Origin of the sequence: Sphingobacterium sp. JUb20, from assembly GCF_004342035.1 — a bacterium.
Lineage (GTDB): Bacteria > Bacteroidota > Bacteroidia > Sphingobacteriales > Sphingobacteriaceae > Sphingobacterium > Sphingobacterium anhuiense.
Genome location: NZ_SLYV01000008.1, coordinates 287,318 through 336,424 on the forward strand (window position 1 = coordinate 287,318; position 49,107 = coordinate 336,424).

The 49,107-nt window shown below is 36.7% G+C and carries 36 protein-coding genes (1 of these 36 running past the window's edge); 19 read left to right on the top strand and 17 right to left on the bottom strand.

Annotated features, from left to right (window positions below):
• Together argG and argC are read left to right on the top strand one after the other, a co-directional pair.
• Positions 1 to 439: the end of an argininosuccinate synthase gene (gene argG / locus EDF66_RS15415; RefSeq protein WP_132771508.1), read on the top strand. 746 nt of this gene lie to the left of the window's left edge; 439 of the gene's 1,185 nt are visible here — the last part of the coding sequence; its start codon lies beyond the left edge, outside the window; the stop codon is at positions 437 to 439.
• Between the two features lie 191 nt (positions 440 to 630).
• The gene (gene argC, locus EDF66_RS15420) at positions 631 to 1,644 is read left to right on the top strand and encodes an N-acetyl-gamma-glutamyl-phosphate reductase (RefSeq protein ID WP_132843613.1); all 1,014 of its coding nucleotides are present in this window, start codon (positions 631 to 633) and stop codon (positions 1,642 to 1,644) included.
• Positions 1,645 to 1,714: 70 nt separating this feature from the next.
• Here argC and EDF66_RS15425 read toward each other — a convergent pair whose 3' ends face one another.
• From EDF66_RS15425 to hemA, 5 genes are all read right to left on the bottom strand, one after another.
• Positions 1,715 to 2,536: a hypothetical protein gene (locus tag EDF66_RS15425; protein ID WP_132843614.1), complete on the bottom strand. Its 822-nt coding sequence runs from the start codon at positions 2,534 to 2,536 to the stop codon at positions 1,715 to 1,717.
• A 60-nt stretch (positions 2,537 to 2,596) separates the two neighbouring features.
• Positions 2,597 to 3,928, bottom strand: coding sequence for a glutamate-1-semialdehyde 2,1-aminomutase (gene hemL / locus EDF66_RS15430; protein ID WP_132843616.1), 1,332 nt, complete (start codon positions 3,926 to 3,928; stop codon positions 2,597 to 2,599).
• 176 nt (positions 3,929 to 4,104) lie between these two features.
• Entirely contained in the window at positions 4,105 to 5,076 is a 972-nt protein-coding gene (hemB, locus tag EDF66_RS15435) for a porphobilinogen synthase (RefSeq protein ID WP_132843618.1), read from the bottom strand.
• A gap of 50 nt (positions 5,077 to 5,126) precedes the next feature.
• Positions 5,127 to 6,719: a hydroxymethylbilane synthase gene (gene hemC, locus EDF66_RS15440; RefSeq protein WP_132771503.1), complete on the bottom strand. Its 1,593-nt coding sequence runs from the start codon at positions 6,717 to 6,719 to the stop codon at positions 5,127 to 5,129.
• A 130-nt stretch (positions 6,720 to 6,849) separates the two neighbouring features.
• Positions 6,850 to 8,091 (bottom strand): glutamyl-tRNA reductase, encoded by a 1,242-nt coding sequence (hemA, locus tag EDF66_RS15445; protein WP_132771502.1) that lies wholly within the window; start codon positions 8,089 to 8,091, stop codon positions 6,850 to 6,852.
• 1,115 nt (positions 8,092 to 9,206) lie between these two features.
• Between hemA and EDF66_RS15450 the strand changes: the two genes are divergently transcribed.
• The 12 genes from EDF66_RS15450 to EDF66_RS15505 all read left to right on the top strand — a co-directional run bounded on the left by EDF66_RS15450 (position 9,207) and on the right by EDF66_RS15505 (position 28,754).
• The gene (locus tag EDF66_RS15450; protein ID WP_132843620.1) at positions 9,207 to 12,173 is read left to right on the top strand and encodes a SusC/RagA family TonB-linked outer membrane protein; all 2,967 of its coding nucleotides are present in this window, start codon (positions 9,207 to 9,209) and stop codon (positions 12,171 to 12,173) included.
• Between the two features lie 12 nt (positions 12,174 to 12,185).
• Complete coding sequence (locus EDF66_RS15455) at positions 12,186 to 13,787, top strand: RagB/SusD family nutrient uptake outer membrane protein (protein WP_132843621.1); 1,602 nt, start codon at positions 12,186 to 12,188, stop codon at positions 13,785 to 13,787.
• Positions 13,788 to 13,807: 20 nt separating this feature from the next.
• Positions 13,808 to 14,497 carry a fasciclin domain-containing protein gene (locus EDF66_RS15460; protein ID WP_132843623.1) on the top strand — a complete coding sequence of 230 codons (690 nt, stop codon included), beginning with the start codon at positions 13,808 to 13,810 and terminating at the stop codon, positions 14,495 to 14,497.
• Positions 14,497 to 15,519 carry a DUF5007 domain-containing protein gene (locus EDF66_RS15465; RefSeq protein ID WP_132843624.1) on the top strand — a complete coding sequence of 341 codons (1,023 nt, stop codon included), beginning with the start codon at positions 14,497 to 14,499 and terminating at the stop codon, positions 15,517 to 15,519. Before EDF66_RS15460 ends, EDF66_RS15465 begins: the two co-directional genes overlap by 1 nt.
• Before the next feature lie 35 nt (positions 15,520 to 15,554).
• Positions 15,555 to 18,728 (top strand): SusC/RagA family TonB-linked outer membrane protein, encoded by a 3,174-nt coding sequence (locus tag EDF66_RS15470; protein WP_165902452.1) that lies wholly within the window; start codon positions 15,555 to 15,557, stop codon positions 18,726 to 18,728.
• 11 nt (positions 18,729 to 18,739) lie between these two features.
• Positions 18,740 to 20,248 carry a RagB/SusD family nutrient uptake outer membrane protein gene (locus EDF66_RS15475; protein ID WP_132843627.1) on the top strand — a complete coding sequence of 503 codons (1,509 nt, stop codon included), beginning with the start codon at positions 18,740 to 18,742 and terminating at the stop codon, positions 20,246 to 20,248.
• A 32-nt stretch (positions 20,249 to 20,280) separates the two neighbouring features.
• The gene (locus EDF66_RS15480) at positions 20,281 to 20,967 is read left to right on the top strand and encodes a fasciclin domain-containing protein (RefSeq protein WP_165902453.1); all 687 of its coding nucleotides are present in this window, start codon (positions 20,281 to 20,283) and stop codon (positions 20,965 to 20,967) included.
• 33 nt (positions 20,968 to 21,000) lie between these two features.
• Positions 21,001 to 22,674, top strand: coding sequence for a DUF5008 domain-containing protein (locus tag EDF66_RS15485; protein WP_165902454.1), 1,674 nt, complete (start codon positions 21,001 to 21,003; stop codon positions 22,672 to 22,674).
• Positions 22,675 to 22,692: 18 nt separating this feature from the next.
• Complete coding sequence (locus EDF66_RS15490; protein WP_132843631.1) at positions 22,693 to 24,423, top strand: DUF4983 domain-containing protein; 1,731 nt, start codon at positions 22,693 to 22,695, stop codon at positions 24,421 to 24,423.
• A gap of 3 nt (positions 24,424 to 24,426) precedes the next feature.
• The gene (locus EDF66_RS15495) at positions 24,427 to 26,358 is read left to right on the top strand and encodes a M60 family metallopeptidase (protein WP_132843632.1); all 1,932 of its coding nucleotides are present in this window, start codon (positions 24,427 to 24,429) and stop codon (positions 26,356 to 26,358) included.
• Positions 26,359 to 26,446: 88 nt separating this feature from the next.
• The gene (locus tag EDF66_RS15500; protein ID WP_132843634.1) at positions 26,447 to 28,144 is read left to right on the top strand and encodes an alkaline phosphatase family protein; all 1,698 of its coding nucleotides are present in this window, start codon (positions 26,447 to 26,449) and stop codon (positions 28,142 to 28,144) included.
• A gap of 211 nt (positions 28,145 to 28,355) precedes the next feature.
• A complete protein-coding gene (locus EDF66_RS15505; protein ID WP_132843635.1) occupies positions 28,356 to 28,754 on the top strand; it encodes a hypothetical protein in 399 nt (132 codons plus the stop codon).
• Between the two features lie 26 nt (positions 28,755 to 28,780).
• Here the strand turns inward: EDF66_RS15505 and EDF66_RS15510 are convergent, their stop codons facing one another.
• Genes EDF66_RS15510 through rbfA form a run of 4 tightly spaced genes read right to left on the bottom strand, consistent with a single transcriptional unit; the run spans position 28,781 to position 31,557 of the window.
• On the bottom strand, positions 28,781 to 29,428 hold the full coding sequence (locus tag EDF66_RS15510; RefSeq protein ID WP_132771501.1) for a hypothetical protein: 648 nt from the start codon (positions 29,426 to 29,428) through the stop codon (positions 28,781 to 28,783).
• Between the two features lies 1 nt (position 29,429).
• Entirely contained in the window at positions 29,430 to 30,521 is a 1,092-nt protein-coding gene (locus EDF66_RS15515; protein ID WP_132843637.1) for an aminotransferase class V-fold PLP-dependent enzyme, read from the bottom strand.
• Positions 30,505 to 31,155 (bottom strand): leucyl/phenylalanyl-tRNA--protein transferase, encoded by a 651-nt coding sequence (gene aat / locus EDF66_RS15520; RefSeq protein ID WP_021190577.1) that lies wholly within the window; start codon positions 31,153 to 31,155, stop codon positions 30,505 to 30,507. The genes EDF66_RS15515 and aat overlap by 17 nt, the downstream gene beginning before the upstream one ends.
• A 30-nt stretch (positions 31,156 to 31,185) precedes the next feature.
• Positions 31,186 to 31,557, bottom strand: coding sequence for a 30S ribosome-binding factor RbfA (gene rbfA, locus EDF66_RS15525; RefSeq protein WP_132771498.1), 372 nt, complete (start codon positions 31,555 to 31,557; stop codon positions 31,186 to 31,188).
• A 510-nt stretch (positions 31,558 to 32,067) separates the two neighbouring features.
• Between rbfA and argH the strand changes: the two genes are divergently transcribed.
• Positions 32,068 to 33,399, top strand: coding sequence for an argininosuccinate lyase (gene argH / locus EDF66_RS15530; RefSeq protein WP_021190579.1), 1,332 nt, complete (start codon positions 32,068 to 32,070; stop codon positions 33,397 to 33,399).
• 78 nt (positions 33,400 to 33,477) lie between these two features.
• Here argH and EDF66_RS15535 read toward each other — a convergent pair whose 3' ends face one another.
• On the bottom strand, positions 33,478 to 34,536 hold the full coding sequence (locus EDF66_RS15535) for an aldose epimerase family protein (protein ID WP_132843639.1): 1,059 nt from the start codon (positions 34,534 to 34,536) through the stop codon (positions 33,478 to 33,480).
• Positions 34,537 to 34,669: 133 nt separating this feature from the next.
• Here EDF66_RS15535 and EDF66_RS15540 point away from each other — a divergent pair, with 133 nt between their 5' ends.
• Positions 34,670 to 36,034, top strand: coding sequence for a deoxyguanosinetriphosphate triphosphohydrolase (locus EDF66_RS15540; RefSeq protein ID WP_132771495.1), 1,365 nt, complete (start codon positions 34,670 to 34,672; stop codon positions 36,032 to 36,034).
• Positions 36,035 to 36,117: 83 nt separating this feature from the next.
• Positions 36,118 to 38,229 carry a type IA DNA topoisomerase gene (locus tag EDF66_RS15545; RefSeq protein WP_132843640.1) on the top strand — a complete coding sequence of 704 codons (2,112 nt, stop codon included), beginning with the start codon at positions 36,118 to 36,120 and terminating at the stop codon, positions 38,227 to 38,229.
• Between the two features lie 81 nt (positions 38,230 to 38,310).
• On the opposite strand, the gene EDF66_RS15550 is transcribed toward EDF66_RS15545, so the two are convergent.
• Complete coding sequence (locus EDF66_RS15550; RefSeq protein ID WP_132843642.1) at positions 38,311 to 38,832, bottom strand: hypothetical protein; 522 nt, start codon at positions 38,830 to 38,832, stop codon at positions 38,311 to 38,313.
• 179 nt (positions 38,833 to 39,011) lie between these two features.
• On the opposite strand from EDF66_RS15550, the gene EDF66_RS15555 reads away from it, so the two are divergent.
• Positions 39,012 to 40,001: a hypothetical protein gene (locus tag EDF66_RS15555; RefSeq protein WP_132843644.1), complete on the top strand. Its 990-nt coding sequence runs from the start codon at positions 39,012 to 39,014 to the stop codon at positions 39,999 to 40,001.
• A gap of 20 nt (positions 40,002 to 40,021) precedes the next feature.
• Here the strand turns inward: EDF66_RS15555 and EDF66_RS15560 are convergent, their stop codons facing one another.
• From EDF66_RS15560 to EDF66_RS15570, 3 genes are all read right to left on the bottom strand, one after another.
• Complete coding sequence (locus EDF66_RS15560) at positions 40,022 to 40,282, bottom strand: hypothetical protein (protein WP_021190586.1); 261 nt, start codon at positions 40,280 to 40,282, stop codon at positions 40,022 to 40,024.
• A 70-nt stretch (positions 40,283 to 40,352) separates the two neighbouring features.
• Entirely contained in the window at positions 40,353 to 41,639 is a 1,287-nt protein-coding gene (gene lat, locus EDF66_RS15565; RefSeq protein ID WP_132843645.1) for an L-lysine 6-transaminase, read from the bottom strand.
• Between the two features lie 11 nt (positions 41,640 to 41,650).
• On the bottom strand, positions 41,651 to 43,180 hold the full coding sequence (locus EDF66_RS15570) for an aldehyde dehydrogenase family protein (protein ID WP_132843647.1): 1,530 nt from the start codon (positions 43,178 to 43,180) through the stop codon (positions 41,651 to 41,653).
• A 78-nt stretch (positions 43,181 to 43,258) separates the two neighbouring features.
• Here EDF66_RS15570 and EDF66_RS15575 point away from each other — a divergent pair, with 78 nt between their 5' ends.
• The gene (locus tag EDF66_RS15575) at positions 43,259 to 44,431 is read left to right on the top strand and encodes an acyl-CoA dehydrogenase family protein (protein ID WP_132843648.1); all 1,173 of its coding nucleotides are present in this window, start codon (positions 43,259 to 43,261) and stop codon (positions 44,429 to 44,431) included.
• Between the two features lie 124 nt (positions 44,432 to 44,555).
• Here the strand turns inward: EDF66_RS15575 and EDF66_RS15580 are convergent, their stop codons facing one another.
• The 3 genes from EDF66_RS15580 to EDF66_RS15590 are packed head-to-tail and all read right to left on the bottom strand — an operon-like array spanning position 44,556 to position 47,885.
• Positions 44,556 to 45,722, bottom strand: coding sequence for a glycosyltransferase family 4 protein (locus tag EDF66_RS15580; RefSeq protein WP_132843650.1), 1,167 nt, complete (start codon positions 45,720 to 45,722; stop codon positions 44,556 to 44,558).
• A gap of 1 nt (position 45,723) precedes the next feature.
• Entirely contained in the window at positions 45,724 to 46,704 is a 981-nt protein-coding gene (locus EDF66_RS15585; RefSeq protein ID WP_132843652.1) for a lysylphosphatidylglycerol synthase domain-containing protein, read from the bottom strand.
• Positions 46,704 to 47,885, bottom strand: a complete 1,182-nt coding sequence (locus tag EDF66_RS15590; RefSeq protein ID WP_243656065.1) for a glycosyltransferase family 4 protein — start codon at positions 47,883 to 47,885, stop codon at positions 46,704 to 46,706. Before EDF66_RS15590 ends, EDF66_RS15585 begins: the two co-directional genes overlap by 1 nt.
• Positions 47,886 to 49,107: the final 1,222 nt, after the last annotated feature.

Below are 49,107 nucleotides of genomic sequence, written 5' to 3' on the forward strand. Positions count from 1 at the left end.
TCGTGATATCCACGTAGGAGATACCATTATTGGTATTAAAGGCCGTGTAGGATTTGAGGCTGCTGCATCCGTTATTTTGATAAAAGCACACCATGCTTTAGAAAAACATACGTTGACTAAATGGCAATTATCTTGGAAGGATCAGATTGCAGGGTTTTATGGCAATTATATGCACGAAGGACAAATGCACGACCCTGTAATGCGTGATATCGAGGCATTTTTACAATCTACTCAGGAAACTGTAACAGGAAAAGTGATTATCGAGTTACACCCTTACCGCTTTGTCGTTATTGGTATCGAATCGGAATATGATTTAATGTCTAATAAATTTGGAACATACGGTGAAATGAACGCTGGATATACAGGTGACGATGTAAAAGGATTCTCTAAAATATTTGGTAATCAAACCATTATTTGGCATAAAGTTAACGGAAAGTAAGCATTATTGTAATTCGTTTAATTCGAATTCGGCACTTATTTCTTTGTTAAAATACAATGGATCCCATGCTCACCATTTGAGATAGGGATCCATTTTTTACATACATTGGATCGATAGATGTGTCACTGGATATCTTAAATTAGTAGTCCATCCATCGCATCATAGTACAATTAAAATCTAAATACTAAAAAATGATAAAAGTAGGAATAGTAGGATCAGCAGGGTACACTGGAGGAGAATTATTACGAGTGTTGATTTATCATCCGGAAGTTGAAATTGTATTTGCCAATAGTGCCTCCAATGCAGGCAATAAAATCTATGAAGTACACAATGATCTATTTGGTGATACGGAATTAACATTCTCTTCAGATTATCATTCAGATATAGATGTATTATTCTTATGTGTAGGTCACGGAGATGCTCGTAAGTTTTTGGATGAAAATCCAATTGATCCTTCTGTGAAGATAATTGATCTATCACAAGATTACCGTTTGAAAGCGAATACGGCGTACAACGGTAAGAGTTTTGTATATGGTTTACCTGAACTGAATAGAGATAAAATTAAAACAGGTCACTATATTGCAAATCCGGGTTGCTTTGCAACAAATATTCAATTGGCTCTTTTGCCATTGGCAGATAAGGGTTTATTACCGAGTCAGATTCACGTGAATGCAACAACAGGATCTACAGGAGCAGGACAGAAACCAGGCGCGACTACACACTTCTCGTGGCGTAATAATAACCTATCAGCTTATAAATCTTTTGAACACCAGCACTTGCAGGAAATATCGGAATCCTTAGCACAATTGCAGGATGAATTCCTTCCTCAGTCAGATCAATCCTTACTAGAAAGAGCTGCCGAGAGAATCAATTTTGTTCCGCAACGAGGTGATTTTGCAAGAGGGATATTTTCAGTTATATACGTCGATTCAGATTTATCTGAAGAACAGGCTTATGAACTTTACGAAGCTTATTATGAAGGACATCCCTTTACCCATGTGAGTCGTAAAAATATTGATTTAAAACAAGTTGTTAATACAAATAAAAGTATTATTCATATAGAAAAACACGGTAACAAATTATTAATCTTAAATGCAACAGATAATTTGTTGAAAGGCGCATCAGGACAAGCCGTACAAAATATGAATTTAATGTTTGGTCTAGATGAAAGAGCAGGGTTAAATTTGAAGAGTGTAGGGTTTTAAACATAATATATTGTTCATAAAAAAGGCTTCAAGATTATTCTTGAAGCCTTTTTTATAATGCTATTAGCTTTTATTGTGCTAATAATTTGATATCTCTTTCTACAGAAACATTGTCACCAGTGATGGCATTACCATCCTTATCCACTAGTGTCAATTTTACCTTCACATCCCCTAAAGGTAAGCCCTTGATTTCATATGGCCCCCATTTATCCAATGTGAACTGTTTCCCATTCACATCCGCTAATACTTTATTGCCGTCAGCGGCTAAAGTCGTGTTGACTAAGAAAAAGTCTAACAATAATACTTTCGTATCTTCACCCTTATATTCACCTTTTGGACGGCTATAGAATAATGATGGAGCTGTAACTGCTGCATCTTGAACTACTTTTCCATCCTTGTCAATCTTAAATTTAACCAATTTAGAAGCCTCAGTTGTCTTAATTGATTCATGGTAGGAGCGAGATAAGAATGACATCAGATAATGCTCCGAATTCAGCGCTAAAGTAACCGTGTTTTCTGGTTTATATAGAGCTGCATAAGGTTTATTGTCTAATATAAAGTGAATGTGTTGACCATCATGAGAATTTGCCATATGATGCTCATGAGCAGTTTGTTCAGTAAGGTTAAAATTACTAACAGCATACTTTACAGTTACTTTTGCAGAATCCGTTCCAACCTTTTCAGATGAAATAGACGCAATTTTCAAGTCAGCACCAGGAAATGCTTTCGAGTCCGAGACTGGTGTTACCGTGATTTCAGTACCAGCAACTGTATCAGTAGAAACAGTAGAATCCTGTCCCGTTGTTGTTTTAGTTGCGGTATTTTGACAAGAAGCTAATGTTCCTGTGATAGCCAAAACAGCAGCAACAGACTTTAAGATATTTTTTTTCATAATTATTATTGATTGATCATTCAATAAATATAAACAGATTATTTATGAAAAAGTTCACGATTACCCGAAAACTAAATCCAATGCCGCGAAAATATGTCTTTTAGCCGTAATTAAATCTTCATCTGTATGCGCATGCGAGATAAAGCCGACCTCATAACCAGAAGGGCCAAAGTATATACCACGATTCAGCAATTCACGATGCATCAATTTATATAATTCCATCGAATTTGGATCAATTTCGCTCGCTTTCAAAATCGCCTCTTGATCTGTAAAAGCAAACCAGAAGATCGAAGCAATCGTAAAGATTTTTACTTCATAATTCTTTTCTTCAATATAGTTTCGTATTTCAGAAACGAATGACTCCGTTTTTGCATTCAGGTTTTTATAGAAATCGGGCTGTGTTAAGACTTTACATGTGGCGATTCCGGCAGCCATTGCAACTGGATTACCTGATAATGTTCCCGCTTGGTAAACAGAACCATCAGGAGAAATACAGCTCATCAATTCTTTAGATGCCCCGTAAGCTCCAACCGGCATACCACCTCCGATAATTTTTCCATAGGTAATGATATCAGGTTGCACATCATAATAAGCGGCAGCACCTTCAAAACCTAATCGGAAACCAGTGATCACCTCATCAAAGATAAGTAAGGCTCCATTTTGTGTTGTTATCTCTCTTAAATAATGAATGTATTCTTTTGTCTGGAGTAAAAGACCATTATTGGCAGGAACCCCTTCAATAATAACAGCAGCAATCTGATCTTTAAATTGATCAAAAACTGCGGCCAACGCCTCTTTATCATTTAATGCAATGACAATGGTTTCATCAGCAAATGCTTTAGGAACGCCAGCAGAAGAAGTTTCACCAAAAGTAACCAATCCAGATCCTGCCTTTACCAAAAGAGAATCCGAATGTCCATGATAGCAACCCTCAAACTTAACAATCTTATCACGTTTCGTGTACCCTCTAGCCAAGCGGATAGCCGACATGACAGCTTCAGTACCTGAGCTTACAAAACGGATTTTTTCAATAAATCGATTATTAGAAATAATCAATTCAGCCAGCTCATTTTCGAGAGCAGTAGGTGCTCCAAAACTTAAACCTTTGCTTAATTGTGCCGTTACTGCCTCACGAATCTGATCGTTGTTATGACCTAAAATAAGTGGACCCCAAGAACAACAAAAATCGATAAACTCATTTTCATCCGCATCCCAGATATGAGCTTTATCTCCTCTTTCAATAAATAAAGGGGTGCCATAAACAGATTTAAAGGCACGTACTGGTGAATTTACGCCACCAGGAAAATATTGTTTCGCTTTTTCAAAAAGTTGTGCCGACTTCTCCCTAGAAATATCAGCAGTTTTCGTGTGAGCGCTATTTTGTTGTGTCATATTGATTATAATTTACAGGACAAAAGTATCCAATTATTTACTAAAATCTCTCATTTCAGTGTAAGGAATAGCATTATACAAAACACCATCTAGATGTTATCACGATGAGGACTTATTAAATAACAGATGAAGCCCAAGGATTATCCTTGGGCTTCATCTGTTATTTAATAAGTTGTTTATTTAATCCAACCTTTTTCTATAGCTTCTTTAGCATGGTACGTTAAGATTGCAGTAGCACCTGCACGACGGAAACTCATTAGAGTCTCCAATATAGCGGTTTCTTGTAACCAACCATTACCAATAGCAGCTTTGATCATAGCATATTCGCCGGAGACATTGTACGCAGCAATAGGCAAATCAAAATTATCATGTAATGATTTAATGATGTCCAAATAAGGAAGGCCCGGTTTTACCATTAAAAAATCAGCACCTTCTTCTAAATCTAATTGCGCTTCGATTAATGCTTCTCTACTGTTAGCATAACTCATTTGATAACTCTTTTTGTCACCTTTTTTAGGTGCAGAACCTAAAGCATCACGGAAAGGACCATAGAATGAAGAAGCATATTTTGCCGTGTAAGACATCAATGACACATTGGTGAAACCATTTTCGTCTAGAATATTACGGATAAAGCCAATACGGCCATCCATCATATCCGAAGGAGCGATAATATCCGCACCAGCATGCGCATGTGCTAAAGCCATTTTACCCAGAACAACTAAAGTCTCATCATTTAGGATTTCTCCATTCTCTACAATACCATCATGTCCATCCGAACTATAAGGGTCCATAGCAACATCAGTAATGACACAAGCTTCAGGGAAATTTTTCTTGACCTCTTCGATTGCTTGAAGATATAGCGTACCTTCTCTGTAGCTTTCAGTTGCGAATTTATCTTTCAAAGATTCTTCGACAGCAGGAAATAAATCAAATGAATTTAATCCAAGTTTTAAACAGCTTTCAATTTCACGCAATAAGTTGTCAATCGAATAACGAAAGATACCTGGCATAGATGAAATTTCAGTTTTTTGATTTTGACCTTCTACAATAAAGAGTGGAAAGATCAAATTAGCGGTACTTAAGCGGTTTTCTTGAATCATATCGCGAATCACAGCAGATTTACGATTTCTTCTCGGACGTTGTAACATGTTATATGTATTAAAAAAGATTGGAAGAATGTTAAATCCTTCCAATCGTATTATGATTTATAGTCTAATCCAAAAATGGCCTCAGCTAAGCCAATTTCATCTGGTGAATAAGGCAGCGTATAGGAAAGACCCATTTCGTCAAAAATAGCAGCCGTAGAGCGTCCAATACAGATCACCTGTTGCTCAGGTTCAATTAAGTTATTCACAAAATAAGCCTCAGCATTGCTCGGGCTTGTAAATATTAAGACCTCAGCACTTGTTGCATTGACATTATCCTCAAGCACAGTTTCATATACAGGCATATTGATCACCTTGGTTTCTGGACTAAGCGCTTTCTGAATTGTTTCCAAAGAACCTTTTGCTCGAGGAATTAAAACCGTACCACCATTTGCCAGTGCAGCAAAGTTAGCCCCGATTTCTTCCATGTTAATTCCGGACTGCTCGCCTGAAAAATCAGCAACACGGTCAAATTTGCGCAAAGTCTCCTCAGATCCACGTCCAACTACTGCAATTTTAGTCTTTTTACTTAGTCGTGGCTCCAAGCTAAAGAAATGTTCAATTCCATTTTTACTGCCGAAGAAAATCCAGTCCACATGCTTTAAAATGAACGGATCCAATTTATTTATTATTGGAAATATTTTGATTAAAGAGCGTGCATCAGCTTGAATATTATGCTTCGCAAAGAAGCGGGATAAATAAGAATGTTCATCTAGATCCCGGCTTATAAAGACAGACTTTGGTAATACCCGATCTTTCGCATACTTAGAGAAAATTATTTCAGGTAATAGTGCCGGGTCAGTTCCTTTCACATAAAAACGGTCAGGAAAATCATCACTGGTATCTGCGATAGAAGTCCATGCTTCGTACGTATCACCCACTTTACGGCAATAAGCACCAAGAGGGGCATGACAGCCAGCGTCAAATAGATTCAATACTTTACGTTCAACGGCGATGGTCTTCTGTACCTCCTCATTATTAATTGGCTGAAGAGCTTGAAATAATTCTGTGTCAATTTCTCGGATCTGAATAGCCAGTACACCTTGAGCAGGAGCAGGAACTAATTCAACAGGAGGAATTTCCTCAATATGGAAATCCGAGATGTCCATATCGATTCTCGAAATACCAGCCTTTGCTAACATGATGGCATCATACTGCTCATCACGAAGTTTCTGCATACGGGTCTGTAAATTACCCCGTAAATCTGTAAATTCAAGATCAGGTCTTATAGAAGAAAGTTGTGCTTTACGTCTGTTAGATGATGTACCCACAGTGGCATTATGTTTTAAAGAAAGACGTTTCTTAATATCTACACAATCTTTATGAATAATCAATAGTTCTGCAGGGTTTTCACGTTCAGATACTGCGGCAATGATTAATCCAGGAGGATTCACAGTAGGTAAATCTTTATGAGAGTGAACAGCTAGATCAATGGTTCCCAAAAGTAATTCTTCTTCCAATTCTTTGGTAAAAAAACCTTTTCCTTCGAGTTTATCTAAACGGAGATGTTGAATGATATCACCTTGAGTTTTGATGATTTTTAATTCAGATTCAATGCCAATTTCAGCCAGCCGATCTTTGATGAAGTTTGCTTGCCATAACGCAAGTGCACTTCCACGAGTACCAATGATAAGTTTTCTATTCACAATCTATATACTTTACCTTATTTTAATAATTAAGATAGGCAAAAGTAAATAAATAGTATTGATTTGTTGACACGTTACTGTCAGAATAAATCCAAATGCAGTGTGAAAAAGAGTTTTAGGACGCTCTTAATTAATTAACACCATTTTCGTTTACTTTGACTAAAATCTCTTTAGCCATTACCATAGGAACTTTGATGTATTTTTTTTCCATGTAATTAATAATCTTTTCCAATACATCACGCGCTTCAGGATCTAAGGCCTGAACCTCCGACGCAAAAACTTCATTTAATGCAAAAGATTTGATTTCTTTAATTTTTTGTGGAACCTGACGCATAGCAACTTCAACACGTCGCTGTTTAATGATAGGTAAAAATTCCTGAATATTGTCTGAAATAATCTTTTCAGCATTAGACAGTTCACTATAACGTTCTTCAATATTTTTGTTGGCAATCGCTTGTAGAGAACTTACCTCAATATAGTGGACCGCATTGTTGGCTAAAACTTCAGCATCAATATCATTTGGAATGGCAAGATCAATAATGATTTTCTTATCCATTTCTCCATTTAATAAAGATTGATATAGGGTATTATCAATGATGGCCGTTGTAGCACCTGTACAGGTAATGAGAATATCAAATCCACCTTTATAGTTGATCAATTCCGATAAAGGATAGGCTTCAGCATTAAGTTCAGTAGCTAATTTCTGCGCATTTTCAACCGTACGGTTAAAAATTACAAAATTGCTGGATTGTTTTTTCTGAAAATACTTTGCTAAATTTTGATTGGTTTCCCCAGATCCGATAATCAGAATTCTTGGGTTCTCAACAGATTTAATTTCTTTTAATTTGCGGTATGCTAAAGAAACAACAGAAATTGGGTTTCTGGATATTTTAGTGTGGGTGTAGACCTCTTTTGCCGTTTTTACCAGACGGTCCATTAGCATGCGTAGGAAGTCACCGGTAAATCCAGCCTCTCGACATCTTTCGTATGCCCGACGGACCTGTGCTAAGATCTCCTTTTCACCAACAACCAAACTTTCAAGAGAACATGACATACGAAGAAGATGATTTAACGCATCCATACCCTCATATTTGTTCACCTGACCTAAATAACATTGCAATCTTTCCTGAGGGACACAGAAATTGAGTTTCTCCATAAATTGTGCAATGAATTCATTTGTTAAGTCATGAGCACCATAAAACACAAATTCAACACGGTTACAAGTTCCAATATAGAATACTTCAGGAATATCCATGTTATGTTTTAGATTCATTAGTCTACTTTCTAACTCCTCATTACAAATAACTAGATTACCTAAATCTTTAAGTTCTACGTGTTTATGTGTGAATGCTAATACCTTAAGATTCTTCAAAGCAATACCCTCGATTAATTTTAACTCTGCAAATGTAGTTTAAAAGCTTTTGCTATATGTCAAAAATCTGTCAAACAGATGAATTTAGAATGATTACAAATAGTGTTAAATTAATGTTAAATTGATGATTTACATGGTCTTGGGAATCAATTGAATAAAATTATGTGAGCTGTATTATTATTTTTCATTTACAAATGTGAGCGATATCGTGATAAATCATGTGAAACCGATAATGCTGAAAAAAATCTCATATAATGCATAGATATTTTTAGTTTATTTTCCGATAGCTGACCGATTTATATTTGGAAGATTTTTTGATTTATACCGAACCCTAATTGTAGAATTATAAATTCTCGTAATATGCTAACTATTATATTGTCTTTTTTTTTTGTCAAAAAAAATTATTTACAGATTCTAGCTTGAAATTTTTAAAATAGTTTGCAAGACATCAATCCAGCATTGATATGGACGATCTTAAGATGACTAGGATATAAAATTGTAATTTATCGTTTTTTTGCTAAAAAACGTTTTAGTAGTGGAAACATGGTGGATTCTCTCAAAAATGACTAAAACGCTGATTATAAAATACAAAGATATTCATGCTGATTTTAATTATGTTACACATAAAGGGAATGGTAAAAAATGCAATCGATTGCTCATTTTACGCAAACGGTTTCGTTCGTTAGTGATATGGAATAACAATATTATTATTATATTATTGTTACATACTAACAATTATTAACTGCCAAAACGGAAGCATTTTTTATTATTAACCGATTTTTTAGAAATCATAATTTTACCAATTTTTTAATTTTAAAAAACCAAATGAAATCGAATGAAAAGAATATCTAAATTTATTAATTCATAAAAATTTAGCAAAAGTTAAGAAGTCTCTATTGCAATTGGCTTTCTGACTATAAATATTAACGCACTTACGTTATTTAATTAATAGTGTCAACTTGTCATTTATAGGCGATTTTATTTATAGTTATTTATTTTTAGGTAAAAAGCAACTGCTTTTCATCTTAGCTTTTCTATGCATTTTATCATAATGAGTCCATTTTGAGTGTGATTCATGCTGAATATTTTTATTAAAACTTAAATCAAATTAAATAATGGTTAAAAATTACACAAGCGTTTCTTTTGCTTTGTTTTTAGCTGTTGTTGGAACACAGTCACTTCATGCTAACCAAAAAATCTTAAAATTACCAACAATTAAGCATGGTCTTTTAAGGGATACCGTTAAGGGGGAGTCTTCCGACAATATTTTAGAAACAGATACGATTGGCCAGATGATGAAGGCCATGCAGAAATTTAAAACGATCCGGGATACCATTAATATCCGATCGGTCATTCCTGTCCCTAACCTTTCATTACAACAAATCGTCAAAGGAAATCTTCTTGGTGTCTATGTTCAAGAACCAAATGGTGAGCCAGGCACGGAGCAGAGTATGATTGTACAAGGTGCTTCTGGTGTCCTGTTTTCTAAAAGGGATGTTTATGCTTTGCAACCTGCCATATATCTCAATGGGGTCCCCATGGTACAAGAAAACCCCTTTGCATTTGACGTACAAAAATACGATTACAACCGCATCGGTCCTGCTACTAATTTATTTTCGCAAATTGATATTAGTAATATTGAATCCATTGCAGTTATTAAGGATCCTTTTGAACTTGCTAAATTGGGTCCAAATGCAGTAAATGGGGCTATTTATGTCACGACTAAAAAAGCAAAGTCAGGCTTAAGAGAAATTAGCTTAAATTCTTATTTTGGATATGTTACTGCACCCAAAGTGTATACTGTAAATGGTGTTTATGAGAATAATTTTAGAAAACCATTTTACGAAAAATATGGCAATCAAGAGCGGTATGATAATTATGCCAGCTATTTAAGAGATTCAACTAATACAGCTTATTTTGGTCCCTCAAACTGGAATGACAAATATTATAAAAATACCCCGACCTACTCTGCTGATTTAGGGATTACAGGAGGAAACGATCGTGCAAGTTTCCGATTTTTTGGTTCGGGAACAAAAAATGCCGGTAATGCTGACGAAACCAACTTGAACCGATACAATATATCTTTCGGGATTAATATGGCTCCTTTCAGTTGGTTAACGATGTCGAGTAATGTCAATACTTCACGTTTGGATCGAACCCGTAATAAAAGTTTAAGAGATCGATTCGCCGAAACGCGTTATATCCCAGATTTATCAAGTCCTTTGTCGCCCAATGCCGATGTGTTTGGCGCTTTTTTGGAAGAGAATGAAAAAAATGTTGATAACAATAGAGTAACGACTCTAAATGGTAATGTGACTTTGACTGCCCATGTCAATAAGCTACAGATTCAGTCGAGTTTAATGTTTGACTATAATGAAGGATCTCGCGATTTCTTCACACCGTCGACGCTTATGGATGGTGTGAGCTACATCTCGAACTATTTTGGCTACAGCCAGCGGATGATCCTCAATAACTCCGCTTCATATAAATTTGATTTCGCAGAACATCATGAATTGAATTTAGAAGTCGGTCAGACCTATCAGGGGGATACCTTCAAGTACAACTATGCGAGAGCTTATAATGGACCTAATGATTATGTCAAGTTGAGCTTTGTAGAGGGAGATAAAAATAAATCGGAATATTTAAACTCTCCTAATTTCTATGTGTTTCGCTATATCGACAAAGAAGTCAATAATCTGATGTCCTTTTACGGATCTGCCCAATATAAATACAAAAATTTATTAGCTGTGAACGCGATTGTTCGCAGGGATGGTTCTTCCAATGGACAACCTGATAGTAGATGGGTGACAACACCTTCCTTTAATGTTAATTACAGTTTAAAAGAGCAGTTTTTAAAAGACAACACTTTTTTCAATGCATTGAATTTATCAGGAGGCTGGGGTAGAACGGTTCGTACTTTCTTAGATGACCGTTATGCTGCAGGACCACAGTACCGATCGGAAAGCGGATGGTTTGAAGAACCAACTATTCCCGGTTATGGGCCTGTAATGGGAATAAATAGACCTTATGAGAGTGGCTTTATAGGTTATGGAATCAAAATGCCTGTAGCCGAGAGAACGAATTTGACACTTGATGGTACATTCTTAAATAACAGATTGAATGCGGCAATCTCAGCATACAATCGAAATGATAAAGATCAGTTAATTGGTGTTCCTGTTGCACAGGAGACGGGCTATAGCGTAAATTATAAAACCGGTTTAGAAGTTAATAATAAAGGCTTAGAACTGATGTTGAACGGTGCAGTAGTTGAAAATAAAAATGGATTCAATTGGAATTCCGCGATCAATGTTAATTATAATAAAAACAAAGTTACTGCGCTTCCAGACGGCCATCAAGAATTGATTATTGGAGACAACAAATTAGAGGTTGGTAAATCTGTAGGAAGCTATTGGGTATATTCCAATACAGGTATTTATAATACAGACGCAGATGTTCCTGTTGATTTAACTTTTAATGGTATTCCTGTGAAGGGAGGTGATCCTATCTGGAAAGATTATAACAATGATAATCGTGTCGATAACAAAGATAAAGTTTTGACAGGAGATCGTATCCCAAGTTTTGTCGGAGGCTGGAACAACACCTTTGCCTATAAAAACTTTGATCTTAATTTCAATTTTATTTTTGCTGCTGGGCATAAAGCTCTTAATCAATACGAAGCCACTAAATATGGCTTTATCAATCGTGAAGCTGGCAATGATATCAATTCGATCAAAGAAGTGTCTTCTTGGCAGAAAATTGAGAATGAAAAAGATTATCCAATTTATAACCCATGGAGTGATATCAATCCGTATCGCGTCGATCAAGATCTATTCTTGGATAATGCTTCCTATTTAAAGTTAAGGTCGGTTACTATTGGATATGACCTGAGTAAGGCTAAATTCTTTAATGCCTCAAAAGTGGGTATCCGCAGATTCTACGTCTATGCAACAGGTATGAACCTCTTGACAGTAACCAATTTTACTGGTGTAGATCCTGAATTAATCAATTTCAACGGGTATTATGACGGCGCAAACCTCTCCATTCCAAAAACTTTTGTAATAGGATTTAAACTGGATTTGTAAAAATAATTAGAGATGAACAGTATAAACAATAGAAGAAAATTAACAGGGCGTAAACTGGCAGTCAGCATTTTGACTGCAGTGATTAGTTTGAGTACTTTTTCTTGTAATAAAATAGATAATGTTTCTTCAACTCGATTGTCGACAGAAGAAACTAATTGGAAGTCATTCGAAGATGCAAAGGCCAATTTGATGTCCGTTTATGGATTGATGCGATCTGCTACCGTAGCAGATAATGGTCATTGGGTGATGGGAGATCTGAGACAGGGAGATTTTACAATTAATAATCGTGCGGATCTAAAGGCCGTTGTCAACGGACAGCTAAATGCATCATATCCAGTAATTAATCGTATTACAAACTGGAGAAGATTTTATGCTGCTGTTAATGCTGCCAGTCTTTTCATTGAAAGATCAAATGAAATTGTAGCAGTAGATCCCCGCTATACCAAATTAAATAATGATGTAGATATTGCCCAAGCTAGAATACTACGTGCATTTGCTTATTATTATATGGCTCGGATCTGGGGAGATATCCCTTTATTGACATCATCACATGATGGTGATTTTGTACAATTACCGAGAACTTCGCAACAAAAGGTATTGGGCTTTGCAACTTCAGAATTGTTAGCAGCAGCTAAGGTCGTTCCTTTCCGTTACGGTGGAACAGATCCTATTTTCCCAGGACTTTATTACGGTGAGGGTTGGGCTTCTTGGAACGGAAACGTATTTACCCGCTTATCGGCTTATATTATTCTTGCACATATAGCCGCTTGGCAAGGGAATTATACAGACGCAGCCAACTATGCTAAATTTGTATTAGATAATCAGTCATCTCAATATTATGTCGACGGAGCCAATCCATTGGATTATATCGATATGAATGCGCTAACGGAGAATCAAAATAATATGAGCCCATTTGCTTATAAAAGAGCAACTGTAATGGTCGGTTTTCCTTTTGAGTCTGGTAATGGATTAGCGACAGCGAATGGTCATATTGAACAATTAACTTTAGCCGCTCCTTTCATTCCAAAAAATCGTCCGGAAATGTTTGTTTCTAAAGATACAATTATAAATGTCTTTAATAACCCTTTTGATTTACGTTTCAGTGTTGATAGACTGACCGGATTATACCGCACGAATTATTTCTATAATTTCGAATCCGAAATGCCAATTTTTAATAAGATCAAAGTGCTCTCCCCTTCTAATACTTCAGGTAATTTTATGTTATTCAGTTCGTCAATGGTCTTCAGCAGGATGGAAGAAATTACGTTGTTGAGGGCTGAGGCATTAGCAGTTATAGGTGATACGGAAGGTGCATATACCGCTCTAAATAGAGCTTGTGCTTTGAGGGGTATCAATTATACGACTATCAACTCTCCAGATATTTTTAAAGCAATTTTTGAAGAACGTAGAAAAGAGTTAATGGGCGAGGGATGGAGATGGTACGATCAAGTGAGATATAACCGAATCAAGAAATCAAATGCAATTTATGCAACAAAAAATGGAAAGGGTATGACCTTTAAACAATTTGAAGATGCAGGAGGTATTTACTGGCCAATTTCTCAGGATGTCATAAGTGCAAATCCATCTATTATTCAGAATCCATATTGGCAATAGTAATTTCAAAACGTAAATGTATGAAGATTTTAAATAATAATTTTTTTGTATTAGCCATCATCGGAATTGTCTCCCTTTGGCTATGCTCATGTAATAAAAGTGAATCACCTTATTACGATTATGAGAATAAAGTGCAGACCTATAATGGAAATGCACTAGACTATCTACAAGCACAACCTGATGGAACTTTTGATTCCTTGCTTTTGGTTTTGAAAAGATTTCCAAATCTGGAAGATTCGCTTAGGAATCAAGAATTGACTCTGTTTGCGCCGGTCAATAAAAATTTTGCATCAGCTCTTAAATATTTAAATAATATGCGTAGAAGCTCTGGTTTACCAAATGTGTATTTATCAGATGCTAACAAGGCACAGCTGGATACCATGATCTGTAAATACATTGTGAGAGGTAAAAAAACTACCGATGCTTATATGGAGGATACAGATGGTGTTTTGGTCAAATCAATTGTATTTGATTACCCGATGCATGTCAGATATGCAAAAATGAGTTCTTCCGGATTTGTTGAAGGTGGAGCGAGCATTCTAAATTTTAGTGAAACTTTTGGTTCAACCTTTAAGAAAGACTGGGTAACTACTAAAGCCAATACAGTAAATATCAGAACAAATAATGCGACAATCAATATTTTAGACCCGATTCACAATTTTGGGTTTGATGAATTTACGCGCAGATTAGTTTTAAATGAAGAGAAATAATGAAAAGAATTCTAAATATATTCAAGATTGGTTTACCTGTAATGGTCTTTGGATTGTTTTTTTCGGCTTGTAAAAAGAATTTACCTGACGAAAGGTTATCAATAGCCAATGATTCGAAATATGTAACCACGCTATTTCAACCGGTACTTGGCCGGAATACCTTATTTACCAATATTTTTCAATACGGAAATTCAAGTCGTCCTTTGGATTTTAAAATTGTGAATATGCGCAAGTTTAATGGAGATCCAGCCCCTGAATTAACACAATTATATCCAGTGACAGTATGGAAACAGATTTATGATGGTACAGAAAAATCTTTAGCTGAAATTGAAGCGAAGCGAACCATTGAAAATCATCCATTATTTGAAATTAGACCACACGCTGGTGATTTTGTGATGTGGTCTTCGGCTAATTCTAATATGGTGAGTGCACAACCAGATTCTGGCTATGTCTTCGATGTCGAGATGTCCAATTCTGGAGGTCGTAAGTATTTTCAAAATATGCGCCTCATGCCCTTCAGGGAACGTCCTTATGAACCTTCAAATTTAGATCCCATCACTGGACAGGCAACAAGTGTTTCCGTTAGCCCATCAGGGGTCTTCATCATGGGTGAACGCGGACAGTACATGAGTAGTTTTTTTGATGTGCAGGTCCTGTTTAGGAAAACAGGAAATGGAAATAGCTTGACTTTCAAATTTGCAGATTCCTTATCCAATCCGATAGATCCGAATAAATTCGATGAAACGAATTGGGCAGGCTTAGTACATGGTTTCAATATGACGAAGGATGCAACAAAAGTACGTTATGATGTCGCTTATCCGATTCCATTAAGTGCTTATCCAACTCCTTACACAACATTAAGTGGTGGACAGGCTAGCATTTCATTTAAGTTTAGTCGCATTGGCTTTGGTAATATACTTGAAAAAAACTACCTCAACTTTAATTTTAACATTTTTCAAAAGGGTGATTGGGAGCTGACCTTTTGGTTTAGAAGAGACAAACCAAAATTTGATAATGATTAATGAATCAATATAAACTTAAATTAAATACATTTCAAATGAAGCATATATATACGCTAGTTATATTGTTGTTTTTTGGAACGCAACAAGTTGCTTTTGCACAACAGCAGATAAAAGTAACGGGGGTTGTCATAGACGGTGCCTCGAGTTCTCAAGAAGCAATTTCCGGTGTGAGTATCAGTACCGGAGGTAAAGCAATAGGAAGTACGGACAGGTCGGGTAAATTTACGATCACGGTTCCAAATAATGCTTCCATTATTTTTAGATCGATTGGTCATAAATCTGTTACCGTAAAAGTTGACAATAAAACGTACCTCTCCGTGACCATGTCACCTACAAGTGAGATGTTGGGGGAGGTCAAAGTAACCAGTGGTTATCAGCAGAAAACAAGAGCTACGAATACAGGCTCTATTGTTACCATTTCAGGTAAAGATATACAGGGACAGCCTGCAGGTGATGTGATGTCATTATTGCAAGGTCGTGTCGCGGGTTTAAATATTCAAAATAATACAGGTGCACCAGGATTTAGAGGAAGTGTCACGATTCGTGGTATTTCCAACATCAATGTCTCTGGAAGTGGAGACGCGGCATTCTTGACACCAACTTCTCCTTTATATGTCATCGATGGTGTTCCGGTAGACGATAATGCAAATTTTTCTTACGGTTTCCAACAAGCAGGACCTGGTGTATCACCAGCATCACAGATTCCACCGGAAGATATTGAAGATATTCAGGTACTTAAAGATGCTGCTGCAACATCTTTATACGGATCGCGTGGCGCTTATGGTGTTATTTTAATTACAACAAAAAGAGGTAATTCAAAAGTTCCAGTAGTGCGCTATAATGGTGCGGCCTTTATGTCGGCAGTACCACAATTAAAAGCTGTTATTGGCGGTAAAGATGAGCGATTATTAAGGATCGCACAGATTATGCGCTTTGATACCTCTTGGAATCATGCCTTAGATTTGGTAAACCAAACCCCATTTTTATCAGACAGTTTAAATCCTTATTATAATAACTCTACCGATTGGCAGTCCTATTTTTATAAGCCAACCTATAACCAGACTCATAATCTCAATGTATCCGGTGGTGATGTGAAGTTTAATTATAAGGTTGCAATGGGTATTTACGATGAAAAAGGTATTCAGGAAAATACAGGTTACTCGCGTTATAACTTGAATATGAATATGATCTATAATCCGACTTATAAATTCAAATTATTAGCGCAATTGAATAACTCCATCCAGAATCAAAGGATGGGTAGCGGAAATGGATTGATGAATTCTGGTATTGCAGACGGAGGAAATTCATCTTCTTTATTACCGGCACCATCCTTATATTCATCGGTCAATTCGGTTTTAGGAGCATTGAATACGGATGATGATAATAAAGTTTTGACAACATCTGCGATTGTCAATGTAGCTTACGATTTCTTTAAGAATTTTAAAGTGGAGACCACGTTAAATTATACCGGAACATCCAGTACAAAAGATAACTTCTCACCAGCCGCATTAAATGCAAATCAGGCACAGTATTACACTTATAACGATAGAGCAACTACATTGTATAATCGTAACCAGATGTCCTATGTGTTTTCATTGAAAGAAGATGGAGAAGACGCGCATAATTTTAACTTTTTCGCATTTAACGAGATAAGATCATCATTCTTTAAAGCAGATGCAATGTTGAATGATCGTGTTGTCAATGATCAGTTGAGAGGGCCGATCGTAAAGCAGACAAGTTATTTAAGTTCCAAAGGTGGTACAATCGGCTATACGGATACACGGGCAGTGGCATTTTCAGGCAATTTTGCATACGATTATAAGCAGAAATATGTTATCAATTTCTCTTACCGTGCTGACGGTCTGTCGACCAATGGTCCAGATGCAGGTTATGTTAAAAACCCTGCGATTTCTGCAAAATGGAATTTTGAAAAAGAAAATTTCATGAAAGATAAGGAATGGTTGGATTATGGATCCTTCCGTCTGAGTTATGGTTCCAATATTACACCTAATGGAAGTATTTATCAATCTTATGGAAAATATTATGGCGGAGATAATTATAATAATCAGAAAACTGTTGTTACAGATTTAAAATTTTTACCGAATCGGTCGTTGGAGCCTACTCGCGCGACTACTTTAAATGCGGGTTTTGATATTTCAGTATTCAATAATAGGTTAACCTTAAATATTGATAGCTACTACAAGCAAAATGATAATGTTTTTAGAGAGAAAGCGATTTCATCTTCAAATTCATTCGAGAATATTGCTTCTACAGAAATCAGTAATGTAAATTATGGTTGGGAGTTTCAAGCAACTGCTCGTCCATTAAGTGCAACAAGCCCCTTCAAATGGACAATGTCAGGTTCGTTTGCAATCAACCGTGAAGTATTGGCAGCATTGCCGGATGGTTTAAGAGAAATGATCTATTATGATCCAGGAAACCAACAGGATATCTATTATAGATTAGGTATCAATTCTTTGTCTAACTATCTATTTAATACAAAAGGTGTTTATAGTACCAATGCTCAAGTCCCTGTAGATCCAGCAACTGGTCTACCTTATCGTGTGGGTAGCAATGATATCTTAAATTACTTTAAAGCAGGTGATCCTATTTTCACCGATTTAGATGGAAACTATGTTTTAGATAACTATGATCGCGTAATTGCCGGTAATTCTCAACCGCAGATTACCGGTGGTTTTACTTCCCTATTACAGTACAAGAGCTGGAGTTTTGAAGTCAATACATCATTCACATTGAAACGTGATATTATGAATAATACCTTGGCTAGCCAGTTCGGTGCATTTACAGATCCTGCTATACAATATGATCCGTGGAAATTGGTTGCATTACCGCCTATTTCACAATTGGATTATTGGAAAGCAGTTGGCGATCAGGCAACTTATGGAAACCCATTGGATTTTGTACGCGCACGTCGCTTAAACCCTTTCAGGGGTAATCAGACCTTATTCCAAGAAGATGGATCTTATTTCAAATTAAATGCGGTAAAAGTGTATTATAATTTTGATCAGAACTGGTCAAGAAGATATGGAATGAACCGTGTAAGTATTAATGGTACAGTTTCCAATTTGTTTTATATCACCCGCTATACAGGAGCTAATCCGGAAAACGTGAGTGCATTAGGTAAAGATTCTGGAGGTAACTATCCACTTCCTAAGCAATTTGCTTTAGGATTGAATATTGAGTTTTAATTGTTGATATCATGAAAATAAAAAAATTAGCATATATACTTGCCGTTACAGCACTTGTATTATCTACATCAAGCTGTGATAAATTTCTGAATGTGACCCCTATTGACGCTTTATCAGGGAATAATTTTTGGGAAACCAAAAAAGATGTAGAAGGCTATACAAATGGGATATACCTGAGGTTAAAAACTAAAATAGGAAATACCGCATTATTACCCAGTTTGGAAATTAGAGGTAATTGGATTGGTTCGTCAAGCGGTCCAATAACTTATATAAATTTAATTTATAATAACTTGAAAGGGATTATAGGTGGGGGAGATGATTTTGATGGTGTTATAAGAGAGAATATGAGCTGGAAGGGATGGTACGATGTGATTGCCGCCAGCAATATTCTTCATGCCGAAGTCGGAAATATGCCTGAATCTATTATATCAGCTTCAGAAAAAAAGCGTTATCAGGCGGAAGCGGTTTTTACGCGTAATTTGAGTTATATGTACATCTGTAAGATGTTTGGCGATGCCATTTATTATACAGATGCCTATAACAGTAAACCATTACCACGATTACCGCAACTTGAAGTACTGAAAAAATGTATCGCAGATATGAATTCAGCCAAGGATAATCTTCCTGTTAAATATCCTGAAGCATCACTATTAGGTCTTAGACCGACACGTGCCTCTGCTGTAGCGTTATTGATGCATTTAAATATGTGGGCAGCAGCTTGGGATACAGCAGATAAATCAGTATACTATAAATCAGTGACTGCTTTAGGTGAAGAATTAAAAACATATACAGACTATCGACTTTTGCCGATCACAGTTGAAAATACCAAACGTATCTTTAAAGGCCGTTCATCCGAAAATCTGTTCAGTATCTTACAAGATTATAATTATGGCGAGACCTTTGCAGATTATGCTAATTCCTCCTACTTTTTTTCACATTATCCTTATAGAGGAACTGTAACGACCACTACAAGCCGAATGGCTTATCAAGGGAATTATCTTGAAAAACTATATCCAGCTGGTATTGCTGATCAAAGACGTGCCCTTTGGTTTGATAATGTTAGTGAAAATTCTCTGACCTTCCAGTTTAAGAAATTTATCAATACCTACGCTAGAGGTTCGGGTTCTGGTGTCACGATGGTCAGTGATGATAGCGCCATTATTTTTAGATTGTCCGATGCAATTTTATTAGTTGCTGAAGCACATGCCGAACTCGGACAGGAAACAGAAGCTAAAGCTTTTTTGAACCAAATTAGATTAAATGCAGGTGCTTCGGAAATCACTACAGGGGGTGAAACCTTGAAAGATGATATTTTTAAAGAAAGATGTCGGGAGCTAATAGGTGAAGGACAGTATTATTTTGACCTAGTTAGAACAAAGCGTGTTGTCAATTCGGAATTTGCTAATTCACCAATGAGTGTTGGTAATTTTAATAATGGCGCATGGACTTGGCCATTGATCATCACAGCCGAAGAGCGTAATGCTAACCCAGGTTTAATCGGAAACAATTTTTGGAATTAATCATTATGAATTTAAAAAATAGAATCTTTTATATGATCATAGCACTGGCTGTGCTATTTTCTACCAGTTGTAAAAAATATTATTATGATTCGGGTGTTCACGATCCCAAATTTGAAGGATCGACATTAGCTTATATGAAGACAAAACAACCATTTTTTGATTCGACCCTTACGATTATCAATTTAGCGGGATTGGATGATGTCTTGGATAAAGAAAATGTAACTTTTTTTGCTCCCCCTAGTGGATCTGTGAATAAAGCAATTATACAGCTCAATAGATACCTTAGATTTGAAGGACGTGATACCGTATCAAAACTTACGCAAATCAAACCTGCAGTATGGAAGAACACACTTCTGCAATATATATTCAAAAGTTCTTCTTTAATGAAAGATTATCCACAGCGCGATACCCTTTCATATATTGCCTTTCCAGGTCAAAATTATACCAGTTATTCAGGACGTATCATGAATATTGGGGTAATTTTTAATAATGCAGGAGGTGTACAATATGCCGGATACCGTCAATTATTTTTGGCCTACATTCCAGATCTATCAAATCCACAGGTTGCTTTGCAAAATAACCCTGTAGCAACTTCCGATATCCAGACCAATAATGGGGTGTTGCATGTGCTCACGCGTATCAAACACACATTTGGATTTAATACGTTAAAGTTTATCGATGAAGCGATTGCAGCGGGTATTACACCTGCAACACCATAATTAATTATTTCAATTTAATAAATGATTCGAAAGATGTTACGTAATATAAAATATAGAACAAGATTGCTTATCATGCTAGTAGTGGGACTTTCCTTTGTGGTAGGGGCCTGTTCAAAAAGCAAGGGATTAGCAGACGATCCATATGCTGGGGGGAAAGAGGTGTTGGATATCGGTTTTGTTTCCAAAACAACAGATCCTGATATTGTAGAAGCGGGAAGTACCTTAGATTTGAAAGTCAGAGGTCTAATGAAGTATAAGGATGTATTTAAGTTATTTGTCAATGAGATAGAAGCTGAAGTACTCAATTATACAGATACAACCATTCAATTTGTTGTACCCTTAACAGCAAGTACTGGAAGTGTTTGGATCACTGCAAACGATCAGTCATTTTTTGGCCCGATTGTCAAAATTGGTGGAAAAGTTTCACTTGACCCAAGCTTCAAAGTAATAAATGGAGCATCGACTATAGGTGAAGGTTTTGGTTCTGGGATATTTAGTACTGCGTTATTGCCGAATGGTAATATTTGGTTAACTGGATATTTCAATAATTTCGAACAGCAGGGAACCGAAAAGACACCAAATGGTGGAATTGCCCAGATTGGTGCTGAAGGAAACTATTCAACCGAAGGTGTTAACTTCGGCATAGGTGTCGTAGGAGGTTTAAAAGCGATCACGTCAATCAATCGCATCACTTCTGGTTCGCAAAATGGAAAATACATCATTGCGGGTAGTTTTAATGCTTATAATAGTCGTAGAGAAAATCGCCGTACCATTGGAAGCATTACAAAATTAAATGCAAATGGCTCTTTAGATACGGTTCGAACTACCGAAATTGTCAATCCAAAGCCCGAAATAACGTGGAAAAATGCCGATACAATTCCATCATTTAATGGCGGAGTATTGGGATTTATTAGAAAAACTTTTGTTTTTGGTGAACAGGTTTATGCGATAGGAGGTTTTACAGCCTATCTGCGTATGTTTCTTCCCAATTCAAGCTACGATGAAAAGATTTATGATATTACCCGTATGTCACAATTGGTACGCATGAACCTAGACGGCTCAATGGATTCAACGTTTCATTTTAATCGTGAGGCACGTCAGAGCCCCGTTGGCGCAAATGGTGGAATTGCCGATGCAATAATGCAAACAGATGGAAAGTTAATTCTGGTCGGGAGCTTCACAACCTTTAATAATGAACAAGCAAACCATATCGTAAGATTAAACTTGGATGGTTCTATTGACAAATCATTCCAATCAGGAGCGGCAGCTAATGGGGATATTTATTCAATTCGCTTTAATGCTAAAACAAATAAAATAATTGTGACCGGTAATTTTACGACCTATAATGGAAAGCCTTCATCAACGCTGGCGGTATTAAATGCGGACGGATCGGTTGATGCTACATTTAATGGCGAACTGATTAGTGGCGGAGGTGCTACTTTTGCTGCGCAATTGAATAGTGGAAAAATACTCGTGACTGGAAGTTTTAATAAGTATGGAACCTATTTACGTCAAGGTTTTATGATTTTAGAACCAGATGGAAAATTAGCTGTTGGTTATAATAATACTGGTGGTTTTCAGGGAAGAGTATATGATATGATCGAAACAGAAAATGCAAAAGAATCAAAAGTAATTCTGGTCGGTGAGATCAGCAGGTTCAATGCATCCATCTTACATAATATAGTAAGAATTAGCATTTCTAAATAAGTCCCAATTTATTTAAATATGAAAAGAGAAATAAAATCAAAGATAGGTATGAAAATGTTGGGTGTTGCAGCTTTTATAGCTACAATCCTAGTCAGTTCATCCTGTAACAAAGAGTTTGTGAATACACTTCCAGATTCTTTTAAAAATGATACCCTAGGAGTAGGTGATGGTTCAAGGAGAGTCTTGTATCTTATTTTAGATGGAGTTAAAGGATCTGTCGTAGAGAGCCTCGGACCTAAAAACATTAGTTTAATCACAAAAAGATCCATGTTTACTTATGATGGATTAGCCGATTTTCAGCGCAATAACTTAACAGACGCAGGGGCATGGACAACGATGTTGACAGGAGTCGATTATACAAAACATCAAGTTCAATCAAATGATTTCAGTGGATTTGATAATCAAAAAACACCTACAGTTTTTACACGATTGAAAGCTGAAATTAAAAATGTGAGAACAGTTTCATTTGCTTCTGCAACAGGATTAAACAGTACTCTGGCAAAAGATGCAACAGAAAAGAAAAATTTGGCAAATGACGCTGCTGTAAAAGATGCGGTTATTGCGGAGTTGTCTACCCAAGACCCATCGTTATTGGTAGCCCAGTTTAAAGGTGCTAAAGAAGCTGCCGGGAATGACTACTCAGAGGATAATACCGCGTATACAGCTGCTATTGGCAAGCTCGATGATTATGTAGGAGAGATTATGGCCGCGTTACAAGCTAGAAAAACATACAATGGTGAAAATTGGTTGGTGATTATTGCTTCCAATAAAGGGGGAGGAGCTTCTGGCGGTGAGCCGGGATCAAATATTTATGAAGATGAATCGCGAAATACATTTGTTACTTTTTACAACCCTAAATTCACTTCTGCCAATTATGTGAAGCCTAACGTCGATGCATTACCTTATGCAGGAGTTGGACCTAGATTCGCTTCTAATAATGGAAGTACGAATGGGGTTGCATTTTTAAATAGTAATACTTCCATTGGTAATTTTGGAACCACAGGAGAATACACCCTAATGTTTAAAGTTCGTAATGACATTGGTAGAGAAGTCAATTACCCGATGTTCGTGGGTAAAAGAGATCCTGCTAGTACGGGAGTAAACGAAGGTGGATGGGGATTTTTAATGGGTGGTAATTCATTTCAGATTGATTGGGCATTGTATAATCGCCCTAGTGGTAAAATTAATCAGATTGATGGGGTTTGGCATACAATGGGATTTACGATCGCTCCAAGCGGAAGTGCACGTAATCTTAAAGTATTTGCAGATGGAGCTTTGCAGAATACTTCAAATATTGCTGGAAGAAATGCAGACAATAATTATCCATTAAGAATAGGCACCGATGCCTCATCTAATTCAAATATCTTAGTTAGGGATTTGGTAATTCTGAATAAAGCACTTACAGATGCAGAAATGGGGACATATATGAGGAAAGAATTTGGAATCGATAATCCATACTTTGCAAATGCAATTGGATTTTGGCCAGGAAATGAAGAATCTGGTGAAAAGATGTTCGACCGTTCAGGAAAAGGTAATAATTTTGATTTTAGTGAGTCGATCCAATTTGCAAACTTTATGGATATTTCTCCGAATATTTCTCCAAATATATCGCAATCAGCATTTTTAGCGGTACCAAATGGTGTCGATATTCCGGTTATGATTTATAATTGGATGAACATATCTGTTCCAAAAACTTGGGGATTAATGGGTAAATTTTATAACCCTACTATTAACTTACCAAAAGACTAACTTATGAAACTTAATCAATTTACGGCAATATTTAGTATGACGATGTTGTTAGCCGTAACATCGTGTTCTAAGTATGGTTATAATATACCGGACGGTTATCCGGATGACTCAAAAAATGAAGCTGGTGGAGTTATTGATACCAATCTCAAACTTATAGATAAATCCATGTATGCTAAAGCCAGAGTTTTTCCCGGCTTAGTAGATATTGCAGAACCACGTGTGGTCGACGCAAAATTTACTTTGGATTTGAATTTTACAAAGCAAACAACGCTTAACCTTAGAATATCGGTTGCCCCGGAACCACAGTTTAGTACAGGATATTATGCCGCGCCAGGAGAACTCATTAAGATTGTGGTACCACAGGGAATTGAAGGACTTTCCGTGCAGATTGGTGGACATACCGATAATTTAACAGGAAAATTTCCGCTCTTGCGCGATCCGATTATTTACATGCGTCAGCAACTTTATCCTGGAAATAATTTTGTTCGTAACTTATATGGAGGTACGATCTATATCCGTCCAGATCGGGCGTATCCAAATCCGGTTGAATTTACGATCACTAATGCATGTGTTTCGCCCGACTTTGTGCTAGGACAGTCTAACAATGACCAATGGATCGAAAAAGTGAAAGCTTCTAAAGTGCCATGGTTGGAGTTAAGAACGAAACGGGTGGTATTTCTTGTCCCTAGAGATCGCGTTGTAAAATCGTTTACATCTTCAGAACCGTTTACCAATCCAACTGCGGTAATGACTAAATGGAATGATGTATTTGAATTGGATTACAATGGCTGGATGGGATTGTCAGACGATGCAGAAGATGAAAGAGACCGTAGTCCTCAGGGAGCTTGGAGAGGTGTATTGGATATTCAGCTAACGAATGGCTATGGACATAGTGGTTTTCCATTTGTTGGTTACAATGATTCCGAATGGTTTGGCGGTATGACAAGTCTTAAAGCCATCAGTACCAGCGACGGCATGTGGGGCTCTTATCACGAGTTTGGCCACAACTGTCAGCAGGGTGGTATCTGGAGCTGGAGTACGTTAGGCGAAACAACTAATAATTTATTTAGTTTTAAAGTAGCCAATCGTATTGGTGCAAATTACAGTGTTTTGCATCCTGCTGTTACCAGTGATTTTCCTGAGGCAATCGCTTATGCCACTCGAACAGGTGTTGCTAAAAATTTTGATGTGGACTGGGGCGATGCACCATTTAAACGAATGACACCATTTGTACAGATATTTGAGTTATACGGTTATGGAGCAATGACACATTTATATAAAGAAGCGCGTAAAGCTACACGATATAATCCAAATGATATTACCATGCATAATTGGGTTTATGAAAAGTTATCAGATTACACTAAAACAGATTTAGCGCCATTCTTTGATGCTTGGGGTATAACCTATAGTCCTTCTGTTGCCGTTAAAGTATCTAAAAAGTATCCATTATTGTCACAAACAATATGGACCTATAATCCTTTAAACAAAACAGGTGGAACAGGTACTATCGTATATAAAACAACTGTTGTTTCTACAAGCTGTCCTGCACAAGAAGGATCAGTTAATGATTTGGTTGATGATAATGTAAATACCTTCTACCACTCAAAATATAGTGATATAGGACCTACAGAAAGCTATCCTTTTAGTTTTGTGTTCAATGCAGGGGCAATTATGCCGATCAAAGGGATGTACTTTAATGGAAGACCAGGAGGTAATAGAGAGGGAGATGGAAAAGATATCGAAATCTATTCTAGTCCAGATAATATTGAATACACAAAAATTGGAGAAGCAACTCTGCCTGCAAGCAACAATAGATTTGAATATATTTTTCCAAAAGGTAATGTAACTGGAAAATTCTTTAAAGTAATTGTAAAAAATGGATACAAAGCTAATCCATATGTGGTATTTGGTGAAATGAATTTGATTAGACCGTAATTGTTGAATGAATAAGGATGAAACAGTGTTAAATGAAAGCTATTTGTGCTTTCATTTAACAGAGTCTCTCTATCAAAAAAATATGTAGATGAAAGTAAATTTAAAAATATTTAGAACTTTTTTATTCGTTGCAGTAGGTGTTTCATCTTTTACAGCTTGTAAAAAATACGACAATCCTCCTCCTGTATTTGAGGATATTAAAGACTTTAATGGTACTCAGCGTAAGGTTATTGTGATCAGTATTGACGGTTTGTCTGGTGAAGAGCTACAAAAAGCTGTGCCAACAAATCTGGCCGCTTTACAGAAGAATTCCAAATATTCGTTTAACACATTACCTACAACATCAAATGCAGCAGGTTGGGTTTCGATGTTAACAGGGACAGGTTTTTCAAAACATCAAACAAGTGCTGATAATTTTGAAAGAACGGAGCATGGCGATGATGAAGAACATGGCGAAATTGTTAATTTTAGAAATGTACTGGATTATGTTACCCAATACAAATCAGTAAGCACAGCGATGGTAACAACTTGGGATGAACTAAGAAATTACGTAAGAAATGCAGATTATGCACCTGATGTTAATTCAGATCTCGCAGTTAAAGATAGTACCATTAGCCTCTTGAGTAAGGTAAATAGCTTAGGCACTATTATGGTTAATTTACGTGATGTGCAAAAAGCAGGTGAAGACGGTGGTTATACGATGAATAATGCAAAGTTTAAAAGTGCAATCGTTAAGTCGGATGAATACATCGGAAATATTGTTGAAGCCATTAAAGCCAGAAAAAATTACACTAAGGAGGATTGGTTAGTTATTGTTACCACAAACCATGGCGGAAGCAATACAGATGCGAAAAGCGGATTTACGATTGTAAGCCAACCTAATTTGAAGGAATATGAATTGAAAAAATCGGGATTCAATCCGGCGCTTTTAACAGGAACCTCCGCCAGAGCAATAGTACCAAACGATAATGGTCTGTATGATGGGGGGGAAACTAAAGATTTTACAGTACAAATGGATGTTAAGTTTAAAGTACATCAATATTGGCCAGGATTTTTGTCTAAAGGAAGTGATTTGAGGGGGTCAAATATGACGGGATGGCTTTGGTTTCAGGAGAATAACAAGTGGGCTGTTGTATTTGGAGGAACACAAAACGGAGGAAGCGGTAAAACTCAAATTGTTGGAGGTGATAACGCGGGAGATGGTGATTGGCACACCTTAACAATGGTTGTAAAAACGACGGGATCTCCCGCTACTGCACGTACTGTAACGCTTTACACCGATGGTGTACTGAGTAACTCAGGTAGTATATTGGCAAATAAGAGCTTAAAGGTAGAGGATGCTTTAAGAGTGGGACATAAATATGTTGACGATACTGGTAATGATTTAAGTCTTTATACGGCTAATCTGGCTTATTATAATGTCGCACTTGATGCCACAACAATTAAAAATGCTATTAATTTAAAAGATATCACAAAACATCCAAATTATGGTAATCTAATTGGATTCTGGCCAATGGATGAAGGTTCAGAGGGAACATATTTTAACAAGGCTAATGGGGGGTATAATATGAGTTTATCAGGGAACTATAAATGGACCTATTTAGAAGATGATTATGCTCCAGGTACGGAAGCCGTTCCTATTACAGCTAAAATATCTATACCAACGGCTACAAGTGATATTGCAGCGCTTTGTTTGTACTGGATGAATATTGAAATTTTGGCAGATTTCAATTATGATGGAAAACCATATTTGAATAATTTTGAATTGGAATTTCTAAAAGACTAATTATTGGTCCTATAGTGGGATACAACAATACATAGTCAATTTTTACTAATCTAAAACCCCCGAGAAGAACAAATTGTATTCTTTGGGGTTTGCTTTTTTTAGCCATGAACGAGTTTTTTAGGTACGTTTATAGAAATATGAATTTTAATAAAATAAATATCAAAACTCATCAGGCAGATGATTATTTTTGCGCCATATTAATTTGGATATTATGATTGTCATCAGAAAAAGCTTAGCCTTATCAGGTTTGATTCTCTGCCTCTTAGCAGGGATGTTGCCGATGTTGAAGGTACCGATTAAAGGAAATTGGAACCTCTATCAAACAGATGCTGCATTGTTTTTTATTACCTATATGATTATAGGAATAACAGCCCTACTTTTCTTTGTAAGGCAATTAACAGGATATCGCTTGATGACCCGGGTAGCAGCAGTTTGGTACCTGATCAGTATTTCTGCTGTATTTTTTAAGATCAATAACTATTTCGGATGGGGATTTGCAGATCGACTATTATCCAAATCAATACATATGCGTTGGGGGTGGATTGTCTATTTAGTCGGTATTGCACTTTTATTACTGAGTGTGAAAAAAGTAAAGCAGATTGAAGAATAAAAAATAAGCTTGGAAATTTTCCAAGCTTATTTTTTATTCGGACGATGTGAAATAAAATGAGACTTCAGTTTATCTAAGCCTAAATCCTCTTCTTCTTTATCCAGTTCATATATCCATACTTTTTCGCCAAGGATATCGTTGATCTCCTTTGGATTCGTTAAATCGACAGGACGTACACGCTGTTCTTTTACAATTGGATTTTGGATCGCTTGCAAACTGTTGGCATGTCTGATAATCTGAAAACGGAATGTTGGCCATTTACCCACAGTAGCAAAATTCCCAGAGTAGAATTGAACAGAATCATGTTTACTGATTTTTTCAGCAAATATGCCTTTAGCCTTGTTGACATTGGTATCAGCAATGCTAACCAGTAATTCATAAGAAGTCTGATTCACGAGATGTAATTTCGCTAATCCATCTTTATGATCACCAGAAATTGCCAGTAAGATACCCTTCTCAATAAATTTTGAAGGTATTTCTTCAGCTTGTTCATTAAGCTCGTCATCATCACGGCGCATATTTCCATGCACTAAAGTCAATTTACTTGCCTGTACAGGTATTTCAAATCCAGTATCATCTGTTACACCGATGAGGTCATTGGATTGAAAGGAGGTGATATGTCCCTCGATTGGTTCATCTACAAACCGTACTAAATCGCCTATTTTGAAACCCATGTTATTTTAAAATTTTAGTATCAATAATTCTTAATAATTTTTCTAAATCTGTTTCATCATTATAAAGATGGAAACCGATTCTTATACCATTACCACGTGGAAAGCATTTGATATTGTTTTCCATTAATATATTAAAGTGCCCTTGATCAATCTGCAAATTAAAGATTGTACTTGTTTCAACTCTGTTAATAGCCACTTCGGTTAATATTTTCCGTTTACCCAATTCCTGTTTGGCAAGCTTTACTAATTGTTGCGTATAAGCAGCTGTGTGTTCCAATCCGAGTTCGGACAAAAACTCCAGACCCTTTTGTAATGTTCCGTGAGATAAAGTATCTAGATGTCCAGGCTCGAAATAAAGTTGATCGATACCTTTTCCTGCCCACATTTTGTCAATTTCGACGTTTTGTGTGGCCAAGTTTGGAAACAAGATCTGTTTTCCATAATCACTAACAAGAAGGAAGCCGTTGCCATAACCACCTAAAAGCCATTTATAACCACTGGCACCAACAACATCAAATCCCGACTGGGAGAAGTCAAAAACTTCAGTTCCCAAAAATTGAGTACCATCACCAATTATAAGCAATTCCGGAAATTTCTCTTTCAATTGTTTAATAAATTCGAGATTGATTTTGATACCAGAAATGTATTGCACGATACTAAATATAAAAACAGTCGGTTCGTGTTTTTTAATAGCATGGGTAATATGCTCTTCCAACTTTTCATCAACAGGGGTTGTCACATGTTCAAAACCCCTAGAAATAACAGGAAAATTAACAGAAGGATAGTCTCCTTCAAACAATAAAATTTTTGAATCCTTTGGCAAGCGGTCCAACAAAGCATTGAATCCTGTTGAAAAATTAGCGGTGTTATAAACATTGTGAATAGCAGTTGTGAAGAACTTTCCGATACTCTTTTTTACCGCGAGATTAAATTCACCCTGTTTTTCACGCAGATCTGTTGCTGTTGAAAAAAAATCAGCATCTCTTTTCAGACGCCATTCTTTAGATGAGATGGGAATTAAGCCGGAACCTGGTGTAGTTAAATAAGAAACGTCCTCAGGGATATCAAAGTAAGATTTATAAGGTGTTTGCATTTTGTTCTTTTAATATAGAAAGATATTCTTGTTGCGAAATACTTGTACCGCCCATAGAAGCCAAATGTGGCGTATGGAATTGACAATCTACAAATTTCAAGTTGAAATGAGTAGTTAAATAGATGAGAGCAGCTTTTGAAGCATTAGATACGGTGGAAAACATACTTTCACCACAAAACACCTGATTGATATAAATACCATATAGACCACCTACTAATTTTTCATTCTCCCACACTTCTATGGAATGCGCATAATTGATCCGATGTAGTTCCTGATAAGCATCGATCATATCAGAAGTAATCCAGGTTCCGTCTTGATCTTTACGTTCAATCTTAGCACAGCTGTGGATGACTTCGGTGAAAGCCTTGTCGACAGTAATCGAAAATTTATCAGTTTTTAAGATTTGAAGCATACTTTTGCTGATTTTTAAATGCTCTGGAAAGATGACAAACCGTTCATGTGGAGCATACCAAAGTATAGGAGAATCTTCGCTAAACCAAGGAAATATACCATTCTCGTAGGCTAAGATCAGTCTATCCGCACTCAAATCACCACCAACTGCCAGTAAACCATCTTCATCAGCAAGTTCAGGATGTGGAAAGCTAATACTATCAGGATCTAAGTTGAAAACCATTTTTAAAAATAGACAAAAAAACCAGATTGTTTAATCTGGTTGTCTCGTTTCTTTACTAATTTCTTCAAATATTTTATCCATATGCTCTACATATTCATTGGTGTCATCCAAGAAGAAATCCAGTTGTGGAACAATCCGAACTTGATTTTTAATTTTAGAGCCTAATTTGTAGCGAATTTCTGTTGTTTTAGTGCGGATTGCTTTTAAATCCTCAGGAGCTGTTTTGGTATTTAAAAAACTTAAATAAACTCTTGCTATAGCTAAGTCCGGTGTTACACGTACACGCGTAACCGTAATAAATGCCCCAGGAGCCCAACTATTACCTTCGCGTTGCAGTAATTCAGCTAAGTCTTGCTGTAATACACCTGCAAAACGTTGTTGTCTTTTGCTTTCTGTTCCCATCGTTTTAGTTTTTGTTTCGTGAAAATTCACCCTATTATAGGTACAAAGATAAATATAAAAAAGAATAAAGGCATATCTTGGAGGGATATGCCTGTATAATTTTGGTTTATAATTAGTTAGGGTTCAATTTCTTAAAGTTTAGAGACGTTATGGTCTATCATAGTTTGGTTTTTTTACGGTTTTAAAAGTAAGTGTTTGCTAACTTTAAAACGTATATTTTTATATTTCACTCTCCCTTATGATACAAACATATAAAAATTAAATTGTTGTCACAATGGGTGAATTAAAAACAAAGTAATCGCTCACTCACTATCGCTGTTTGCTGAGTTTTAACAAACATTTAACATAAAAATATTTTTATTTAATATAAAATCATACCCACATTACTGTAAAACAATCGATCGAATTCGATCAATTGTCACATCGATCCATAGTATGAGCTGAACTTCAATTGTTTTATTTGTTTTCAAATGGTATTTTTGTCAAGTATATAAATAGCGTACTAAAAAAATGAAAATCTGGCAAAAAAATATAGATGTTGATTCATTTGTCGAATCTTTTACTGTAGGTAATGATCGAGTGATGGATTTGCAGTTAGCAGCCGCTGATGTTTTGGGATCTTTGGCCCATACTCGTATGCTGAATAGTATCAACTTGATGACCGATGAAGACCTTGCTATTGTACAGCAGGAACTGAAAAATATTTATCAAGAAATTAGTGCCGGAGAATTTGAAATAGAGGATTCTGTTGAAGACGTACACTCACAAGTAGAGATGTTATTAACACAGCGGATCGGAGAAGCAGGAAAGAAAATTCATTCCGGACGCTCAAGAAATGATCAGGTACTCGTAGATTTGAAACTGTATTTCAGAACCGAAATCCAAAACATGGTCGGTAATACAGAGATTTTCTTTCAGCAACTGATTAAATTAAGTGAACAATATAAAGATATCCTGATTCCAGGTTATACACATTTGCAGATCGCTATGCCATCCTCATTTGGATTGTGGTTCGGAGCATATGCAGAAAGTTTAGTCGATGATTTGGAATTGATGAAAGCAGCATGGAAAGTATGTAATAAAAATCCTTTAGGATCTGCTGCTGGCTACGGATCTTCTTTTCCTTTAAATCGGACAATGACAACAAATCTATTGGGATTTGATGATTTAAATTATAATGTAGTCTATGCACAAATGGGCAGAGGTAAGACAGAACGTATCTTAGCACAGGCGATGAGTTCCATCGCGGCTACTTTAGCAAAATTTGCCATGGATGTCACCCTATACATCAATCAAAATTTTGGTTTCATTTCATTCCCTGCACATTTAACAACAGGCTCTAGTATTATGCCACATAAGAAGAACCCTGATGTTTTTGAATTGATCCGTTCACGTTGCAACAAAATTCAAGCATTACCCAATGAGATCGCATTGATGACAACTAATCTTCCTTCTGGATATCACCGTGATTTACAATTGCTAAAAGAAAACCTTTTCCCTGCATTTAAGTCATTGAATGATTGTTTAGAAATTGCAACGTTTATGCTAGAACATATTTCAGTGAAAAAAGATGTTTTAGATGATCCAAAATACGATTATCTATTCTCAGTTGAAGTTGTCAATAATGAAGTTCTAAAAGGTGTTCCTTTCCGTGAAGCCTATAAAAATATTGGTATTGCGATTGATGCAGGAGAATTCCAGCCATCAAAAGAAGTGAACCATACCCATGAAGGAAGTATCGGTAATTTAGGTAATGATCAGATACAACGTATGTTTAAAGAAGTAATCGCCGCATTTGGATTTGACAAAGTGGAAAATGCTTTGAGCCAGTTGGTGAAATAGTAACCAATTAGTCGGTTAGAAAGTTAGTGTAAAAAGTAATCTGACTTTCTAACCATTTAACTTTCTAACCAATTCATGCTATTTTTCAAGAGAGAATTTAAAATGAGTTTCCGATATAAATTCTTCTCCAGCTTTTAAAACTGTAGAAGGAAAGTCCGGTTGATTGGGACTATCCGGAAAATGTTGTGTTTCTAAACAGAAACCTGCATAGGGCAGATAAACATTTCCAGATTTACCGGTGTCATTTCCCGTCATCCAGTTGCCTGTATACAATTGTACCCCTGGTTCAGTAGTAAAAACATCTAAGCGTATACCCGATTTCGGAGCGTATGCCGTAGCGCAAGCTATAGAAATAGGGCTGTTGTTGACAAAACAATGATCATATCCTTTGGCAGCAATCAGCTGTTCGTCGTTAGCAGTAATATCCTGCGCAATGGATTTAAATTCTTTAAAGTTGAAAGGTGTTCCTTCTACCAGAACTGTTGCAATCGGAATTTGGTTCTCATCGACAGCAAGGTAAGCATCTGAGTTTATTTTTAACTGATGACTTAGTATATCTCCAGATCCCTCTCCATTTAGATTGAAATAAGTATGATTGGTCAAATTGATCACGGTATCCTTATCGCTGTCTGCTCTGTATTTGATAATGATTTCATTGTCATTTGTTAACGTATATGTAACCGAAACATTCAAATTTCCAGGAAATCCTTCTTCGCCATCTTTAGAAACGAGGTAAAATTCAGCCTGTGATTCATAACTGACACGACGATCCCATATTTTTTTATGAAAACCCTCAGGTCCACCGTGTAAACAATTGATGCCATTATTTATAGGAAGCTGATACTCATTACCATTTAACTCAAACCTTCCATTTGCGATACGATTTGCAAATCTTCCTGCTGTGACACCGTGATATTGTTCATCAGCGCGATAGTAAAGACCAATATTGCTAAAACCCAAAGCAACATCAGTAAGTTTTCCTTTGTTGTCAGGGACAAGGATACTGACTATTCGAGCACCATAATCACTAAGAGCAACCTGCATCCCGCGCGTATTTTTTAAAATAATAAGGTGCGTGTTCTTCTCGTTAACAGTGCTGGTAAAATTATGGATAGACGGCAAATGATAGTTACTCATGATGATGGTTGTTTTGATTCCTTGTTAAAGATAAAGATTATAAACTTTTTAAAAAACGATTCTTGCTATTTATAAAAAATCAATTTCGAAAATGCCACAGCACTTAGAAAATCAAAAAATGTATATTTGCAATATGTCTGTAAATACAAGTATGAATTGGAAACAATTACTATCCGCTAAACGCTGGGGTTATGAACATCGTGTCAGTGATAGTCATTTAATAGCACGTTCAGAATTTCAACGTGATTATGATAGATTGATTTTTTCTTCACCATTTAGAAGATTGCAGAATAAAACACAGGTATTCCCTTTGCCAGGAGCGGTATTTGTTCACAATAGACTTACCCATAGTTTAGAAGTAGCTAGTGTTGGTAGATCATTGGGACGGTTGTTTTACACAAAGATGAAAGACGCAGATTCAGAAATCGATGAATTATATCCCTATCTACAAGAAGTCGGCAATATGGTATCTGCCGCATGTCTCTCTCATGATCTGGGTAATCCGGCATTTGGACATTCCGGAGAAGCTGCCATTTCGACTTACTTTACAGAGGGTGATGGTCGTAAATATCAAGAACAGGTAACGAAAGAAGAATGGGCAGATCTGACACATTTCGAAGGTAATGCCAATGCATTGCGAATACTGACACATCCTTTCAACGGAAAAGATGATAAAGGATTTGCTTTAACATATACCTCTTTAGCATCAATTGTTAAATATCCATGTGCCGCGATTGATGGTCATATCAAGAAAAATCACCACCGTAAAAAATATGGATACTTTGCATCGGAAAGAGAAACCTTTGAAACGATAGCTGCAGAGTTAGGACTGTTGGAAGACCCAACAAATCCTAAGGGGTATTTACGGCATCCATTAGTCTATCTCGTAGAGGCCGCAGATGATATTTGCTATAATATTATCGATTTAGAAGATGCACATCATTTAAAAATTTTATCTTATCCCGAAGTTGAAGATTTACTATTACCGCTATGTGGAGGAGAAGATCTAAGAGCCCGTTTGGATTCTCTTTACGATACCGCCAGCCGAGTAGCACTGTTACGAGCAAAAGCAATCAATACGTTGACAAAAGCATGTGTTGACGTTTTTTATAATGAGCAGGAGCAATTTTTGAAAGGTACTTTTCCATCTGCACTGATGGATGCTTTAGACGCTGATATCGTAGCACATCTCAAAAGAATTAATAAAATATCAGTAGCGAAGATTTATAACGCCCCTACGGTTGTGCAGATTGAGGTAGCTGGCTATAAAGTGATGAACGCGCTCTTGGCCGAGTTTGTTCCAGCTTATCTAAAAAAGAATAAAAATAGTTATGATGAAAAATTAGTAGCATTAATTCCACATCAATTTTATACAGATCAAGAAGATTCTTATTCTAAAATAAGATCCGTTTTGGATTTTGTTTCAGGAATGACAGATGTCTATGCCATCGATCTATATCGCAAGATAACAGGTATGATTATTCCTTCAATAGATTAAGCTTAAGAATATACAATATTAAAAATTTCGGGATTGTGAAAAGACACCTTTTCGCGATCGTGTATTTTATCTAAATAAAAAATATGAAAGTCGTTATTGCCGAAAAACCATCCGTTGCACGAGATTTGGCCCGAGTTATGGGTGCAAAAGAAACCAATGATGGTTACATTTCAGGAAATGGATATGCTTTCACCTATGCTTTTGGGCATTTGGTTCAACTGTGTACACCACAAGCTTACGGATTTCATAATTGGTCAATCGCAAATTTGCCCATTATTCCCACAGAATTTAAACTGGAATCAAAAAAGCTAAAACGTGATGGCAAGCAAATTGATGATGCCGGTGCACTAAAGCAATTGAATACGATTAAGTATTTGTTAGATAAAGCAGAAGAAGTAATCGTCGCAACCGATGCTGGACGAGAAGGAGAGTTGATTTTTCGAAATATTTACTACTACCTGGGAGCAAAAGTTCCTTTTAAACGCTTGTGGATATCCTCGCAAACGGACAAAGCAATTAAAGAAGGATTTGCAAATCTCAAAGAAGGAACAGAATACGACAGTTTATATATGTCAGCACGTTCCCGTTCAGAATCCGATTGGTTAATCGGAATCAATGCCACACAGGCTATCACCTTGGCCGCTGGTAATAGAGGTTTGTTATCACTTGGTCGAGTGCAAACCCCGACATTGGCGATGATTTGTTCTCGATATTTAGAAAACAAAGATTTCAAACCCCAGACTTTCTATAAAATTCAGGCCGGTTTTGAAAAAGAGAATATCAAATTCAAAGCTACTTCCGAAAAAATAGATAAAAAGGATGTTGCAGAAGAAGCTATTGCAAAGATTACCGTTGGGTCAGAAGCCACAGTAACTAAAGTTGAAGCAAAAGAAACGAAAGAACAGCCACCATTATTATTTGATTTGACTTCCCTACAGCAGGATGCGAACAAGAAATACGGATATTCTGCCGATCAGACCTTAAATATAGTACAGACACTTTATGAGAAAAAAGTCATCACCTATCCCCGTACAGGTTCTCGTTATATTGGAGAGGATGTATTCGAACAGATTGAAGAATTATTTCAGCATTTAGCCGATACAGCAGAAGAAGGTATAGCGACGATTTCACGCAATCTCATTGGAGCAAAACTCAATAAAAGATCTGTAGATGAGAAGAAGGTAACCGATCACCACGCACTGTTAGTGACAGATGAAAAGCCGGGAGCTTTACTGCAGGAACAGCGCAATATCTACAATATGATTGCTAAACGTATGGTAGAAAGTTTTTCCGATGTCTGTTTAAAAGATATTACCACGGTTGTGATCAATGCAGGAGGTGTCGAGTTAATTGCAAAAGGAACAGTTATCAAGCAGTATGGGTGGCGCCTATCAGCAGATCAAGTTGAATTGCCTGATGAAGATAAAAATACCGAAGATCAAGATAATGAAAATGCTCAATTACCTAAATTGACAGCAGAAGAGTTATTGGAGATTTTATCACTAGAATTATCAGAAAGATTTACCAAAGCAAAGCCGATACATACAGAAGCGTCATTGTTAAAAGCAATGGAAACTTCGGGAAAAGAAATCGATGACGATGAAATGCGCCAGGCTATGAAAGACTGTGGATTGGGAACTCCTGCTACGCGGGCAGCAACAATTGAAACATTGTTTCAAAGAGATTATATTAAACGCGATAAAAAGAAACTCATTCCCACAGATAAAGGGTTGACAGTATATAATCTAGTAAAAGACCGTTCAATAGCCAAAGTAACGCTAACGGGTAAATGGGAACAGAAACTGGAAGAAATGCGGGCCAATAAAGTTTCGTATGAAGTCTTTATGAAGCATATTAAAGACTACACAGAACGCATTACAAAAGAACTGTTGCAATTAAGAATTTCTATTGCCCATGAAGAAATTAAACCGTTGCAGAAAGGAAAGATAAAATGTCCGAAATGTGCAGCTGGACAAATTCAGTTATTTGATAAAGTCGCACAATGTGACCATTATGCGAGAGGGTGTGATTTCAAAATATGGCGCACCCTGAATGGCGTTATGCTGGAAGAAAAAGAGATGAAGAACCTGCTTGAAAAAGGAAAGACATCAACTTTAAAAGGTGTGAAGACAAAAGAAGGAAATACAGTAGATGCCGTCTTGACATTTGAAAATTTTAAAGTAGGAGTAGCGTAAATCGCTTATCTCAATAAAAAAGGGTATTTCCACAAGAGATACCCTTTTTTATGTACATGAGATTAGAACAAACAATATTAATTAGTCAAATTTAACCGTTTTAAAAAACGCATCAAATTTTGGTTCATTCTGGGTATAAGTTCCTGGGGTGGCGGTGAAATTTACAATATATCCAGTCCCATTTTTATAGAAGAAATATTGCTTAGAAACGTAAGATCTGAATTTTATAATAGAACTTGTTATGAAACATAAGTATTCCGTTGAATTGATTTTTGTTCTATTAACTTTCATGGCAAAACCGCTTACTCTTTTATAATCTTTTTCGGCGAGATCTGCGGCATCTTTAATGCTATTGGATTTGATCGCAGTTATGGAAACTGAATTTTCAATTTCTTCTTTCTCCATTTCAGAATATAATTTTGGCATTCCCCAAGCTATAATCATGTAATTCGAAGTAGTAGAAGGAGTTTCTTTGTAAACTGACCAATCTTTAGGAATTTCTGCTTCAAAACCAAATTCTTTATTTTTGTAAATTTCTTGACCGAGAGCCACATTGCAAATAAAATATAAAAGTAGTGCTGGTACTAACTGGGCTAGTTTCATTTTTTAATTTAGATTTAGGTAATGAGTTGTCGATCAATTTTAATTGGCACATATGTATCCTGAATTTCGATACGATGGTTTATGTAAGAAAGATAATTATTTTAATTTATATTAAATGATCTGAATTTTTATTTTGTGATGACTTTACTTTTTATAAAACGTGTACCTTTGTGCCCTATATGTCAACATCACTATACAATCCATTTAAAACATTTAAGTTTGATAACCAAATCTGTTTCTTGACAGGGAAGGAGCTTTCATCTGTGGACGAACAAATTCAGGTTTTTCCAGTATGGATGATGCGTGCCTTTGATTTAGAAGAAAAACCTTTTAAGATGTTAGACGAGTCTCTCGTCACCTATAAAAGTCTAAAACTTCCTTGTTCTGTAGAAGCCGCATTGGTAATTGAAAAAATGGAATCTGAAGTAGAACGTGCATTTGCAATAGGTTTTGATGCTGTAAGCGAATTACCGCAGATCACACTATTTCAGTGGATGTCTAAAATACTGTATGGTGTTGTATTTAATGAAATTCAGACCGGTATTCGCCAACAGACCCTAACAGGCGAAGAGATGAATTTCTCTCAGGTGCTCGTTCAGAAGTTCAAAAACTTGCATGCGATGTTGCAGTCTTTACTGCAGCCCATGGAATTTGAAGGAACCAATCCATTTTCAATTTTTATCAGTAAAGTAGATAACCCTGCGGAAACGTTTAATTATCGCGATGAAATCAATACTCTCATTTTTTCTTTGAGAATGAATGACTTTGGAATTGTTGCTTGTTTACAAGATAATGCAACGAATAATATCTACCATGAAGATGTTTTAAAAATGGTAGAAGGAAAAAAACTGCACCCTGTTCAATTTGAAGAAATAGCAGCACGTTATTTTTATTCTGTATACCTCTTCAACCGTCTTCCAGAATATACCTATCTAAATACCCCAAAAATGATATATGTCGAACCGATGCCTTTGGCAGATATGTCCATGAAGCCCATTTTTGATCACTGGCAGGTAAAGGTTTACGGTCAGGTATTGGAAAATTTCTGGAAACCTTGGGGTTTCATTTTATTTGAGATTATTAAGGATCCGGATAGTCCGATGAGTTTCATAACGGATCATAGCGGAAATTTCGTTCCACGTGAAGCAATTGAGCTACCACTTGGATAAATAAAAAAAGCCCTTAAATATTATTTACGGGCTTTTTTCTTTTTTTGTACAGGAGAGCTTCTTTTCTTAGTATCTGCTAGATCGATCTCTTTTTTCTTCTTGTTTACAATCAAGATAAGCCCAAAGGGACCTAATATAGGAACGCACATACCCAATATGGATAGTATAACAAAGCCCCCGGTTACATCTTTGAGCCTAAATAATCTGAATAATGCGATGGCCATTAATACAAAATGGATAATAGTCACCAATTGAACCAACGCTAATTTACTTGCATCCATATTTTATCTTGATAATAAAGGCAAATGTAACGAGATTCATTTGAAATAGGGAATCTATACAAATAAGATCCTATAAGATCCCTTCCATGATCGTAAATGCCTCGTCAATTTCGTTCATCTGAATATTCAGATGGGGTCTAAAACGAATCGTCCTTTCTCCACAGCCCAGTAAAATAAGTCTATGTGCAAAAGCGTCCTTAATAAACTTGTCTCTTTCCTGCTCATTGGGAAAATCAAAAGCGATAAACAATCCTTTTCCTCTTATATTGCTTATCTGTGTATGCTTACTTGCTAAAGCTTCCAGTTTTTGAATAAAATGTTCACTCTTCTTAGGGATCTGTTCAATTAATTTTTCCTGCTCTATCACTTCTAAAATAAGTTTAAAGCGCATCATATCGGTAAAATCACCTCCAAAAGTCGAATTGATACGGGACGATTCTTTAAAAACATGTTTTTCTACTCGGTCAAACTTTTCTTTGTTGGCAAGCAAGCCACAGACCTGAGTCTTCTTTCCAAATGCGATTAAATCGGGAACAACTCCAATCGTTTGATAGGCCCACATCGATCCTGTTAAACCAATTCCAGTTTGTACCTCATCAAAAATCAATAAAATATCATGCTCATCACAGATATCGCGCAGAGCCTGTAGAAATTCTTTTCTGAAGTGATTGTCTCCCCCTTCTGCCTGAATTGGTTCTATAATAATACAGGCGATATCATTCGGATGATTGTCAAGTGCATTTCTGATTTCTCGAATGGCTGTTTTTTCTTTTTCAATAACTGCGTTTAAAACAACTTCCGTGATCGGGAATGTTAGTTTTGGATTGCTGATGCGCGGCCAGTTAAATTTAGGGAAATACATGTGTTTTCTAGGATCCTTCGTATTGGTCAACGAAAGTGTATAACCAGATCTCCCATGAAATGCCTCTTTGAAATGAATGACCTGAGAAGCTTCCTTTTCAATTCCTGAAGCAAAATTTAAACGTGTCTTCCAGTCAAAAGCAGCTTTTAAAGTGTTTTCCACGGCTAAAGTTCCTCCTGCAATAAAAAAACAATACTGCAGTTCCTTTGGTAGCGCTACGCGTTCGAAGACTTGCATAAAATCAGCAAATTCTTTGGGATAAATATCCGATAAAGCAGGTTTGTTAATCGCCATTTTACCTAAAAAATCTTGATGCTTTAGGAGATAGGGATGGTTATAACCAATAGCAACAGATGCAAACATGCTGAATAAATCCAGATAAGCATCTCCATTTTGATCGACTAGATAAGAGCCATGTGATTTTTCTATATCCATCACAATTGGAAAACCATCTGCGAGCAAATGTTTAGATAATATTTCGTGAACTGTACTCATGTCGTTATCATTTAAAGGTTAAAAGTTATTCCTTGTGCCAAAGGAAGTTCGCTGCTATAATTAATGGTATTGGTTTGTCTCCGCATGTAGGCTTTCCAGGCATCCGAACCAGATTCGCGTCCACCACCAGTTTCTTTTTCACCTCCAAAAGCTCCGCCGATCTCTGCCCCCGATGTTCCGATGTTGATATTCGCAATTCCACAATCTGACCCTTGTGCACTGAGGAATAATTCCGCCTCGCGCAGATTATTAGTCATAATAGCCGAAGACAGCCCTTGTTTCACATCATTTTGGATAGCGATTGCTTCCATCACATCACCTTGATATTTTATTAAATAAAGAATTGGAGCAAAAGTCTCCTGTTGAACTATATCATAATGGTTTTCCACTTCAGCAATCGCAGGTTTTACGTAACAACCACTTTCAAATCCCTTTCCAGTGAGTAAACCACCGGTGACAATCAGCTTACCCCCTTGTTTCTCAATTTCAGATAGGGCATCTAAATAATGTGCGACTGCCTTTTGATCGATCAGTGGACCTACATGATTTTCTGGAAGTAGAGGATCTCCGATCTGTAGTTGAGCATATGCTTTTATCAATGATGCTTTGACTTGTTCATACACACTTTCATGAATGATTAATCTACGCGTTGAAGTACAGCGCTGACCGGCCGTACCTACAGCGCCAAATACAGCACCAATCGTCGTCATCTTCAAGTCCGCATCCGGTGTAATAATGATCGCATTATTTCCGCCAAGTTCTAAAATAGACCTGCCAAGGCGAGCAGCAACATGTTGTGCTACTGTTTTTCCCATTGCAGTTGAGCCTGTAGCAGATATTAAAGGAATGTTAGTATCATTTACTAACCATTCACCCACAGTCTTATCTCCAATTATCAAATTAGAGATACCTTCTGGTAATTCTTTCTGTTTTAATATACCCGCCAAAATCTGTTGACAAGCTATGGCACATAAAGGAGTTTTTTCACTCGGTTTCCAGATCACAACATCTCCACATACCAATGCTAGTGCTGTATTCCATGCCCAAACAGCCACAGGAAAGTTGAATGCAGAAATAACACCAACAACACCTAAAGGATGATATTGATCGTACATACGATGGGAGGGACGTTCCGAATGAATCGTTGACCCATAAAGCTGACGGGATAAACCGACTGCAAAATCACAGATATCAATCATTTCTTGCACCTCGCCCATGCCTTCCTGTAGTGATTTTCCCATTTCATAAGAAACAAGCTTTCCGAGCGTAGGTTTTAATGACCTTAATTTATCGCCGAATAACCGAATCACTTCACCTCTTTGCGGAGCAGGAACAAGTCGCCAGATCGCATATGCTTTTTTCGCCTGAGCGCAGATATCTTTATAATCATTATGGGAAGAGCAAGACACTGTAGCAATTACCTGACCATCAACGGGAGAACTGGAAGTAATATCCGCACCAGTTGCAAACCAATTTTGTCCCGTAGAAGAACCTAAATTGGTCGCTAGAATGCCCAATTCTTTTAATTCTTGTTTTATCATAATGGTTTATATTATTCGTTTATATTTTAAATATAATGAATTATATTCTAAATATTGGCTATATTTAGATATTAAATTATGACAGATATGAATTCAACATGTGATTATTTTAATATAGATGCGCTATTGTCTGATGAAAATAAGCTCATCCGACAATCCATTCGTGATTTTGTCACTACGGAAATAAAGCCAGTTATAGACCATGCCGCTCAACATCATGAGGATATTCCCAATCTGATGTTAAAATTAGGAGCTCTTGGAGCTTTGGGGCCTTATATACCAGTAGAATATGGTGGTGCAGGATTAGATCATATCGCTTATGGTATTATTATGCAAGAGCTAGAAGCAGGAGACTCCGCCATCCGGTCAGCAGCTTCCGTACAGTCATCATTAGTCATGTATCCCATTTTTACATTTGGAAGTGAAGAACAAAAAAAACAATACCTTCCCAAGCTGGCCTCAGGAGAATATATCGGTAGTTTCGGTTTAACAGAACCGAACCATGGTTCAGACCCAGCAGCCATGGAAACCCGTTTGTTAAAAAAAGACGGCCAATATATCCTTAATGGAGCAAAGATGTGGATTACCAATGCCCCGATATGTGATATAGCAATAGTGTGGGCAAGGGATGAACAAGATAAAATAAGAGGGTGCATAGTAGAACGAGGTATGGATGGCTTCTCCACTCCTGAAACACTAAACAAATGGTCACTACGCGCTTCCAAAACCGGAGAGCTGATCTTTCAAAACGTAGCAATTCCCGCAGAAAATATTCTTCCAGAAGTAAATTCGCTCCGTGGACCTTTTTCATGCTTGAACTCCGCGCGGTATGGCATATCTTGGGGAGCAATCGGAGCTGCAATAGACTGTTACCAAACGGCAGTAAAATATGCGTTAGAACGAGAACAGTTCGGGAAACCGATCGCATCCTATCAATTACAACAAAAGAAATTAGCAGAATTCCTCACAGAGATTACAAAAGCTCAATTATTGTCGTGGCGCTTAGGCGTACTGAAAAATGAAGGAAAAGCAACCCCAGCACAGATTTCAATGGCAAAACGTAATAATGTACACATGGCATTAGAAATCGCTAGAGAATCAAGACAGATATTAGGGGCTATGGGAATTGTGGGAGATTTTCCGATGATGCGTCACATGATGAACTTAGAATCTGTGATAACCTACGAAGGAACACATGATATTCACCTGTTGTTAACAGGTAACGATATTACAGGAATTAGTGCCTTTTAATTTGCTCGAGGACTTGAGGTATTGACCGATGGTTTACTTTGAAATAAAAACATGAAGGGAAATCTGAAACCATATATCTCAGCTTTCTTCTACAATAGGAAGGGGAGAGGAGCTAAAAGAAACATTAAGAATGTGCAATTAGGCTTTGAAACAAATTAAAATAAGCCCTTACCATTTTATCCCAGCTGTAATTTCCTAAAGAATATGCTTGAAATTCTTCGCTTCTGTTCTTGAGAAGCGAAGGATGTTCAAGCGTATTTTTAATTTCAGAAATCCAACAATTCTCCTGCTCAGGAGGTAGAAGAACTCCATTCTTCTGATGGATGATCGCATCACTGATCCCTTCAATATCCGAAGCAAATACAGTTGCCCCACAGATACTAGCTTCCAGGCAAACCAAACCAAAACCCTCCATATCGCCTGCAACTTTGATGTTAGGCATAATGAATAATCCCGCGTGGCGTAACAAGCATTGCAAATCAGTCGTAGGAATTTTTCCGATATGCTGTAACCGATCTTTGAAATTAGGATCCCGTAAATAATGACGTATAGCTTTTTGATCGGATGGAAATCCTAAGAACAACATCGTTAGATGCCGTAGAGAAGATGGGAGAGCATAAAGCAATTTCTCTTTCCTTGTTGCGGTTGGAGAAAAAGGACCTATTAAGATCAGCTTATAATCTGATGGAAGTTGAGGTAGCACATGTTTAATAAACCAGGAAATGCCTTTTCGTTTCACAGGTCTTCCTAGGGCGATGATGAGATGCTCGGCCTTTGTAGCAATTCCATATTTCTTTAAGACAGTTTCAATAGCCACAGTGTTATCCAAGACAAGACTATGGGCTACACCATTTTGAATCACTTCAATCTTATCGGGATGAATACCACGATCGATGGAAGCCTCCCTTGTAGCAGTACTTACAGCTATTATTTTGTCAAATTTGTTGAATTGAGGGATAATTTTACGTTGAAAATAGGCTAAAGGAAAAACCACATCAAGGCCGTGAACAGTAACCACCCGTTTTAACTGTTCATAACCCTTATGTCTTAAAGACAAAGCCGCAATCAGACCATCATTAAAATGAATAACCTTTATATTAGGATGTAATAAGAGCAACGCTAGAATCCGCTTATTTAAAAGGTAAAAAAATTTGATAATAGATTCATCCCCCTGATAAACTATTTTATGTACAGTTGTATAGGGGGCCAATCCGTTAATAAGCTCAAAGCTTTGTTTTTCCATCCCTCCAATAGCGGGCGGAAATTTATGACTTACGCAAAGAATTTCCATATTAGGATCGTATCCCCTCTTTTTTAATTCCGAAATAAGCTAAAAAACCAAATGCAATCCAAAAAACTTGTCTAGAACGTCTTATTAAAGCGATGATCAACCAGATTTGAACCGTATAGATACCAGCACTGGTCAGTAAAATTTTATTCCCGAATTCCTCCACCCCAATTTGAGCAGGAATAAAAGCGCCAAAGCTTTTGATAATAATAATACCCATGTCCATAAATTGACTCAGGATAATCGGAATCGTAATACCTGAAAAGTATAGGATGAGGAAAAGCTCCAAAGCACCAACAGTCCAGTGTAAGAAAAAATAAAAATATGCACGATAACATTTGCACGGCTGATTTTGATGAAAAGTTAGTACCGCATTTAGGATCGTCTGAATACGTATACTTAGTTTTCGGAGTGCTTTCCAGGATAGCGTAGAAGCCACTTGTAGTTCTTTGGATTTCTTGAGAATAATAAAAATAATCAGTGGAATACAAAAAAATGTAATCACTAATATCCACAGTACCGCTAGCAACTGTTTAGGAATATTTTGATTAAAAGAGCTCATTAAAAACCAAAAACCAGAAATTCCAAATAATGAAAATTGCGTGATAATGGTCAAAAACCGCGATATTAAAACTGAATTTAAAATTTCTTGTTCAGATGTACCCGTCGGTTTCAGCAAGACTGTTTTTATATAATCGCCCCCAATTATGCTAGTGGGATTGAATAGTCCTATTGTTTCCCCGATATGTCGGATGCAGAATAGCTGCCATAAGGAAGTCCGTTTCGGTTTTTCGATGAAGCAATTTTGCCATCCCGCTGTAGCCAATACATAGGCTAAACCCGTAATGACTATAATCCAGAGGAGATTCCACCCTATATTAGTAACTTCTTTTAGTACTGCCTTAAGATCAATGTGACTGATAAAGACAAGCAATGAAGAGAGTACGACAAGACTAATTGTAATTTTGAAAATTTTTTTACGCATTAACCAACCTTAAATTTAATGATTGAATCATTAGCGGTTCTGTTCATTTGTTCTAAGTCTTCAAAATAGGTGTTAGCTAAAGAGCTCCAATCTATTGATTTGCTGAATTGTAATCCCGCATGTCCAATCTCCTTTCTTAATCTACTATCCTGTAGTAAGTATATAATGCGATTAACAAAAGCTGCCGCATCCTGTGGTTTACATTTAAAACCTGTTACACTTTCGGTTATTAAATCTGCAGAACCTCCGCCATCTGCAATAATGCAAGGTAACGCTGATGCCATGGCTTCGATAACGACATTACCATAAGTCTCGGAATGTGAAGGAAAGACAAATAAGGTTGAAGAAGCATACAATTTGGCAAGGTCATGATGATTCAATTTGCCTAGAAAGATAGCTTCAGGCATCTGCTGTCGACAAGAGTCCATTGCAGAACCGTCTCCAGCGACTATAAAATTGAAAAGAATGTTCTGTTGCTTTAATAAGCTGTAGATCGCGATCAGGATTTTTAAATTCTTCTCCCAAACCAGCCTACTGGCAAATAATATCGTCGGATGCCTGTTTCCTGTTATTTCTTGTAGCCAATTGTGATCTTTTTTGTCTGGAGAAAATAGACTGTTGTCAATCCCACGTTTCCAGATCTGCATCAAGCTTGGGTTAATACCCATTTTTGTAAGTTCGCAAACGATGCTATTTGTTGGAATATAGATTTTATCACAGTTATTATAGAATTTATTCTGTGTCTGGATAATTCTTTTCTTTGTAGGGCCAACCAAAAAAGTAAAATGCTTGAGATAGTAGTCAATATAGCTGACAAAGTGTGTATGGTAGATGCTGATGACCGGTATTTGATTTTTTAATGCATATCGCTGCCCGTAGAAACCTAAAAGAGAAGGTGTAGCAATATGAATAATATCGGGATTAAAATCCTGGAGTTTCTTTTTTAAGCGTTGATCTGCTAGCGCTGGAATCGCCATACTATAGTTCTGTTGTATCGGAATGCTTAAAGATGGAATTTTCAAGGACTCGAAATCTTGTACTTGATCTGGTCCTGTTCCATATATGAACAAAAATTCAAACCGTTTTTTATCGATGCGGTCGACAAGTTGAAAAATTGTTCGTGAAGCTCCGTCAAAGTCAGGAATCATTATCTCCGCAAAAAAAGCAACTCTTATCATCATGAATCATTTTCTCAAAGTAAGGAGCTCTATGTTTCCTTATGAATAAGGACATGTGAATAAATGATGTTTTTTACATTATCCCGGTATTATGGAAATATGAGTATAATATTGTTCTTACTTTTTTAAGGAGAGCAGAGTTAAGATGAATCAGTATTACAATGCCTTCAACCTATGTTTAAATGAATGTATAGTGATGGTTTAATGAAAATTCCTCTTAGTAGAAGTTTATGGTAGAAATATTGGATAATCATCCTATTCATATAGCCAATAGTAAGAGTGATTTTTTATTCGATGTTCATAAACAATTTTTGATGTTGAAGAGGATAACATGTGAGGCATATTGTTAGAAACCTACCATTGTTATCAGGATCATACCATATTATAACCAGCTAGGAATCATGTTTAGATATAATAGAGGTATAACAGGGGGATAAGAGGGGGTTTATAGGGGTGGATCCCTATAAACCCCCTATAAAATCCAAGTAATCTCTCTATAAATCCCTGCTTATGTAATAATCAGTTCCCTTTCAATTCCGGATCAGGTTATAATATGCCTTATTCCTGAGTATCTGTACGGGGGATAGCTGGCTATTGCAAAACAGCAGCACTTCTCAGGATCCCTTTTGTAGTATATACTATATGGTGTAAAGTAAAGATGTCGGCCCTGCGAAAAGCATGAACAGGAATGATTCACATTATCAGCTATAGTAATAGTAATAGTAATAGTAATAGTAATAGTAATAGTAATAGTAATAGTAATAGTAATAGTAACGATGATCCTGCTGTACCGAAAAAGATATAATTTCTGCGGAACCATTCCTTAAAAGCATACTGCATCCATAAAAGACGGCCCAGGACGAACAATCCGCCCGCAGGCCTTTTTTACAGTTTAAAGCCAGGATTGTCCGTTTCTCCGCCACCGGAATAGGCTACGTGTAAATTTATCGGTCAGGTTATAAGCCGTTTACCGGTTCACGGAAAACTATTTCCCGAAAAGATTAGGAAGTGATTATAAAAAGGTGCTATCTTTGCACCACTCCGCAAGGGAGGAACGGCTGATCCGAAAGGGGAGGCACTGAAAAAAGAAGGGTTTAATTCAGGTTAAACGCAGAAACAGCAGGAAAACAAAAAAAATAAATTTTCACATTTATTTTGGAGAAACCAAAAAGATTTCTACCTTTGCAGTCCCAACGGAAACGAAGGGAAACAGAAACAAGATCGA

Bases quoted from the DNA above. Each gene is read 5' to 3' on its own strand.
- EDF66_RS15485 (WP_165902454.1), top strand. From the start codon at position 21,001: ATGTTACGTAATATAAAATATAGAACAAGATTGCTTATCATGCTAGTA.
- EDF66_RS15480 (WP_165902453.1), top strand. From the start codon at position 20,281: ATGATCATAGCACTGGCTGTGCTATTTTCTACCAGTTGTAAAAAATAT.
- lat (WP_132843645.1), bottom strand. From the start codon at position 41,639: ATGAGTACAGTTCACGAAATATTATCTAAACATTTGCTCGCAGATGGT.
- EDF66_RS15465 (WP_132843624.1), top strand. From the start codon at position 14,497: ATGAAAAGAATTCTAAATATATTCAAGATTGGTTTACCTGTAATGGTC.
- EDF66_RS15555 (WP_132843644.1), top strand. From the start codon at position 39,012: ATGTCAACATCACTATACAATCCATTTAAAACATTTAAGTTTGATAAC.
- argC (WP_132843613.1), top strand. From the start codon at position 631: ATGATAAAAGTAGGAATAGTAGGATCAGCAGGGTACACTGGAGGAGAA.
- EDF66_RS15495 (WP_132843632.1), top strand. From the start codon at position 24,427: ATGAAACTTAATCAATTTACGGCAATATTTAGTATGACGATGTTGTTA.
- EDF66_RS15455 (WP_132843621.1), top strand. From the start codon at position 12,186: ATGAACAGTATAAACAATAGAAGAAAATTAACAGGGCGTAAACTGGCA.
- rbfA (WP_132771498.1), bottom strand. From the start codon at position 31,557: ATGGGAACAGAAAGCAAAAGACAACAACGTTTTGCAGGTGTATTACAG.
- EDF66_RS15550 (WP_132843642.1), bottom strand. From the start codon at position 38,832: ATGAAACTAGCCCAGTTAGTACCAGCACTACTTTTATATTTTATTTGC.
- EDF66_RS15460 (WP_132843623.1), top strand. From the start codon at position 13,808: ATGAAGATTTTAAATAATAATTTTTTTGTATTAGCCATCATCGGAATT.
- EDF66_RS15470 (WP_165902452.1), top strand. From the start codon at position 15,555: ATGAAGCATATATATACGCTAGTTATATTGTTGTTTTTTGGAACGCAA.
- argH (WP_021190579.1), top strand. From the start codon at position 32,068: ATGAAAATCTGGCAAAAAAATATAGATGTTGATTCATTTGTCGAATCT.
- EDF66_RS15490 (WP_132843631.1), top strand. From the start codon at position 22,693: ATGAAAAGAGAAATAAAATCAAAGATAGGTATGAAAATGTTGGGTGTT.
- EDF66_RS15575 (WP_132843648.1), top strand. From the start codon at position 43,259: ATGACAGATATGAATTCAACATGTGATTATTTTAATATAGATGCGCTA.
- EDF66_RS15475 (WP_132843627.1), top strand. From the start codon at position 18,740: ATGAAAATAAAAAAATTAGCATATATACTTGCCGTTACAGCACTTGTA.
- aat (WP_021190577.1), bottom strand. From the start codon at position 31,155: ATGGTTTTCAACTTAGATCCTGATAGTATTAGCTTTCCACATCCTGAA.
- EDF66_RS15500 (WP_132843634.1), top strand. From the start codon at position 26,447: ATGAAAGTAAATTTAAAAATATTTAGAACTTTTTTATTCGTTGCAGTA.
- hemL (WP_132843616.1), bottom strand. From the start codon at position 3,928: ATGACACAACAAAATAGCGCTCACACGAAAACTGCTGATATTTCTAGG.
- EDF66_RS15425 (WP_132843614.1), bottom strand. From the start codon at position 2,536: ATGAAAAAAAATATCTTAAAGTCTGTTGCTGCTGTTTTGGCTATCACA.
- hemB (WP_132843618.1), bottom strand. From the start codon at position 5,076: ATGTTACAACGTCCGAGAAGAAATCGTAAATCTGCTGTGATTCGCGAT.
- EDF66_RS15515 (WP_132843637.1), bottom strand. From the start codon at position 30,521: ATGCAAACACCTTATAAATCTTACTTTGATATCCCTGAGGACGTTTCT.
- EDF66_RS15570 (WP_132843647.1), bottom strand. From the start codon at position 43,180: ATGATAAAACAAGAATTAAAAGAATTGGGCATTCTAGCGACCAATTTA.
- EDF66_RS15585 (WP_132843652.1), bottom strand. From the start codon at position 46,704: ATGCGTAAAAAAATTTTCAAAATTACAATTAGTCTTGTCGTACTCTCT.
- EDF66_RS15580 (WP_132843650.1), bottom strand. From the start codon at position 45,722: ATGGAAATTCTTTGCGTAAGTCATAAATTTCCGCCCGCTATTGGAGGG.
- EDF66_RS15545 (WP_132843640.1), top strand. From the start codon at position 36,118: ATGAAAGTCGTTATTGCCGAAAAACCATCCGTTGCACGAGATTTGGCC.
- EDF66_RS15540 (WP_132771495.1), top strand. From the start codon at position 34,670: ATGTCTGTAAATACAAGTATGAATTGGAAACAATTACTATCCGCTAAA.
- EDF66_RS15505 (WP_132843635.1), top strand. From the start codon at position 28,356: ATGATTGTCATCAGAAAAAGCTTAGCCTTATCAGGTTTGATTCTCTGC.
- EDF66_RS15590 (WP_243656065.1), bottom strand. From the start codon at position 47,885: ATGATGATAAGAGTTGCTTTTTTTGCGGAGATAATGATTCCTGACTTT.
- EDF66_RS15560 (WP_021190586.1), bottom strand. From the start codon at position 40,282: ATGGATGCAAGTAAATTAGCGTTGGTTCAATTGGTGACTATTATCCAT.
- EDF66_RS15450 (WP_132843620.1), top strand. From the start codon at position 9,207: ATGGTTAAAAATTACACAAGCGTTTCTTTTGCTTTGTTTTTAGCTGTT.
- EDF66_RS15510 (WP_132771501.1), bottom strand. From the start codon at position 29,428: ATGGGTTTCAAAATAGGCGATTTAGTACGGTTTGTAGATGAACCAATC.
- EDF66_RS15535 (WP_132843639.1), bottom strand. From the start codon at position 34,536: ATGAGTAACTATCATTTGCCGTCTATCCATAATTTTACCAGCACTGTT.